General features: G+C 62.0%; 52 protein-coding genes and 7 pseudogenes (1 of these 59 only partly in view). 17 read left to right on the forward strand and 42 right to left on the reverse strand.

All coding sequences use genetic code 11. The features are described from left to right. Positions 1-399: 399 nt before the first annotated feature. Positions 400-585, forward strand: a complete 186-nt coding sequence (locus NKJ28_RS25410; RefSeq protein ID WP_352637367.1) for a hypothetical protein — start codon at positions 400-402, stop codon at positions 583-585. Next, a pseudogene (locus NKJ28_RS25415) lies at positions 572-2640 on the forward strand (recombinase family protein). The gene NKJ28_RS25410 and the pseudogene NKJ28_RS25415 overlap by 14 nt, the downstream one beginning before the upstream one ends. Before the next feature lie 63 nt (positions 2641-2703). On the opposite strand, the gene NKJ28_RS25420 reads toward NKJ28_RS25415, so the two are convergent. From NKJ28_RS25420 to NKJ28_RS25500, 17 genes and pseudogenes are all read right to left on the reverse strand, one after another. Then, positions 2704-2898 (reverse strand): exopolysaccharide production repressor protein, encoded by a 195-nt coding sequence (locus NKJ28_RS25420; protein ID WP_352637443.1) that lies wholly within the window; start codon positions 2896-2898, stop codon positions 2704-2706. A 62-nt stretch (positions 2899-2960) separates the two neighbouring features. Further along, complete coding sequence (gene fdxB, locus NKJ28_RS25425) at positions 2961-3278, reverse strand: ferredoxin III, nif-specific (RefSeq protein WP_352637368.1); 318 nt, start codon at positions 3276-3278, stop codon at positions 2961-2963. Continuing rightward, a complete protein-coding gene (locus NKJ28_RS25430; protein WP_023801957.1) occupies positions 3275-3478 on the reverse strand; it encodes a CCE_0567 family metalloprotein in 204 nt (67 codons plus the stop codon). Before NKJ28_RS25430 ends, fdxB begins: the two co-directional genes overlap by 4 nt. A 24-nt stretch (positions 3479-3502) precedes the next feature. Next, positions 3503-3974: pseudogene (locus NKJ28_RS25435) on the reverse strand (NifX-associated nitrogen fixation protein). 349 nt (positions 3975-4323) lie between these two features. Further along, complete coding sequence (locus NKJ28_RS25440; protein WP_352637369.1) at positions 4324-5484, reverse strand: TlpA disulfide reductase family protein; 1161 nt, start codon at positions 5482-5484, stop codon at positions 4324-4326. Between the two features lie 1341 nt (positions 5485-6825). Beyond that, the gene (locus NKJ28_RS25445) at positions 6826-7245 is read right to left on the reverse strand and encodes a universal stress protein (protein WP_352637371.1); all 420 of its coding nucleotides are present in this window, start codon (positions 7243-7245) and stop codon (positions 6826-6828) included. Continuing rightward, on the reverse strand, positions 7220-7714 hold the full coding sequence (locus NKJ28_RS25450; RefSeq protein ID WP_352637372.1) for a hypothetical protein: 495 nt from the start codon (positions 7712-7714) through the stop codon (positions 7220-7222). The genes NKJ28_RS25445 and NKJ28_RS25450 overlap by 26 nt, the downstream gene beginning before the upstream one ends. A 107-nt stretch (positions 7715-7821) precedes the next feature. Then, positions 7822-8526: a response regulator transcription factor gene (locus NKJ28_RS25455; RefSeq protein ID WP_352637373.1), complete on the reverse strand. Its 705-nt coding sequence runs from the start codon at positions 8524-8526 to the stop codon at positions 7822-7824. A gap of 100 nt (positions 8527-8626) precedes the next feature. Continuing rightward, the gene (locus NKJ28_RS25460) at positions 8627-9106 is read right to left on the reverse strand and encodes a NifX-associated nitrogen fixation protein (RefSeq protein WP_352637374.1); all 480 of its coding nucleotides are present in this window, start codon (positions 9104-9106) and stop codon (positions 8627-8629) included. 17 nt (positions 9107-9123) lie between these two features. Then, positions 9124-9621, reverse strand: a complete 498-nt coding sequence (gene nifX / locus NKJ28_RS25465; RefSeq protein WP_352637376.1) for a nitrogen fixation protein NifX — start codon at positions 9619-9621, stop codon at positions 9124-9126. Continuing rightward, complete coding sequence (gene nifN, locus NKJ28_RS25470; RefSeq protein ID WP_352637377.1) at positions 9587-10969, reverse strand: nitrogenase iron-molybdenum cofactor biosynthesis protein NifN; 1383 nt, start codon at positions 10967-10969, stop codon at positions 9587-9589. Before nifN ends, nifX begins: the two co-directional genes overlap by 35 nt. A 9-nt stretch (positions 10970-10978) precedes the next feature. Next, positions 10979-12469 carry a nitrogenase iron-molybdenum cofactor biosynthesis protein NifE gene (gene nifE / locus NKJ28_RS25475; protein ID WP_352637378.1) on the reverse strand — a complete coding sequence of 497 codons (1491 nt, stop codon included), beginning with the start codon at positions 12467-12469 and terminating at the stop codon, positions 10979-10981. 64 nt (positions 12470-12533) lie between these two features. Beyond that, positions 12534-14075 carry a nitrogenase molybdenum-iron protein subunit beta gene (gene nifK / locus NKJ28_RS25480; protein ID WP_352637379.1) on the reverse strand — a complete coding sequence of 514 codons (1542 nt, stop codon included), beginning with the start codon at positions 14073-14075 and terminating at the stop codon, positions 12534-12536. Between the two features lie 126 nt (positions 14076-14201). Beyond that, positions 14202-15704 (reverse strand): nitrogenase molybdenum-iron protein alpha chain, encoded by a 1503-nt coding sequence (gene nifD, locus NKJ28_RS25485; protein ID WP_352472437.1) that lies wholly within the window; start codon positions 15702-15704, stop codon positions 14202-14204. A gap of 98 nt (positions 15705-15802) precedes the next feature. After that, the gene (nifH, locus tag NKJ28_RS25490; protein WP_352565966.1) at positions 15803-16696 is read right to left on the reverse strand and encodes a nitrogenase iron protein; all 894 of its coding nucleotides are present in this window, start codon (positions 16694-16696) and stop codon (positions 15803-15805) included. A gap of 482 nt (positions 16697-17178) precedes the next feature. Beyond that, a pseudogene (locus NKJ28_RS25495) lies at positions 17179-18434 on the reverse strand (type II toxin-antitoxin system HipA family toxin). After that, on the reverse strand, positions 18409-18735 hold the full coding sequence (locus tag NKJ28_RS25500) for a helix-turn-helix domain-containing protein (protein ID WP_352503065.1): 327 nt from the start codon (positions 18733-18735) through the stop codon (positions 18409-18411). Before NKJ28_RS25500 ends, NKJ28_RS25495 begins: the two are co-directional and overlap by 26 nt. Before the next feature lie 299 nt (positions 18736-19034). Here NKJ28_RS25500 and NKJ28_RS25505 point away from each other — a divergent pair, with 299 nt between their 5' ends. Continuing rightward, entirely contained in the window at positions 19035-19367 is a 333-nt protein-coding gene (locus NKJ28_RS25505; protein WP_352637383.1) for a helix-turn-helix domain-containing protein, read from the forward strand. A gap of 38 nt (positions 19368-19405) precedes the next feature. Here the strand turns inward: NKJ28_RS25505 and fni are convergent, their stop codons facing one another. The 10 genes and pseudogenes from fni to NKJ28_RS25555 all read right to left on the reverse strand — a co-directional run bounded on the left by fni (position 19406) and on the right by NKJ28_RS25555 (position 29731). Continuing rightward, positions 19406-20509, reverse strand: coding sequence for a type 2 isopentenyl-diphosphate Delta-isomerase (fni, locus tag NKJ28_RS25510; RefSeq protein WP_502902218.1), 1104 nt, complete (start codon positions 20507-20509; stop codon positions 19406-19408). A 28-nt stretch (positions 20510-20537) separates the two neighbouring features. Continuing rightward, the gene (locus tag NKJ28_RS25515) at positions 20538-21440 is read right to left on the reverse strand and encodes a terpene synthase family protein (protein ID WP_352637385.1); all 903 of its coding nucleotides are present in this window, start codon (positions 21438-21440) and stop codon (positions 20538-20540) included. Next, positions 21437-22987 (reverse strand): hypothetical protein, encoded by a 1551-nt coding sequence (locus NKJ28_RS25520; protein ID WP_352637386.1) that lies wholly within the window; start codon positions 22985-22987, stop codon positions 21437-21439. The genes NKJ28_RS25515 and NKJ28_RS25520 overlap by 4 nt, the downstream gene beginning before the upstream one ends. 147 nt (positions 22988-23134) lie before the next feature. Further along, entirely contained in the window at positions 23135-24127 is a 993-nt protein-coding gene (locus NKJ28_RS25525) for a polyprenyl synthetase family protein (protein WP_352637446.1), read from the reverse strand. A gap of 154 nt (positions 24128-24281) precedes the next feature. Next, on the reverse strand, positions 24282-25625 hold the full coding sequence (locus NKJ28_RS25530) for a cytochrome P450 (RefSeq protein ID WP_352637387.1): 1344 nt from the start codon (positions 25623-25625) through the stop codon (positions 24282-24284). Beyond that, positions 25625-26467 (reverse strand): SDR family oxidoreductase, encoded by an 843-nt coding sequence (locus NKJ28_RS25535; protein ID WP_352637447.1) that lies wholly within the window; start codon positions 26465-26467, stop codon positions 25625-25627. Before NKJ28_RS25535 ends, NKJ28_RS25530 begins: the two co-directional genes overlap by 1 nt. Positions 26468-26635: 168 nt before the next feature. Continuing rightward, a pseudogene (locus NKJ28_RS25540) lies at positions 26636-26779 on the reverse strand (ferredoxin); the annotation flags it as partial. Continuing rightward, on the reverse strand, positions 26763-28052 hold the full coding sequence (locus NKJ28_RS25545) for a cytochrome P450 (RefSeq protein WP_352637389.1): 1290 nt from the start codon (positions 28050-28052) through the stop codon (positions 26763-26765). The gene NKJ28_RS25545 and the pseudogene NKJ28_RS25540, both read right to left, overlap by 17 nt. Before the next feature lie 93 nt (positions 28053-28145). Beyond that, positions 28146-29348: a cytochrome P450 gene (locus NKJ28_RS25550; RefSeq protein ID WP_352637390.1), complete on the reverse strand. Its 1203-nt coding sequence runs from the start codon at positions 29346-29348 to the stop codon at positions 28146-28148. A 143-nt stretch (positions 29349-29491) separates the two neighbouring features. Continuing rightward, positions 29492-29731 carry a hypothetical protein gene (locus tag NKJ28_RS25555; protein WP_352637449.1) on the reverse strand — a complete coding sequence of 80 codons (240 nt, stop codon included), beginning with the start codon at positions 29729-29731 and terminating at the stop codon, positions 29492-29494. Between the two features lie 1292 nt (positions 29732-31023). On the opposite strand from NKJ28_RS25555, the gene NKJ28_RS25560 reads away from it, so the two are divergent. The 3 genes from NKJ28_RS25560 to NKJ28_RS25570 all read left to right on the forward strand — a co-directional run bounded on the left by NKJ28_RS25560 (position 31024) and on the right by NKJ28_RS25570 (position 34337). Next, positions 31024-31557 carry a peroxiredoxin gene (locus tag NKJ28_RS25560; RefSeq protein WP_352637451.1) on the forward strand — a complete coding sequence of 178 codons (534 nt, stop codon included), beginning with the start codon at positions 31024-31026 and terminating at the stop codon, positions 31555-31557. A gap of 69 nt (positions 31558-31626) precedes the next feature. After that, positions 31627-33063 carry an RNA polymerase factor sigma-54 gene (gene rpoN / locus NKJ28_RS25565; protein ID WP_352637391.1) on the forward strand — a complete coding sequence of 479 codons (1437 nt, stop codon included), beginning with the start codon at positions 31627-31629 and terminating at the stop codon, positions 33061-33063. Positions 33064-33143: 80 nt separating this feature from the next. Further along, the gene (locus NKJ28_RS25570) at positions 33144-34337 is read left to right on the forward strand and encodes an MFS transporter (RefSeq protein ID WP_352637392.1); all 1194 of its coding nucleotides are present in this window, start codon (positions 33144-33146) and stop codon (positions 34335-34337) included. A 233-nt stretch (positions 34338-34570) separates the two neighbouring features. Here the strand turns inward: NKJ28_RS25570 and NKJ28_RS25575 are convergent. The 4 genes and pseudogenes from NKJ28_RS25575 to NKJ28_RS25590 all read right to left on the reverse strand — a co-directional run. After that, positions 34571-35329: pseudogene (locus tag NKJ28_RS25575) on the reverse strand (ABC transporter permease); the annotation flags it as partial. A gap of 146 nt (positions 35330-35475) precedes the next feature. After that, complete coding sequence (locus tag NKJ28_RS25580; RefSeq protein WP_352637393.1) at positions 35476-36096, reverse strand: nitrogen fixation protein NifQ; 621 nt, start codon at positions 36094-36096, stop codon at positions 35476-35478. Positions 36097-36121: 25 nt separating this feature from the next. After that, positions 36122-36928, reverse strand: a complete 807-nt coding sequence (locus NKJ28_RS25585; protein ID WP_352637394.1) for a prephenate dehydratase domain-containing protein — start codon at positions 36926-36928, stop codon at positions 36122-36124. 291 nt (positions 36929-37219) lie between these two features. Continuing rightward, positions 37220-38329, reverse strand: a complete 1110-nt coding sequence (locus NKJ28_RS25590; RefSeq protein WP_352637395.1) for an IS110 family RNA-guided transposase — start codon at positions 38327-38329, stop codon at positions 37220-37222. A 181-nt stretch (positions 38330-38510) separates the two neighbouring features. Here NKJ28_RS25590 and NKJ28_RS25595 point away from each other — a divergent pair. Then, positions 38511-39548: pseudogene (locus NKJ28_RS25595) on the forward strand (IS110 family RNA-guided transposase). Positions 39549-40019: 471 nt separating this feature from the next. Here NKJ28_RS25595 and NKJ28_RS25600 read toward each other — a convergent pair. The 4 genes and pseudogenes from NKJ28_RS25600 to NKJ28_RS25615 form a co-directional block, all read right to left on the reverse strand. Beyond that, positions 40020-40280: a prephenate dehydratase domain-containing protein gene (locus tag NKJ28_RS25600; RefSeq protein WP_352637396.1), complete on the reverse strand. Its 261-nt coding sequence runs from the start codon at positions 40278-40280 to the stop codon at positions 40020-40022. Between the two features lie 287 nt (positions 40281-40567). Continuing rightward, complete coding sequence (locus NKJ28_RS25605) at positions 40568-40699, reverse strand: hypothetical protein (RefSeq protein WP_352637398.1); 132 nt, start codon at positions 40697-40699, stop codon at positions 40568-40570. A gap of 52 nt (positions 40700-40751) precedes the next feature. Next, on the reverse strand, positions 40752-40910 hold the full coding sequence (locus NKJ28_RS25610; protein WP_352637400.1) for a hypothetical protein: 159 nt from the start codon (positions 40908-40910) through the stop codon (positions 40752-40754). Then, positions 40907-41244: pseudogene (locus tag NKJ28_RS25615) on the reverse strand (transposase); the annotation flags it as partial. The pseudogene NKJ28_RS25615 and the gene NKJ28_RS25610, both read right to left, overlap by 4 nt. 161 nt (positions 41245-41405) lie before the next feature. On the opposite strand from NKJ28_RS25615, the gene NKJ28_RS25620 reads away from it, so the two are divergent. Genes NKJ28_RS25620 through NKJ28_RS25630 form a run of 3 tightly spaced genes read left to right on the forward strand, consistent with a single transcriptional unit; the run spans position 41406 to position 42849 of the window. Continuing rightward, a complete protein-coding gene (locus NKJ28_RS25620) occupies positions 41406-42509 on the forward strand; it encodes an IS5 family transposase (protein WP_352637402.1) in 1104 nt (367 codons plus the stop codon). Next, positions 42506-42670, forward strand: a complete 165-nt coding sequence (locus tag NKJ28_RS25625) for a hypothetical protein (protein ID WP_352637404.1) — start codon at positions 42506-42508, stop codon at positions 42668-42670. The genes NKJ28_RS25620 and NKJ28_RS25625 overlap by 4 nt, the downstream gene beginning before the upstream one ends. 47 nt (positions 42671-42717) lie before the next feature. Next, positions 42718-42849 carry a hypothetical protein gene (locus NKJ28_RS25630; RefSeq protein WP_352637406.1) on the forward strand — a complete coding sequence of 44 codons (132 nt, stop codon included), beginning with the start codon at positions 42718-42720 and terminating at the stop codon, positions 42847-42849. A gap of 305 nt (positions 42850-43154) precedes the next feature. On the opposite strand, the gene NKJ28_RS25635 is transcribed toward NKJ28_RS25630, so the two are convergent. The 7 genes from NKJ28_RS25635 to hemP form a co-directional block, all read right to left on the reverse strand. After that, positions 43155-44306, reverse strand: coding sequence for a porin (locus NKJ28_RS25635; protein WP_352637452.1), 1152 nt, complete (start codon positions 44304-44306; stop codon positions 43155-43157). A 318-nt stretch (positions 44307-44624) separates the two neighbouring features. Continuing rightward, positions 44625-45281 (reverse strand): antitoxin Xre/MbcA/ParS-like domain-containing protein, encoded by a 657-nt coding sequence (locus NKJ28_RS25640; RefSeq protein WP_352637408.1) that lies wholly within the window; start codon positions 45279-45281, stop codon positions 44625-44627. A 1498-nt stretch (positions 45282-46779) separates the two neighbouring features. After that, on the reverse strand, positions 46780-47421 hold the full coding sequence (locus tag NKJ28_RS25645) for a nuclear transport factor 2 family protein (RefSeq protein WP_352577702.1): 642 nt from the start codon (positions 47419-47421) through the stop codon (positions 46780-46782). Positions 47422-47644: 223 nt separating this feature from the next. Beyond that, entirely contained in the window at positions 47645-47836 is a 192-nt protein-coding gene (locus NKJ28_RS25650) for a ferredoxin (RefSeq protein ID WP_352637409.1), read from the reverse strand. A gap of 38 nt (positions 47837-47874) precedes the next feature. Continuing rightward, complete coding sequence (locus tag NKJ28_RS25655; RefSeq protein ID WP_352637411.1) at positions 47875-49092, reverse strand: cytochrome P450; 1218 nt, start codon at positions 49090-49092, stop codon at positions 47875-47877. Between the two features lie 853 nt (positions 49093-49945). Next, positions 49946-51013 (reverse strand): hemin-degrading factor, encoded by a 1068-nt coding sequence (locus NKJ28_RS25660; RefSeq protein ID WP_352637413.1) that lies wholly within the window; start codon positions 51011-51013, stop codon positions 49946-49948. A 32-nt stretch (positions 51014-51045) separates the two neighbouring features. After that, the gene (hemP, locus tag NKJ28_RS25665; protein ID WP_023678236.1) at positions 51046-51150 is read right to left on the reverse strand and encodes a hemin uptake protein HemP; all 105 of its coding nucleotides are present in this window, start codon (positions 51148-51150) and stop codon (positions 51046-51048) included. A gap of 587 nt (positions 51151-51737) precedes the next feature. On the opposite strand from hemP, the gene NKJ28_RS25670 reads away from it, so the two are divergent. The 7 genes from NKJ28_RS25670 to NKJ28_RS25700 all read left to right on the forward strand — a co-directional run. Then, complete coding sequence (locus NKJ28_RS25670) at positions 51738-52058, forward strand: HesB/IscA family protein (protein ID WP_352637414.1); 321 nt, start codon at positions 51738-51740, stop codon at positions 52056-52058. 261 nt (positions 52059-52319) lie between these two features. Then, the gene (locus NKJ28_RS25675; RefSeq protein WP_352637453.1) at positions 52320-52568 is read left to right on the forward strand and encodes a NifU family protein; all 249 of its coding nucleotides are present in this window, start codon (positions 52320-52322) and stop codon (positions 52566-52568) included. Beyond that, positions 52519-53736, forward strand: coding sequence for a cysteine desulfurase NifS (gene nifS, locus NKJ28_RS25680; RefSeq protein WP_352637415.1), 1218 nt, complete (start codon positions 52519-52521; stop codon positions 53734-53736). Before NKJ28_RS25675 ends, nifS begins: the two co-directional genes overlap by 50 nt. Next, a complete protein-coding gene (gene nifV, locus NKJ28_RS25685; protein ID WP_352637416.1) occupies positions 53733-54941 on the forward strand; it encodes a homocitrate synthase in 1209 nt (402 codons plus the stop codon). The genes nifS and nifV overlap by 4 nt, the downstream gene beginning before the upstream one ends. Next, the gene (gene nifW, locus NKJ28_RS25690) at positions 54938-55318 is read left to right on the forward strand and encodes a nitrogenase stabilizing/protective protein NifW (protein ID WP_352491471.1); all 381 of its coding nucleotides are present in this window, start codon (positions 54938-54940) and stop codon (positions 55316-55318) included. The genes nifV and nifW overlap by 4 nt, the downstream gene beginning before the upstream one ends. A 188-nt stretch (positions 55319-55506) precedes the next feature. After that, complete coding sequence (locus tag NKJ28_RS25695; protein ID WP_352466656.1) at positions 55507-56358, forward strand: electron transfer flavoprotein subunit beta/FixA family protein; 852 nt, start codon at positions 55507-55509, stop codon at positions 56356-56358. Positions 56359-56376: 18 nt separating this feature from the next. Beyond that, a protein-coding gene (locus NKJ28_RS25700) for an electron transfer flavoprotein subunit alpha/FixB family protein (protein WP_352637418.1) crosses the window boundary here: on the forward strand, positions 56377-56586 show its beginning. Its footprint extends 900 nt past the window's final position; the window shows 210 of its 1110 coding nt (coding positions 1-210); the start codon lies at positions 56377-56379; the stop codon falls past the right edge of the window.

The raw sequence follows: 56586 nt of genomic DNA on the forward strand, positions 1-56586 counted from the left end.
ATTGGTCATGGCACTTCCCCTTCCACGGGAATCGGTGATCGCAACGTCACCACCGTGCCATGGCCGCTCGCCCCTCAGAGCAAGCGCCGTTCTCTCTCTCCAAAACTTTTTGCAGAACCTTCAGCACACTATCCTGGGTTTGGCCGGCCCGAAAGGGGTCAGGGCGGCTCCGCCACATAATCTCGCCCGACGCATAAGGTCGGATCATTCATCTCGTCATCGTGCCGGGGCATGTCATTACCGCTCCGGCCTGGATGATCGATCCCGTGGCGTGCGCAGCAATGGATCTGGGCTCCCCGCGCGTATCGCTTGCTGCACTGCTTGAACTGAACAAGCTCTTGATCCAGCGCCGTTTCCGGCGAGGCTCTCCGGATGGTTTCACCATCGCGGAGGCGCAACATGAGAACCCTGCCACCACCGACACGATCTCTCGTGGTCGTTCGCCAACTCAGCTTGCCGCTCGACTCGCAGAAGCTGAACGGGCTGAGTTCAGCGCAACGGACCATAGTGATCGTCCGGCTCGCCAATGTGCTGATGGCGGCCGCCGGCATCGTGACGGAGGAGAGCTGCGATGACGAGCGGTAATCTGATTCCAACTGCCGTCCTCAAGCGCAAGGCTGTCGTCTATGTGCGTCAGTCCACTCAGGCGCAGGTCCAGCTCAACCTTGAGAGCCAACGTCGGCAATATGAGCTTGTCGACGTCGCGCGGCGCTGGGGATTCCGCAAAGTAGAGGTGATCGACGAGGATCTGGGACGAACCGCAAGCGGGGCTGTGGAGCGTCCCGGTTTCGAGCGCCTGGTCGACGATCTGTGCACCGGCCATGTGGGCGCCGTGCTTTGCCTGGAGGCGTCCCGCCTGTCGCGCAACGGGCCGGACTGGCATCGGCTGCTCGAGTTGTGCGGCGAAGTTGATGCACGCGTGATCGATCTGGACGGAGTCTACGATCCGGGATTGCCGAACGACCGCCTGCTGCTCAGTATGAAGGGCAGCATCAGCGAGTTCGAGCTCGGCGTGCTGCGTGCCCGAATGTACGAGGCCGCCCGCGCCAAGGCACAGCGCGGGGAACTGCGCATCTCCGTGCCTTTCGGCTATGTCTGGCACCGCGATTAGGTCTCGGGTTCGATCCCGACATGCGCCTGCAGGAGACCATTCGCCTGATATTCGCGCGCTTCCGCGAACTCGGCAGTGCGCGCCAGGTCCTGATCTCGATGATCGACGATGACGTGCATTTCCCCAGACCCTCCGACGGCAAGAAGATGGTGTCCTTCGACTGGGTTCCGATCCGCTACCGCAACGTGATCTCGATCCTGAAGAACCCATTCTACGCCGGCGCCTATGTCTATGGTAAGAGCGAGAAGCGCACTGAGATCGTCGATGGCCGCGTTCGCAAGAGCTATGGCCATTACAAGCCGGCTAGCGAGTGGGCGGTGGTGCTCAACGACCATCACGAAGGCTACATCGGATGGAGCGAGTACGAACGGAACCAGGAACTGCTCGCGGCCAACGCTTATGGCAAAGCCGGCGGCGTCAAGTCGGGCCGCGGCGGTCGCGCACTGCTCCCCGGTCTCATCTCCTGTGGTCGATGCGGGCGAAGACTGGTTGTCATGTATGCCGGACGCGGCCAAGGTTATCCGGTATATCGCTGCGAGCGCGGCAACCTCATGATGGCCCAGGCGCGATGCATGTCGTTCAACGGCTTTCGCACCGACGCGGCGGTGACCCGCGAAGCGCTGGAGGCGGTTGCGCCGATGGCGATCGAAGCGGCGTTGGAGGCTGAACGGATGCAGCTGGAGAGCGAAGCCAAGCGGCGGCAGATGATCGAGATGGACCTGCAGCAGGCGCGCTATGAGGCATCGCTCGCCGAGCGCCGCTATGCCGCTTGCGACCCGGAGAACCGGCTTATTGCGGCCCAGCTCGAGAGGAGTTGGGAAGCCACGCTCAGGCGCGTGGAGACCTGCGAGGCCCGGCTGAGCGAAGTCCAGCGTGTGGAGCCTGTCGACGCGGTTCCGGACTTCACGGGCCTCGCCCAGAATCTCGAGGCCACCTGGAACGCGCCGGGTGTCGACATGCGCTGTCGTCAGCAACTGCTGCGCGCGCTCATCAAGGACATCGTGGCGGATGTCGATGACGATGCGCGCGACGTGATCTTGACCATCCACTGGCACGGAGGCCAGCACTCGCAGGTACGGGTTCGCAAGCCCAAATCCGGAGAGCATGGCCAGCGTACGCCTGAGGAGGCTCTGGCGATCATGCGATCCATGGCAACCCGATGGTCGGATGCCGAAATCGCTGCCACACTCAACCGCATGGGCATGCAGACCGGTCAGGGAAAGACCTGGACCGCGCGTCGCGTCCAATCGCTGCGCACGGTGCACAAGATCAGCGGCTATCGCTCTTCCGACAAGAATGGCGAGTGGCTCACCATGTCGGACGCGGCCGCCCGGCTTGGAGTCTCGCACGTCAAAATCCGCCGGTTCATCAGGGATGGCCTCTTGCCTGCCGAGCAGGTCATGCGCGGCGCACCCTACCAGATCCGCGCCAGCGACCTCGAAGACGAACGGATCAAGGCCGATTTGGCGCGCAATACTCCGCGTATCATCAACGAGGATAATCAGAAATCGCTGTTTCCCGCCATTTGAAGAGGGGGTGCATAATGAATCAATCTTCGCCATTCCTCACCTCATCATAATCTGGATGGCATCCTACTTTCTTGGAACCACGAAATGCTCAGCCATTTCGCCAGCTCTGTTAGCGCAGCCAGACCGCCAGATCAGAAAGAGCACGCTCGCGAAATACGCCAGCTGAAGGAGCACTGAACAAGCCAGCGTTGTGACCACCACCGTGCGGATGGAAAGAGAAGCGAAGTAGACAGTCAGAGCGTTGCTGCACAGCACCATTCCCAAGACGCGACAAAAGACTCTAAAGGGCAACGCCGTTCACCTGGTTTTGTCTCCTCGGATCATGCTGCGACCTGGTCGGCCGCAACATAGGTCTGGCAGTTCTTCGGGCAGACGCGGGCGCAGGCTCCGCAGCCAATGCAGCGGCCGGCATGATCGACGACCATGATCATGCGATTGAGCTCGCCGTCGAAATCGTCATCCTCGTCGTCGCAGGCGCCGAGGATTTCACCCGCGTCATCGACGCCGTAAAGATGCATGATCTCGCGCGAGCAGACCTTGAAACAGCGGCCGCAGCCGATGCAGGTCGTGCCGTCTATGGCGGTGAGATATTCCGGCATCCATCCGGAGCCGTCGCGGGTGGTGAATGTGCTCCTCATCGTAACTTCTTCATTGCAGCGAGCTCTCTCTTGGCACCATCCAACTCGGCAAAAACGGCGGACGTTTCCTCGGCAACTTCTTCTATCTCCGTCCATTTTCCCGGGAGATCCTCTGCAAGGTCGCGCAATTTCATCTTGGCAACTGCCGCGCGCAGCTGAAGCTTTCGGACTTTCTTCCCCATCTCATCTAGCTTTGACATAAACCCTTCCTCGAAATCGGTTCATCACGCCGGCGCCACGCCGGGATAGGCTTCAATGGCTGCAGTCGCATCGTCGACCAGTTTCGTACCGGCCTCCGCGAGCTTCCTGAAGGTCTCGAAGCCGAACCGGTGGATGTCTCGACAGAGCGACCAACCGCCCGGCCGTGAACACCAGGCGTCCGAAGTCCCCATGGGTTTCATCTCCGTCATTGGCGATGTCATCAAGGCCGGAGCGCTCCTCGATCGCGAGCCCGACGGTGGTGTAGAACATGTCGCGCCTCCACAGCACGTCCGGCTCGGGATCGCCGATGACAGGCATCGCACGGCGCTGTTTTCTGGTGATGATGAAGTCGGCCAGCAGTTCGGCGTCCGATTTGCCTTCCCGCGAGCCGTAGGAGTCTTGAGCACGGATCAGCCGCACGAGGCATCTGACGAACGGTGTGGCAAGGGCCGCCTCGTCCTCGTTGACGGCAGGGCTGGTTGCGGTATCAGACATTTCGCCTTCTCCTCATTTCAGTCCTCTTCCTCGAAGCACGATGTCTGTTTTCGGGGACGCCTACTCCGGGCACACTTGCGCAGCCGACGTCCGGCTCGGGGCGGCCGATTCCACGCAATTGATGTCCCTGTGGTCGACCTTAAAGACGTCCTCGACTGCGAGGTCTTCCACCGCGGCCCCAATTCGCGTCGAACATCACTTCCGCCGCGATGCGGCCGCAGGTCATCGCAAGATACGAACCTCGAACCTGCTGCAAACGATCCGCCCTGTGCTGCATGGGGCCTGCTTGCTGCGGCCAGGCCAGGGAAATGGATGAACCGGCCAGTAAACATTCCGACCACCCCCCTTCTTAAGTATTCTTCTCGCCCGGCCGCGCTTTGGCACCTCCGGGAAGCTTGTTTTGCGGAGCCGCACAGAGAGCGCCGTAACAAACCTTCCCGCCTCTGTAGTTGGCCAGGGCCTGCAGCAAATCCGGTAGAAGGTGCTCTTTCAGTTCGTCCGGGATAGGCTCCGGACCGTCCAGCGACTTCAGTGTCAATTCGACCAACTCGATCGCGCGATCGTTGTTGCCGTTCTCGCAATAGTACCGGGCGACCGCGGGATAAGACCGGAACTTAGGGCTGTCGCCTTGCGGGGGATTCAGTGCCAGAATGTGTTCGGACAGCTCCTTGCCCATCGCGAAGCGCTCAGCGGGGGGAAGGCGCGAATGGTCATTGGCCGGATGGAAAAGTTGGTCTAACGCCGAAACCATCCAATCCTGGGAGTTCTTGTCGATCGCGTCGCGGACCAATTGGCGCATCACAGGCAAGCCGGTCCACATGTCTTGTATTTTGTGAAGCAACAGGTGCGCATGAGCCAGGCGGAAATTGATGTCGTCGGGCATCAAGGCGATGCCCTCTTCGATCGCCCAGAGCGCCGTCTTCCAATCTTCTAACTTCACCGCCGCCCAGAACCTGGCATCGATCGGGTTCTTCAACACTTGTTCGCGCGCTATGCGATGGTGAGTGGCGATCCGCTCCTGATCGGCGGCTTTCGCTTTGTTGCTGGTGCGCCAGCTGCCGTTGAGCACTTTCGGCAAAAACTCATCGAGTTGGCTCGGATGACCTATAAAGGCGATGTGGCCGTCTCGGTCGACAATGAACGAGGTCGGAATCCCGACAGAAAAGCTGGGCTCCATCCAAAGCATGTTCATTTTGCCTGTGTAGTCGAACGCTATCCGATAGTTCAGATTCGAGCATTTTTCGGTCAACCACGCGTCCAACTTGGTTCGGGCCTCGACGGCTGTTGGAGCGTCTTCATCAGCCGCGATCCCGAGGACCTCAAGTCCGCTGTCCTTGTATTTCTCCTGCAGCTGCATCAGATGGGGCATCGCCGACACACATGGTCCGCACCAAGTTGCCCAAAATTCGACGATATAGACTTTGCCGGGCTGGAAGTTCGTAAGGGGCTCACCACGCAGCCAGTTCTCCACTTTGATTGAAGGAGCCGGTGACTCCATCCGCAACACCATTTTGCTCTCCAGAGCTGTCGCCACAGGTCGCGCGACTTTATGCGCGGGCTTGTTTCCCTCTTAGAGAGGGGCACAAGAACTCAAGGAAAGGAGAGCGGCTCTCGTCTCGCGCGCCTGCGTGCAGCCAGCTTTCCCTCAGTTGCCGCATCTCAATTCGCAAAGGCCGTGCCAGCGCGCTCAGCGCGCAGTAACCCCATGATTGACCGTTCAAAAGCCTCGATCTGCCAAGATGGCCGGTGGTATTGAACCCGACATGTTTTCTGCCGCTGTCAGTTTTTGGACAAGCATCACGCGCTTCGCGTCGCCAGAAAAGCCTAGCCACGCACCATTCAACATGCATTCGGGGTGAGGGACGAGATGGACATCATGACTGCGTTGGCTGCCGCCAGGCTCGTCGTCATCGTCCGCTCACGTCACAAATTCTAGCTTGAGCTTCTTGCCGTTCCGGTCCGGAGGCGGTAGCGATCTCACAATTTGCGATGCAAGGGGCCGCTCCATCCGAGCGCGCCCTCTGCCCCCTCGCCCGCCTTGCGTTGAAATTCTGGGCTGGCGTCATGGGAGTTCTTCACGACCGAAGCCGGTCCCGCTATAGCTCGCCAATACCGCCACCTCAGATCGATAATGATGTCGTGGCGAAAAAGGCCAGGATGAGTGCCGGCCGGTGAACTCTCCGGGGTTCCTGCTTTGTGCCGATATTTTCCGTGTTCCCTGTGCTCAGGCGCTGCAGGGACCGCTTGGTGCGAATGTTAAAGTTGTCGGAATTTGACCAGGCCCAAAGACCGCTCGGTCGCCACGCGGGTCGGGCCCGGACCGACTGAACCGCTGAAGATGCGGCCGTCCTCACCCCTAACCCGGCTATCGTGCCAGACGGTGACAACGTGATTGATACGATCGATTCCTGCCGAACCCGGCAAGAGTCCGACCGTCCCGACTCGAAATTGAGGGGCGTCGGCCTCGGCACGGTCATCGCGTTGTTCAGCTCCCGGCCAGTAGTCAGCAGAGATCATGATACCGCCCATACGATGCCGCTACGGATCGGAACTCGGCCTGCCGCGCTGAACGACTCTCTTTGACCTGACGCCGACCTGCGAAGCCGTGATCTTCACTGCGTTGAGGACTGCCCATATCTCTGCCCGGTGTTGGTCTCCGCGTTATGGATCATCTCGGGCGAGCAGAACCCCGAACGCGAGACGTCCGCGATGCTCTCGGCGACGGCGATTGCAGATTGGCTCGAGGAGCTTCGCGAAACTTGCGCGTTTGCCGCGGTCTTCTCCGACTTGGCATCAGGATAGTGACCCAGTGGGTAGCGTTTCGAACAGCGTCGGTGCTTCTTCGGACCCGTCAGCGAGCCAAAAACAGCGGCAATGGCGGCTTCCCAACTATCCATCTCGTCACGCCGCCGAAGAGCCGCTCGCGCAGCCGGCGGCTGCCATAAGCTCCCATGACTATCATATCGACAGACGTGTCGATTGCGTGCTGCGCGAGCACCATAGCCACCGGTTTGCCGGCGCTCGCCAGCCGGTCAACCGACACCCGAGCACCGTGCCGAGTGAGATAGGCAGCGATGTCGGCTCCCGGCTCGGCGCCGCTTCCGATCCAGGTCGCCACAGGATCGACGAGGGCGACACGAACTTCCTCAGCACCGGCTAGCACATCCAGCGCTTCCCGAACCGAACGGGACGCCTCGACTCGCGAATCCCAGCCGACCAGCACGCGCCGTGGCGACAGAGTCGCCTCAGCGCCCTCCGGCACGACAAGCACCGGCTTTCCGGTATCGAACAGGCTGCCATTGATAACAAAGGGGTCCGAGATTAATGACGTTGAGAAGTGCGGGGCCGACGATTGTCAGGTCGTTGCAGAGCGCCCGCTGTCGCACCGCGTCACCGATGCTGGCCTGATCGCAGTTGGCAATATCGACATCATAGCACCGCCACGTGGCTCTCAGCAGTTTGTGAATTTCCCTGGATGTTTTTTCCAGACTGGCTATGTCCTGTGAAAATGTCTCGATTTGCCTGTACCGTTTTTCCAATCTGGCAATCGCCTTTGCGTGTTGTTCAGGCCACTCAGGGATGCCATCGCCTAGCGGCGGAGGCGACGTAACGACCGGCGGAGGCGACATAATCAGGACGGACAGATATGCGCCGACTTCGGCACACAAGCTGGCAGCTGTTCTGACATCCTGATCGGAGTGGTCAGCTCCCGTCACACTGAGTACGCTTCTGAAAGCCATTTGACCGCTTCTTTCTGAATATGTCGTACCTGCCGGCGCGTTTCGAAGCCGCAAGACTTGCCCTCAGCACGGCGGAAATGCGGAGTGGCACCACATCGGTTATCTATTCAGCCGTCCGGCCACTCGAGCGAGTAGCCGGCCGACCTGACGGTACGAATGACGCTGGAGGGGGAGGCCGCCTTCAGAGCCCTTCTGAGCCGGCTGATATGGACATCCACGGTGCGTACACCGACATGGATATTGGCCGGCCAGGCCGCGCTGATCAGCTCGTCTCTGGTGAAGACCTTGCCGGGAGTCTCAAGCAAAAGCCGCAGCAAGTTGAACTCGATCGGCCCAAGGTGGACTTCGTGGCCATTACCCCGAACGCGGTGGGCATCGAGCCTTATCTCAAGGTCGCCACAGGAGATCCAGCCGCCGTTTTCAATCCCGTTCGAACCCGGCTTCGGCAGCGCCAACTTCGTCCGTAGACAGTCGAGCAGCTTGGCCGGCGCGAAGGGCCGCACAAAGCTCTCGTCAATACCTGCCTTCAATAGATCGAGGTGCTGGTTCTCGGCGCCGGGCGCGATCAGCGCAATTACGGGCAGGCCGCCGGTCCGGGGCTCCCCCTTGAACCGGGCGCAGATTGTGGAACCTGTCGCGCTTGCTGGCCCGCAGTCCAGCACGACCGCCTGGAGCTCCCGTTCATCAGCCAATGCAAGTGCTTCCTTCACGCCGCCTGCCGGCTCACTCGTGAAGCCGTCCACCCCCAGAATGTGGCTGAGGAACAGATACAACTCCGCATCTTGCGAACAGATCAAGACCAGTGGCTTCATCAGCGCTACCCCAAGAACCACATCGGCCTCGACCGCCTCGATTGAGAGGACTGGCCCCCTCAAGGCCTGACATGATCCCCTTGATCGAAAATCGGTTCCATCACGCCCGCGCCACCTCGGGATGAGCCTCAATGTCTGCGGTCGCATCGCCGGCCAGTTTGGTACCGGCCGCGGCGAGTTCCCAGAACGTCTCGAAGCCGAACCGGTGGACGTCGCGCAGGGTCTTCGACATGACGACCAACCGCCCGGCCGTGAGAAGCACGCGCCCAAAGCCCTCATGGCTCATCTCCATCATCGGCGATGCCATCAGGCCGGAGCGCTCCTCGATCGCAAGCCCGACGGCGGTGTAAAACATCTCGAGCCTCCACAGCACGTCCGGATCGGGATCGCCGATGATCGGGATCGCACGGCGCTGCTCCCTGGTGATAATGAAGTCGCCCAGCAGCTCGGCGTTCGATTTGCCTTCCCAAGACCCGTGGGAATCATGAGCCCGGACCAGCCGCACGAGGCATTTGACGAACGGGGTGGCAAGGGCCGCCTCGTCTTCGGCGACAGCAGGGCTAACCACGACGTCAGACATTTCGCCCACTCCTCATTTCAGTCCTCGTTCTCGAACGACGGTTTCTGTTCGGCGACACCCGCCTGCGCCAGCACCTTGCGCAGCCAAGGGGGAGGACACGTCCTGAGCATCATCTGCGTGCGCAACAGCACCTCTTGGATGCTTTGGGGGTGCGGCACTTTGATCGGATGAATTTTTGCCGAAACAACCTTGGCTGCCGAAGGTCCGCCGATCGCCAGACAAAACAGGAGATGACATCCCTTCAGCGCCTCCACCTTCGGGGTGATGCGGTCATCGCCCTCAGTTGGGTGCTTCCCGCTCTCGTCCGAAACGTCATCGAAGGCCACGGCCTCGACGAGCTTCCACTCCTCGCGCATCACGTCGTAGACAGCAAAGCGCCTGGCCGAACCGAAATGGGCGTTGAGGTTCTTCATGTCCTGCGTGGCGATCGCCACGCGCAATGCGCCGGCTTGGCGTTCCGGCGTCGGTGCGTGAACCTCGTCAGTGACGAGCGAGAGGCGACGAACGGAGCTCATCTGGTATTTCTCGCTTACGGAGTGGATCAAGCGCCTCAGGCGTCGGCGCGTGCCGGTTGGCTTCAAAAATGTTGGCAACCTCGAAGATCAGGTCGCGGGTCCCCTGGTAGAGGATTGTGAGCTGGTGCTGACTGCCGAGCCGGTCGAAGATCGGGAAGCCGACCCGCATGAGCGGAATGCCGAGGCGCTGCGCCGCCTGGCGGCCGTGGGAATGGGTGACGAGAAGATCAGCGCCGGCGCCAAGAGCTTCCAAATCGCCGAGATCGCCGATTTGAACCGACTGCGCTGGCACTTCCTCCAAAATTTTCGACATATCGGTCGTGGCGACCGCCGCCGCGATTTCGGAGCCCATGCCGATGAAGAAGCTCGCGAGTTGGTAGAGTTGGTCTGGTTCAGCAGCGATCGCAATTTTCTTGCCTCCAAAATGGAAATGTCCGTCGAGTAACGCGTCCTGCAACTGCGCCCGGCGACGGCGCACCCCAGCCGGCGCCGCCGCGCCCGAAACCGTAGATAGCAGAGAGACGAACCGGTCGGCGTCCTTCAATCCAGTCAGTGACCGGAACAGCACGTAAGGCACGCCGGTCAACCTCTGAAGCAGCTCGGCCGGGCGGCGCATATGCTCACCGATGACGACGCATTGCTCGGCCGTGCCAAGCTCGCGGATATCCTCGACGCTGGTGCCGCCGTAGGTGGTCGTGATCCAGCGGTCGGGCACCGTACCGTCGAGCGAGCCGGAGACGTCCGGCAGAATCACCGGCTTAAGTCCAAAGCTTTCAATCATCTCACGCAAATGCTCGATATCAGCCACAGTGAGGTTCCAGCCAGGCAGGATCACGATCTTCTTCGACTGCCGCGCCTGCTCGCCGGGCCGCGTAATCCTTTCGATCATCGCGGTGACAGCCTTGGCCCAGCCCTCTTCGATCGCGCCGTCGAAATCCGGTGTGTTGGCTAGCACCACCTCCGTACCCGCGAGTTCTTCCGTGCGCTTTAGCCTGATGCTGGCGACATCTCCTGCGCAGTCTTCGCCCCGTGTTTCCACCAGCGCTGTGGTGCAGACCCCGATCAGCGTTGGCTTGGTGCGGGCCTTGAGGTTGAGGATCGCCTCTTCCAGATGGTCTGCCCCGCCGAGGATCGTCGCCACCTCGTCCATCGCTGTTGTCTGCAAGGGGATGGCTTCCTTGAAATGCCGCACGAAGAGCACGAGCGCGAAGCTGGTGCACCCCTGGCTGCCGTGGAACAACGGCATCGCGCCGTCGACCCCAAGGAAGGCCAAGGCGGCACCCAACGGCTGCGATGACTTCAGCGGATTGACCGCCGCCGCTTTGGTCTGGGGAAGGATGCGGACCATCGGCTTTCCTCAACACTCGCCGAAATCGTCGGCCGTCGTGCCGGCGAATTTCTTGAAAGCCTGGACGGTCGCGGTCTCGCTCTTTGTGCTCGGCAGTTCGTCCTTCATCGCAGGCTGGCAATCCCATGGTGCCGGCTCCCGCACCTGCCACCAGATCGGGTTATGAATGGCGAGGTCAATCTGGCGTACGAGTTCCACCATGCCGTCATAGCCGGCGTAAGGGTGTTGGCGCTCCTGGTTGATATCGAGCCAGGGTGTCTTGGCCTTCAGCGCGATGAATTGCGTGCGCCCGCCCGACAGCATGATATCGACCTTGTGTTCTGAGAGCGTGGCGTAAAGTTCGCGCGGCGCCATCTGCTCGAATATGTGGTTATCGTCCTTGAGGATCTGCTTGATGCGCTCCTTGTCTTCGACGGTCGACTTCTTGACAGAGGTGCCGACGATCTCGATGCCGATCTCCATTAGCGCATGGACGACCGACCAGGATTTGACTCCGCCCGTGTTGAGCAGCACGCGCTTGCCTTCGAGCCTCGGCCGGTAGGCCGCGAGCTTCTTCCAAGCGATCGCCTCCTCATCTGCAATCAATGCCTCGGTGCGGCCGAGGATCTCCGGATCGGCACCCTTCTTCACGAGCAGCTGAGAGATCTGTCGGAGCGCTTCCGAGGTGTCGGTCATGCCGTAGAAGGAGCCCTCGAAGAACGGAATATCCCAGCGCTGCTCCATCTTGCGGGCGAGATTGATGAGCGCGGTCGAGCACACCACCATAGCCGCCCGGGCGCGGTGCGCGGAGGCAATGTCGAGGTAGCGCGCGTCGCCCGGAATGCAGGCGCGCACCCGGATGCCCAGCCGATCAAGGAGCGGCTTCACCAGCCAGAATTCCCCCGAGAGGTTGAATTCGCCAAGGATATTGATGTCGTAAGGGCCGGCATCATCGGGCTCCGCCGTGCCGATGACATGATCGAGCAACGCCTCGGCGGCAAGCTTGTTGCCGAGATTCTTGGAGCCGACGAAGCCCGGCGCATTGACCGGCACCACCGGCAGGCCGAACTTTTCCGCCGCGCGCTTGCAGACGGCCTCGATATCATCGCCGATCAGCGCCGTCACGCAGGTCGGATAGACGAAAATAGCCGGCGGCCCATACGCTTCCTTGATCTCGCGGATCGCTTTGAAGAGCTTCCGCTCGCCCTGCCCCATCACAACATCGAGTTCGGTGAGGTCGGTCGTGAAGCTTGTGCGCCACAGCGTTGGCCCGGACGAAGCCGCACCGCGGTTGTCCCAGGAATTCCCTTCGCAGGCGAGCGGCGCATGGATCAGGTGCGCGACGTCGGTGATCGGCTGCAGCACGATCTTGGCGCCATCGAAGGCACAGCCGCCGGCCGCCGCCCCGGGGGTCAGTGGCTTCGAACAGCCCTCCTTGCGCGCCTTGGCATCCTTGCCGCGGTTCTGCTCGCAGGCGGGCTCGTTGAAGACATCCTGGATTTTGGCTCTGAGCGAGGACATTGCGTCGGTCTCCAAAGTCCATGGGGAAGACGACCGGCCTCACCGAAGAGCCGGCCGCCCACCCTTAGCGGGTGAGGTCATACGAATAGTCCGTCACGCCCGTCTCGCTTGTCTCGCGATCGAGCTTGTCGAAGATCTTGTCGAGGATCGTCGTCAGTACGCGCAACCCGCCTTGATAGCCCATAAGCGCAAACCGATGGTGATGGTGGCGGTCGAAGATCGGAAACGTCAGCCGGATCAGCGGCGTGCCGGTGTCGCGCTCCAGATACTTGCCATAGGAGTTGCCGATCAGCAGGTCCACCGGCTCGGTGAAGAGCAGCGAGCGCATCGCCCAGAGGTCCTTGCCCGCCCAGACTTGAGCATCCTTGCCGAAGGGCGATGATGCAAGCAGTTCCTTCAACTCTGCTTCCCATGCCGAGGTGCCGTTGGTGGCGAGGCAATGGGTCGGCTCGCCGCCCGTCTCCATGATGAAGCGGGCCATGGCGTAGACAAAGTCCGGATCACCGTAGATGGCGTATTTCTTACCGTGCAGCCAGGATTGGCTGTCCGCCATGGCGTCAACCAGTCGGCCGCGCTCCAGGCGGATTGCCTCGGGGATCTGCTTGCCGGAAATCGCGGAGACCTCCACGAGGAAGTCGTCGGTCGCCTGGACACCGAGCGGGTAATGGAAAGAGGCCGTCGCCTGCCCGACCTCCTCGCAATACTCCAGTGTTTTTCGGGTGTTGTAATGCTGTAGCGAAAGTGTCGCCTCGGCGTTGAGTGCTTTCCTCACGTCTTCGATCTTCGTGCCGCCGTCGTACATGCGGTATTCGCCGTCCGACGGCGTGTCGAACTGGTCAGAGGCGTCTTGGATGAAGGTATAGGACACGCCTATCAGATCGAGCAGGCGCTTGAGTTCCCGGTTGTTGCCGACACAGAAGCCGTCGAAGCCCGGAATGATGTTGAGGGTTGCCTCGGCTTCCTTTCGCTCTTCGCCTTTCCAGAAATGCTCCAAAATGCCCTTGACCGCAACGTCATAGCCGTCGACATGGCTACCGACGAAGGCGGGCGTGTGGGCGAAGGGCACGTCGAAGTCGCGCGGGACCGAGCCTTCGTCCTTGGCGTTCTCGATGAAGCTGTGCAGGTCGTCGCCAATGACCTCTGCCATACAAGTGGTCGAGACGGCGATCATCTTCGGGTCGTAGAGTTGGTACGTGTTGGCGAGCCCGTCGACCATGTTCTTCAGACCACCGAACACTGCCGCGTCCTCGGTCATCGAAGAGGAAACTGCCGAAGCAGGCTCCTTGAAATGGCGCGACAGGTGCGAGCGGTAATAGGCCACGCAGCCCTGGCTGCCGTGGACGAAGGACATGGTTCGCTCGAAGCCTGCGGCCGCGAACACCGCGCCGAGCGGCTGGCAGGCCTTGGCGGGGTTCACGACAAGCGCTTCGCGAGCAAGGTTCTTTTCGCGGTATTCCCACGTCTTGGTGAATTCGCGTTGGTCGGTAACGATCTGGTCCGGGTGAGGACATTCGAAATTCAGCCTCTTCTCGGCGAGCATCTGCCTGTATTCCGGCTCGCGGAACAGGGGCGCGTGGTCGAGAACTTTTTCAGCCGACTGCGGCATGGGTGGTTACCTCTTTCCATCTGGCCCGCCATACGGCGGCACAGGGACGTCGAAACGTTTCAGGTCTCCCGCGGACAAAGGGCCACAGGCGTTCAACGGCCTCCCGGCTTCCAGGAGGCCAGGTTTTCATTCGGCTGCGATCGCCGCCGACGGCTCGGCTTTTTTCTTCCAGGGGGCGTCGTAGAGGTTCCAGACCGGGTTGTTGATGGCCAGATCCATGTCGCGGGCGAAGATGGCGAAGCCGTCGTAGCCGTGATACGGGCCGGAATAATCCCAGGAATGCATTTGACGGAACGGTATGCCCATCTTCTGGACCGGGTACTTTTCTTTGATGCCGGAGCCAACGAGATCAGGACGGATCCCCTCGATGAACTTCTCCAGCTCGTAACCAGTCACGTCGTCATAGATCAGCGTGCCTTTCTTCACGTAATGGCCGGTACGCTGATAGTCGTCGTTATGGCCAAATTCGTAGCCAGTGCCTACAATAACCATGCCCAGGTCCTCATATGCCGTGACAACGTGACGGGGGCGCAGCCCGCCGACATAGAGCATCACCGTCCTGCCTTCGAGGCGCGGCCGGTATTTGGCTATGACCGCATCGACCAGGGGCCGGTATTTGGCGATGACCGCCTCGGCCTTGGCCTCGATTTCCGGCCCGAAATGCTTGGCTATCTTGCGCAGAGAGGCTTCAGTCTGGGAGGGGCCGAAGAAATTATACTCCATCCAGTCGATGCCATACTTTTCCTCCATATGCCGGCAGATGTAGTTCATCGACCTGTAGCAATGGATGAGATTGAGCTTGGCCTTCGGCGCTCGCTCTATTTCGGCCAGCGTAGCGTCGCCCGACCAGTTGCCGACCACGCGCAGGCCCATCTCCTCGAGCAGGATGCGCGAAGCCCAGGCGTCGCCGCCGATATTATAGTCGCCGATCACATTGACATCGTACGGGCCGGCCTCGAACTCGATGTCCTTCTTTTCGAAGACCCAGTCGCGGATCGCATCGTTGGCGATGTGGTGGCCGAGGGATTGCGATACGCCGCGGAAGCCCTCGCAGCGCACCGGCACGATCGTTTTTTCGTGCTCCTTGGCCTTGTTGCGGGACACAGCTTCGGTGTCGTCGCCAATCAGGCCGATCGGGCATTCGGATTGCACAGTCATGCCCTTGTTCAGCGGAAACAGTTCCTCGATCTCGTCGATGATCCGTTCCAGCTTCTTGTCGCCACCAAAAACAATGTCCTTCTCCTGGAAATCGGAGGTGAACTGCATCGTGACGAACGTGTCGATGCCCGTCGTGCCGACGTAGTAGTTGCGGCGTTGAGACCAGGAATATTGCCCGCAGCCGACCGGGCCGTGCGAGATATGGACCATATCCTTGACTGGACCCCACACCACGCCTTTCGAGCCGGCATAGGCGCAGCCGCGAATCGTCATCACCCCGGGGATGGACTTGATGTTCGATTTGACCTCGCATTCGGAAAGGACCTCGTTTTCCTCGCCAGCCTCGTCGCCGCTCTTTGCGACGCTGAGGTGCTTTTTGCGGCGCTTCGCCGCCTTGTCAGGATATTGCGACAGCACCTCCTCGATAAGCTTCGCATGGAGGGCGCCGTCATTCTCGTATTCCAGGCTCATGGGACCCCTTTCAAGGTTCAGGGTGACGCCTCACCAACGAGGCGCCGTTCTTTGAAAGGCGCGCCAGGTCAAGGCCGCGCCTCGTTCGGCAGCGGTCGTTACTGTGCGGCCGCCTTGGCCGCTTCCTTGACCTGAAGCTCGGCAAGCATCTGCTCGTCAGTCTTCATGATGCCGAAGTCGAGCAGCATTTCCTCGAGCTCCTCCATGGTGATCGGGGTGGGGATGGTGCCCTGGCCCGAATTGGCATGGATCTTCTCGGCCAGCGCCCGGTATTCCCCGGCCTGCTTGGAGTCCGGCGCATACTGGATGACAGACATCTTCCTGAGTTCGGCGTGCTGGACGATGTTGTCGCGCGGCACGAAGTGGATGAGCTTGGAATTGAGCCTGGAAGCCAGCGCTTCGGCGAGGTCGAGCTCGCGGTCGGTTTGGCGCTCGTTGCAGATCAGGCCGCCGAGCCGCACGCCGCCCGAATGGGCGTATTTCAGGATGCCTTTGGCGATGTTGTTGGCGGCATAGAGCGCCATCATCTCGCCGGACATGACGATATAGATTTCCTGGGCCTTGTTCTCGCGGATCGGCATCGCGAAACCGCCGCACACCACATCCCCGAGCACGTCGTAGGAGACATAGTCGACATCGTCGTAGGCACCGTTCTCCTCGAGGAAGTTGATCGAGGTGATCACGCCGCGGCCGGCGCAGCCGACACCCGGCTCAGGGCCGCCCGACTCCACGCATTTGATGCCTTTGTAGCCGACCTTGAGCACATCCTGGAGTTCCAGGTCTTCCACCGAACCTTCCTGAGCCGCGAGGTGCAGGACCGTATCCTGCGCCTTTGCGTTCAGGATCAGGCGGGTGGAGTCGGCTTTGGGGTCGCAGCCGACGATGAGGATTCTCTGCCCGAGGTCGACAAGGGCGGCGAGCGTATTTTGGGAGGTGGTGGACTTGCCGATGCCGCCCTTTCCGTAAAAGGCGATCTGACGCAGACCTGACATGTAGCTTTCCTTCCTTCGTTCCATTCATCGCGGCTGCCGCGACACGAATGCCGGTCGGGCAGCTGTCGCCGCCTCGCACCCAAGGATTTCAAGACTCGTGCCAATTTGGCTGGTCGAACCGAAGAATAATTTTATGGTTGCTTTTCAGGTATTTAGCTTGAAGCCAAAGAAAGGATCGTCGGAACAAGCCATGTAGCGGACCCGACAATGGCGACACAAAGCGTCGGATCGCGATCCTCAGTCACCGCATTCATTCGAGCCGCATCGTTGTGTTGAGATGGGCGAACAGCATCTCGACCCTTTGCGTTAATTGCGGGATGCTGCGAACCCTTCTGTTCCGGCGAGCTGACGTGCTTGGTCTCGCGTGTCCTCATCGACACTGCGCGGAATCTGCGCGCTCCGCTGGCACACCATCGATCCAGCCATCCATTCGGGGCCACGGGCGATAATTCCGCCATTTCACCAACCCAAGGGGACTCGGCTCACTTATCGGCGCAGGAGTTCAGTATCGGCGTCATCGCCTTCACATGTTCGTCAATCCGCTCGAGCACTTTCGCCGCGACAACGTCGCGCTCAGGCAGATGCCACCAGTGCTCGTTGACGAGTTCGACGGTCTCGACCACTGCCTTCAGGACTGCCGGCTCCGGAAGCCTTGCGCGGTTCGCAAATGCCTTCCATCGCGGTGCTGCTAGCGCCTTGAACGAGCGCTCCCCTCCAAGCGAAAGCGCCATGGCGTCGGCGGGACTATATGGCACGGTCGACAGAACGTCGTAGATTGGTGCAAGCACCGGCTTGTCGCCCTTACCGGGATAAATCAAAGACCAGTTCTTCAGGTGCACGTCGCCATTGCCGGTGATGACCGTCAGCACCAGGCGGCGGACGAATTCGAGAGCAGCCGTAGGCGAGACGGCCGCGCCAAGGGCCAAGGCTATGTCGTGATAAGCGGCTCCCTTATATTTGCGCGAGGGATAGACACCGAAGACCTGAGCGAAATCCTCGATGTGTATCCTCTCGCCATCGGCGCCGCGATCGAAGCGTTTGACGAGAAGGACCTTGCCCTCCGACAGCGTGTTGAATTCTTCGGGAACGCCCTCAAAATCGGACTTCTCGACCAGTTCGCATTCAGGAACCTCCATGCCGATTGCTGCAGCCAGCGCCAGGTTGGCGAATTCGTTCTCGGAAACGCCCGGAAACGCCATCGAAGGGAACTTGGCGATATACCGGCCCTGCTCGTCGCCCATCGGCAAGGTCAGGCCGCCGCCTTTTCCAGTGTTCTTCATGACCGACAGCTTCATCTGCCCGCCGGCAAGTGAAAACCGTGCCTTGGGCTTATCCTTTGAAGCATCCTGCGAAACCGCTATCGCGCCGTCACTGGGCAACGCCCGTACGGCTCCCGGCAGATCGGCGCCCAGCGCCGTTAAGAGATCGAAATCATTGCCTGGCCGCACATTGCCTTCGTGGTGCTTTTCCATCGCCTCGCGCAACTTCTCTTCCGGCAGAAGGTTCGCGAAAAAGCGGGCAAGGCGCCCGCCAGAGGCTTCGGATGTTTCCGCAATCCTCCCGTCGCTGCCCGGAACGACAGGCTGAAAACCGGAAAGCCGCCCGTCGCGCGGTAGGCCTCATCGAAGTTGAATGCATTGAAATCGCCCGGCGTCCTAACGATTGTGCCGATCTTCAGTGCGTTCAAGAGCACGTCCAGCGACGGGATCGTCTTAGGTGCGCGAAAAACTGGAGCCATGATCGTCATCGTCAGGTTGAGGAACAAAGGCGGGTCGATCGTCATCATCATTCGGACGCAATAGGGCCTGGACAGCAGGCACCATGACTTGCGGAACCATCATCATTTCCAGACCGAGCGCGCGAGCGATGTTCATGAGCGTCGTCGCACGCGCCGCTGCGGCTCCCTTTTCGATGTCGCGATAGCGGGGACGGGATATACCCGCCAAATCAGCGACCTGCTCCTGCGTCATGGCAGCGGCCAGCCTCGCCTGCCTGAAAAGCCCGCCGATTTCGCGCAGAATTTCCGATTCAGAGTCCATTATGATACCTACGATCTATTCCAATGCGCGATGATACGCAAAGGTATCTCATCCAGCGAGCAAGTCACACTTGATGATCTGTTCCCGTATCATATAAGAAGAGAATGATATGCAAAGAGATCAATCCTTCATTCGAGGATCTCCGAGGCTTTAGCGCCGCACAGCGAATGGCGTTCCTCCGAGAACAGCTGCTACGGCCGCCCACCGGTGTTCTGCCGAATGGGCCTGGTGCGTACGTTGCTTCGAAAACGGCCAACTGAAAGAACATTTAGCGTACGGCTATTTTGACCTCGGCGCCGATGCGCCGTCCGAAACTAACTCCCTATCAGCGCTCCGAAATCATCGGCATGTTGAACGAGGGCCGTCCGGCAGCTGAAATCGCTCGTCTCTTTCGCGTTCATAGGGCCACCGTCGGGCGGCTCCTTGCCGGTCCCCCGGTGCACCTTCTTCCGACCCCTTCAGGGGCTCAGCTCGGTCGGCGTGACCGATCACCCCGATCAAAGCATCGACATAGGCGTCGAATGCGGCTTCACTCTCGGCTGTCCAGTCGGGCACGGCGGGGCGCTTCCCTGATCCCGAAGCAGCACCCTACAGCCCGAATCCCCCGCATCCGCGACTTTCTGACTCATTAAGAATAGGCGCCCGCCGCCACGTGCGCGCGACGCCGGCATCAACCGACGGGCAGATGCGCCGAGGGCAACAAGCGCGCCTGACGCAACGCCGCCAGATCAGCCGAGCCGGTGCAGAAGCAGGCGACGGCCAACTGGCGGATGACGATCTCGAAATGCGCGACAACCGCCTCGGTGGATACCGAAGCCGCGCGCAGCACGCCGGCTGCCTGCCCGGCGATGTCCGCGCCCAGGCGGATAGCCTTGGCCACGTCGACGCCGTCGCGGATCCCGCCCGACGCGATCAGCTTCACCGCTGGCAGCGCCCGACGTACCGCCTGCACGCTGGCCGGGGTCGGAATCCCCCAATCGGCGAACGCCATCGCCACTGCGCGGTCGGCGGCATCGCGGGCGCGCTCGCCCTCCACCGCGGCCCAACTGGTGCCGCCGGCGCCGGCGACATCGATCACCGCTACGCCCGCCTCGACGAGCGCACAGGCCACCGAGGCGGACAGGCCCGAGCCCACTTCCTTGGCCACGATCGGCACGCCCACGCTGCGCGCGGCGCGAGCGATCTGCGCCAGGACGCCGCGCCAGTCGCGGTCGCCCTCCGGCTGTACCGCTTCCTGCAGCGGATTGAGATGGACGATGAGCCCATCGGCCTCCAGCGCATCCACCGCCCGGCGCGCCAGGTCCAGGCCGTCGGCCTCGCGCAGTTGCGCGGCGCCGATATTGGCCAGCAAGGGAATGTCTGGGGCTAGGCGGCGCAGCGCGCGCGTCAGCCCCTGGGAGTTGCGGGATTGCAGGCTCACGCGCTGCGAACCGACGCACATGGCGATCCCCAAGGCTTGCGCTGCTTCGCTCAGATGCCGGTTGATGGTCTCGGCGCGTGGCATGCCGCCGGTCATGGAGCTGATCAGCAGCGGCGCGCGCATGATCTTGCCCAGCAGCGAGGCGCGCAGGTCGATCTGCGTCAGGTCCAACTCGGGCAATGCGCAGTGTTCGAAACGGATGTACTCCCAGCCGGCGGCCTTGGCCGGTGCCGTTCGCCGCTTGAGCACGACGTCCAGGTGGTCGTCCTTGCGCCGGCTCAAGTTGGTGTCGCTGATGCTCGCTCCTTCCGCCGCATCGGGCGACGGCGTTGCGTCGGGTCGGACCGACGGCAGCGCGCGCACGCCGCCGCCTCCCCCGCGTTCAGGCCGGCGCACGCTGGCCTCCGCCCGCAGCGTCGCTGCGGTAGCGGCTGGTTGAGGTCTGGTAGTAGTGCGCGCGGATGGCCAACATGGCCTCGATCAACGGTCCCCACGGCGCGGGAAAGCGTTCTTCCGCCATCACCCGGTGCAGCATGCGCGTATGGCCGGCCAGCTCGTCGTTGAGGAACTCCAGCACAGGCATAGCCGGATAGAGCTGCAGCAGCAGGATCGCCGCGTTGTCGGCCTCGCCGGCCGATCTATCCTTTTCGCGTCCATGCAGATCGTTCTGCAAGCGCCCTGTCGCGGAGATGAGCCGCAGGATCTGGCGAAACGCCGGACGCGCGCGCAAGGTCGCCATGTCCAGCCCCCACAGCAACGACAGGCAACAGAACACGTTCGTGTAGGCGACCGAATCGATGCCGTTGTGCAGGTACTCGGCGTAGGACCAGCGTTCCGCCCCTGCCGCCTGCGCGTGTCCGGCGCGCAGCGCCGCGCAGTAGCACCGGGTATCGTCGAGAAGCTGAGCATAGTCGCGACGATCGTAGGCGAGCGCGGCCAGCGAAGCGCGCAGCACAGCGCAGCCCTCGAATCCGGGGAGCGCGCACGGCACGCCCTGCCCCAGCGCCTGCTCCACTGCCGCGAGCTGCTCCGGCGCGATCAGGCCAAGGTCGTTGCAATCGTCGAGCCAGAACAGCAGCGCCAGTTCGCGATAGAACGCCACGATCAGCGTTTCGTCCTGCGGATCGCGGCCGGTGCGGGCGCTGGTGTCGCGCAGGCCCGGGTGGATGCGCTGCAGGATGTACTGGCCGCCCCTGACCGCTTCCACGGCATGCTCGTCGGCGAACCCGGTCAGGGAATGCCCCCACTCCAGCACCTGCTGCAGCGCGCGTTCGGTCTGGATCATGGCGCCGCTCCTGCTCCCTCGGCCAGGACGCGCCGCCCCCAACGAAGCGCCAGCCACAACCCGGCGAGTTCGGCCACGCGCACCACCCGGGTGGGGCAATACAGTTCCTTGCCGATCCACAGCGGCGTCTGCGGCAATGCATGCGCCGCATGGCGGGCGAGCATCCACTCCAGCGCACGCGCCACCGCCTGCGCGATGCGCCGGCGCCCTGTCGGCTCTTCGCTCCCGTCCATCACGTGCAACGCGAACAGCGCATAGGCGGTTTCCTCGAATGTGGACGCGCGACCGGCGCCCCAGCCGCCGTCGTCGCGCTGCGCCTGCATGAGCGCCGCCAGCGCGCGCTCGTCGCGCCACTGGGGCTTGCCTTGCGCCAGCGCAGCGACCGCATGCGCGGTGGGATACAGCCACGAAACGTGCCATTTTTCGTTGTCCCATAGACCGTGCGGGTTGCGATTGGCCTCCACGTAGGCGCTGGTGCCGGCGGCGGGCTTTCCCAACAGTCGCAACGCATGCAGGGCATGGATGTTGGTCGACACCGAGGCATTGCGCTCGCCGGGGAAGGTGACGAACAGCTCGCCGATTTCGAAATGGCGCAACGCATCGACCGCCGGGTCGCGGCCTGCAAGGCGCAGGACGCACATCGCAACGGCGGTGTCGTCCGCATCGGCCGCGAAGTGCAAGGCCGGGCCCAGACCGCGCACGCCCAGGCGGGCGTCGAGCTGCGCGACGATCACTAGCACCGCCTCGGCGAGCGCGGGATGCGCGAACAGCCCGGCCAGATGCAGGGTGTACAGCGACCAGCATGGCTCGAATACATTGATCGGCCAGACGTTGGGAAAGACACCTTCGATGCCGCTGCGCGTCGCCCGCGATGCCGCCTGCAGATACGCGTCGGCGCGCCCGACGTGCGGCGTGCTTCCCTGTGTCACGGCGTGCGCACGCCACGCGACGGTGGCCGCCGGACTGATGCCGATGCTGCCGTCGTCATCCGGGCATGCGGTGGTCGGCGACGTCCCCCAGGCTTCCCAGGAGTGCAGCAACGGATGGCCGCTCGGCAACGTCGCCACCGCCCCCAGCTTGACCAGGCACGCTTGCCGCAACGGCAACAGCGCCGGGTGGCGCGGAAACGCCACGCCGCCCAGCAAGGATGCGGCCTCGCCGCACAACTGCGGCAGGATCAGCTCCGCGCCGATCGGCGCGTCTTCCGGCACCGCATGCGCGTAGGGATCGGGCTGGCGCTCGAGGAACCGGGTTGCAGCCTGGACTGCGTCGGCAGTGCCGGGAAGAGGATCGGCACGCTGCAATGCCAGCAACGCCGCCCACGTGGGCGCATGGCGGAACAGCGGGAAGTCCGCGCTTCCCCATCCGCCATCGGCCTGTTGCTGCGCGATGAGCCACGCGTATGCGTCCTGCCGACCGGTGACGTTGCCGTGGAACTGCAGAGCTCGCGCCGTGTCGTAGACGGATGGACCGACGCTGCCGCCGTCGCTCATCTCGCTCAGCAGGTGGCGCAATTCGGAAAGGATCTGTTCGGACAGCGCGTTCACGCGGGATGTTCCTTCTGCAGAGGGCTAACGACAAGCAGGATCGGGCAGACGCCGCGCACGTCGCCGCCGGTTCGGACACAGTGCAGCATGCACCGCCCGCCGGCCGATCGCAGCAGCACAGGGGCGAGTCCATGCGAACGGACGCGCTCATGCGTATGGCGCGGACAGATACACGTTGGCCCGCTGCAGCATCTGCGCCAACCGTTCCGCACGCGGCCCCAGCGGGACGATGGCCTCCCCGGCGTCGCGCAACAAATCCAGCACGAACTGGCGCGCTGCCTGCAGCCCCATAATCGACGCGCAGGTCGGCTTCTGCGCCGCCGCGTCCTTACCGGGGGTCTTGCCCAGCGTCGCGGTATCCGCTGTCGCGTCGAGAATGTCGTCGGCCACCTGCAACGCCAGGCCGAAACAGGCGGTGTACCGATCGAGCGCACAGTACAGCGCAGCGTGCGCGGCATCCTCCGCGATGGAGCATAGCGCGCCCATGCGAACGGACGCGCGCACTAGCGCTCCGCTCTTCATCCGGTGCATCGCCACGATCCTGTCCAGCTCGGCGTGCTTTCCGACCAGCGACAGATCCATGGCCTGCCCGCCTGCGGCACCCTCGGCGGACACCGCCTGCGCTAGTTCGCGCACGAGCGCGATACGGTTGTCGCCCGGCGCATCCAGGCTCGCCAGGGTCAGGAAGGCGTGCGCCTGCAGCGCATCGCCGACCAGGATCGCAGTGGCTTCGCCGAACTTGACGTGCACGGTCGGAAGGCCGCGGCGAAGCACGTCGTCGTCCATCGCCGGCAGGTCGTCGTGGACCAGGGTACAGGCGTGCATCATCTCGATGGCGGCGCCGACGTCGTCGAGCATGTGCGCCGGCGTGTCGGCCAGTGCGCCGGCAGCCAGACAGAGCAAGGCGCGGGTGCGCTTCCCGCCATGCAAGGTGGCGTAGCGCATCGCCGCCATCAGCTCGGTCTCACCGTCGTCTTCGGCGCAGAGGAGACGCGCCAGCGTCTGTTCGACCCGCTTTGCGCCGTCCTGCATCCAGATCTCCGGCAGCAGCCTGCCGGATGCGCCGCGCGCCTGCGCGCCCAATCCGCCGAGCGCGGAAACGCCAGTTCGGTCGTCGTGTAGCGTGGAACCGGTCTGCATGTTTTTCATGTCCTTGTACCTGACACGAGATGGCCACAGCGAGCGCCAAGCCGCAGCGGTGTTGCCGGCGTCGCACCGAGCGCGTGCGCTGAGTGCAGCAATGCCGCGCCTCGCCGGCGCCGCTGCCTCGCCGCACGGGGCATGCGATGCCAGCTCATGAGAAGCCTATGCGGATTGCCATGGACGGATGTGCGGTCGGGTAATACCGCCGGCCTTTTTCGACGCCGCTCAGCAACCGCGGCCGCACCCCGGCCTTGTGCATGATCAGCGCCAAGGCGATGCAGAACTGCACCATTTCCAGCCATACCAGGTGGTAGCCGATGCAGACGTGTGGGCCGGTACCGAACTGCAGCATGTCCACCGGCCGGATCGGCTCCGTGCGATGCAGCCACCGCGCCAGGCGGAACTGATCAGGCGCCTCGTGCAGCAGCGCCGAGGTCGAGAAATGCAGCAGCGGGATGCACAGATGGGTGCCCGCGGGAATGCGCCGTTGGCCGAGTTGCAATTCCTGCAGCGCGCGACGAGGCAGGAGCGTGGTCGCCGGATGCAGGCGCAGCGTCTCGCGGAACAGCGCCTCGGCGACCGGACACTGCGCCAGGTCCGCGTGCCGGGTCGGCACCACGCCCACGCGTTGCGCCTCCTCGACCAGGGCGTCCCACAGCACAGGCTGCCGCGCCAGCTCGATCACCATCCAGGCCATCGTCGAGGCAGTGGTGTCGTGACCGGCAAGCAGCAGCAAGCGGATATTGGCGACCAGGACGTCATCGGAGAGCCCATCGTCGCTGCGGTCGAAGACGCTCACCATGTCGTTGATCAACCCGGTGCGCGCAGCATGCGCGCGCGCGTCGCGAACGAACTGGCGCAACTGCGCGTCGATCCAGTCGCGGGCGGCGCGGCCGCGCCGCAAGGGCAGTCCGGGCAGGTCGACCGGGGGCGCGACGATCAACTGCAGCAGTTGCCGGTACTTGCGATGCCATCCCGGCAGGTCCTGCGTGGGGATTCCCATGAGGCTGAAGATGAGATTGAGCATCAGGTCGCCGGTTTCGCGCAGGATGGTTGCCTCGCCGCGGTCGCGCCACGCCTGCACCCGCGCCCGGATGACGGGCGCGAACAGGTCGCCGATGCCGGCCTGGGTCAGCCCCTTGGGCAGGAACGCCGCCTTGATCGCATCGCGCGCCTGCCGGTGCGCGCCGCCGTCCTGGGCAACCAACGTTCCGCCAAGCAATTCGGGCGCGATCTCTTCGATCAGCGCCGAGGACACGTCCTTGTGCCGGAGCAGTGCGAACGCTTCCGGATCCACGCAGGTCATCAGGTGTCCGGCAGGGCCGAAATCCAGCCAGAAGTGGCTGCCCAGCGTCCGTTCTGCGCGCTGCAGCAGGCGCGGCAGGTCGCAGACAATGGCGGGAAGATGCCCGACCAGGGGGAAAGCGCCAGGCATGACCGGGATGTCGCATCGCAGCCGGTGCCGACGGTTGAGTGGGTTGAGCAGCATGTCCATCAGCAGCGCGCCGCCGCCGCCGATTCGGTGTCGCCGGCAGGGCGCGCGGCGCAGCTGTTGCCACCGTCGGCGTATGTCGGCACATGCGCCAGCATGCCGCCATCGATGCACACGACCTGGCCTGTGATAAACGCAGCATCGTCGGAGAGCAGGAACGCCACGAGCGCGGCCACGTCCTCGGGGCGGCCGACGCGCTGCAGGAGCTGGTGCCGGCGCAGATGCCGTTGCATGCACTCGTCCAGCTTGGCGAGGAGACGCTCGGTCATGACGAGACCCGGCGCAACGGCGTTGCAGCGGATCTGCGCATGACCGTATTGGGTGGCGAGCGAAGCCGAGAGCATGTTCATCGCCGCCTTCGACGCGGCGTAGGACGTCTGCGCCGTGTCACCGCTGAGCCCCTGGCACGACGACATGTTGACGATCGCGCCACCGCCGCGGGCGATCATCCGTGGGATGGCCTGCCGGCAGCAGAGCAGCGTGCCGCGCAGATTGGTCGCCATGGTCTGATCCCAGACTGCCAGGTCCAGGTCGAGGATCGCGCGGTCGCGCGGGGTCAGATGCATGGCGCTCGCATTGTTCACCAGCAGGTCGACCCCCCCGAAGTGCCGCTCCGCCGTCTCAAACAGCGCTGCTACCGCCTGCTCATCGGCGATATCCATGGCTATGGGCAGCGCGTGGCCTGCTTCGGCCGCGATCTGCGCGGTGCAGGCGATGGCCGCCGAGCCATCAATGTCGGCCACCACCACTCTGCCGCCCTCGCGCGCGATGGCGAGAGCGCATGCCTGGCCGATGCCGGCGCCGGCGCCGGTCACCACGGCCACCTTGCCTTCAAACCGTCCCATCGTGTCTCCTGAATTGCATTGGTCTTTCGCAGCATGCCGCTGGGCCTGCTCCGGAGAAGGCGCAGGGTCGGCGCTGGCGCGCTCGTCATGGCCAGCGTCGCTTTCGATGACCCGAATGGCGGCGACCGGGCACTGGTTGGCCGCAAGCCGCACGGCGGCGTGCAGCGCCTGCGGGACCGTCGCCACGCACACTTCGGCCACGCCGTCCGGTTCGCGCTGGCGAAAGGTGCCCGGCAGCGTCAGCACGCACTGCCCGGTAGTTCCGCACAGATCCTGATCGACCAGGACGCGCATCTCAGCCCTCCTGCCCATGCAGCCGCACCGGCAGCGCGCGGAACGTCCTAAGGAACGCGGAGGGCTCCCGCGTCGGCTGCTCGGCCAATGCCAGCGTGGGGAAGCGCGCCTGGATCCGCGGCAGGCTCTCGGCCAACTGCACTCGGGCCAGTTGCGCACCCAGGCAGAAGTGGATGCCGTGGCCGAAGCTCAGCATGATCTTCCCGTCGATCGACATGCCAGGACTGGTGCCGTAGAACCGCACGGGATCGAAGCGGTCGGGATCGGCGAAGGCGTCCGGGTCGCGATTGCCGGCCGCGATCAGCACGCGCACGTCCGCGTTCTTCGGGATCACCACGCCGCCCAGTTCGATGTCGCGCTGGGCGATACGCGGAATGGAGCTGAACATGGCGGGCGCGTCGTAGCGCAGGGCTTCTTCGACGAATGCCTTCACCCCCACGGCATCTCCCTTCAGCCAGTGCCGCTGTTCGGGATACGCCAGCATCGCCAGGACCGCATGGCCGATGGCCGCGGCAGTGGTGGCGAAGCCGCCCAGCAGCATGCCCCAGAGCATGCTGATCAATTCCGCATCCGACAGCATCTCGGCATCGTCGTCGTGTGCGCCGACCAGCATTGACACGATGTCGTGGCAGGAATCGGTGCGCTTGCGCTGTATGAGGTCGCCGAAGTAGGCCTGCACTCTGGCGCTGGCCGCGTCCCCCGCAGCGAGTTGGGGATCGCTGGCGTGCGGGCTCAGGCCTTCCAGAATGGCGCTGATGCCGGTGACGAGCCCGAGAATGTCGTCCGGGGGCATGCCGAACAGTTCGCCGAAAACCAGCATGGGCAAGGCCAGCGCGAATTCCTGATGCAGGTCCACTGCCTCCCCGCGCTCCAGTGCGGGCGCCATGCCGTCCAGGCGCGCTGCGACAATGCGAGCGATGGTCGGCCTCAGGTTGTCGATCTGGCCGATGGTGAAATCGCGCGAGATCAGCCGGCGCAGACGCGTATGCGTTGGAGGTTCCTTCATCGCTAAAGTGGACGCCAGCAAACTTAGCGACAGGCTGGTCGCCGCACGCGGGAAATAGCGCGCCAGTTCGCCTGGTGCCGGCCCCCGAAAAGCATCGCCCGTTGCCTTGAGCGCCGAGTAGATGTCGGCGTGGCGGCTCAACAGAAAGAGGCCCGACGCCGCGCGATGTACCGGATCGTGCTCGCGCAACCACCGCATGAATGGGTACGGATCCTGAATGCACCCTGGCGACGCCAGTTCGGCGAAGGCGTCCCGGCATGCTGCCGTGGTTTCTTGCACGTCCATCTTGGTCACCTGTTGGCTGGCTGATCTGATCGGCGCGCGGCAGGCGCGCCGGCAAATTCGGAGAACATCGCGATTCCTGGTGGCATCCGCGCATCACCAGAGCACCGGGAACTCCTCGAACCCGCCAGTGATGATCTCCTTGCGCAACTTCAGTTCTTCGGGCGCCACGGCCAGGCGCAGCGCGGGAAAGCGCTGGAAGATCGAACCGAACACCGCCTTGAGTTCCAGCCTGGCCAGCGCCAAGCCCACGCAGTTGTGGGGCCCGTAGGAGAACGCAAGGTGCGGATTTTCGTCACGTCCGATGTCGAACATTTCCGGGTCGTCGAAATGGCGCGGATCGAAGGACGTCGCCGGCAGGCCGACCAGCACCTTGCTCTCCGCGGGAACATGCACGCCCGCGATGGTCACGTCGGTCCTCGGATAGCGCATGATGCCGTCCCAGCCCGCGCCCGGCGGGTACATGCGCAGGATTTCCTCCACCGCCTTATCCACCAGGGATGGATCGCCGACCAGGCGTTCGCGCTGTTGGGGATGGCGGAACATGGCCAGCAGGCCGAATTCGATCTGCGCGACGGTGCTCTCGTGCCCCGCCACCAGCATGCCCGCCGCCAGGCCGATCGCCTCTTCCTCGGTCGCCTTGCCCTGGTCGACCGCCGCGAGCAGATCCGTCAGCAGGTTGTCGCCCGGATCCTGGCGCTTGTCCCGCATCTTGCCGCGAATGTAGGCGCGCAGTTCTTCCCAGGCCAGGCGCGACGCGCTGCGCGGGCCGCTTTCATGCTGGTGCGTCATCACTTCGTCGGACAGCCCGGCGAAAAAGGCGTGATCCTCGTAGAGCACGCCCATCAGCGCGCTGATGACCATGGCCGGAAGCGGAAAGGAGAGGTGGCGCCGCAGGTCGGCGGGCTGGGGCTGGGCCGCCAGTGTCTCGAACAACTGCGCGGCGATCACCTCGACCTGCTGCGCGAGCAGCTTCACCCTGCGGTTGCTGAAGGCCGGCGCCACGATCGTGCGTAACCGGGCATGCTCGCCCCCCTCGTGCGAGACCAACCACCCCGGCGATCCGAGAATCACCGAATCCGGGGTGAATGTCGCCGGCGGCATTCCCGAGGGCCGGAACGCCGCGTCGGACAGCACCGCCTTGGCTTCATCGTAGCCTGTCACCCACCAGCCTTCGTGTCCGGACGGGAAGCGCACGCGGTGGATCGGACCGTTGGCGCGTTGCGCCAACATCTCGGGCGAGGGCTCGATGTGGTCGACGCGCCACATCGGCAGCGTCGGCAAGGGTTGTTCGGACATGGTGGCACTTGATCCCTAAGCGATGGAGGGCGGAAGGTGACCGGCAGGCGCTGCGGGCAGCGAATGGCTTAGGAAGGCATGTAGACGACGTCCTCCGCAGCGTAGCCCCATTCGATTATCAAGGTCGGCCAACGTGTAACTGCCTAGGCATACCGCGCGGCGAGATGCAGAACGTAATCCTGCGCCTTCGAGTTCAGGATAAGGCGAGTGTGGCGGGCCTTTGAGTCGCAGCCGGCCATCAAGATTTCGCGCAAGGGTCGACAAGGGCGGCGAGCCTGTTTGGTAGGGGGCGGTTTCGCCGAGGCCCCCTTCCCATAGAATGCTATCTGATGCGGATTTGACATTTTGCTTTTCTTTCTTCGTTCCATCGATCGCGGTGCCATCCACGAAATGAAAGGTCGGTCGGCGGCTCCCGGCCCGCAACGAAGGAGCTTCAAAACTCGTGCCAATTTGGCCGACCCAGCAGAAGAAAAAAATTGTGATTGCTTTTCATCGGGTTAGCCTGAGGCCAGACAAGAGCTCGGCGAAATAGGCCGGTGTCGCGGGCCAACAAAGGCGACAGAACAGTGTCGGATAGTACGCCTCGGCGACCTTTCGGTCGGGCTTGCGACATTCTGGTCCAGTTTCGAACATAAGAGGGCGGCAAACAGACACGATTGGGGAATTCGATCCTCACGGAGTAAGGGCGCTTGCCCAAGAGCGCGCGCTCATGGTTGCTGCGACAGGCGCGTGTTCGCGATAGCCGTGCCTGCGCACCCAAGAACGCTAGCGGCACACGCTACGCAATGACTGGAGTGCCCGCCAGCCTCAGGTAGTGCATCGGCTCGGCTTCCGGTTCGTCTTTGCCCAGCTAGGGCTGAAGCGCCGAATATCCGCACCATACAGCATCGTTGTTGCCTGTGTGACGAGGCGGTATAGCGCGCTCCCGATCTTGTAAGGCACGGCCTCCGAGAAGAAGGGGGCGGTCCAAAAGCGTCTCCTATTTGAAATGGCACGCCGCTTGCTGCTCCTGGTTAGAGCCCATCAAATCACGATGAAAGCGACTTGCACCAATGCCCGACACGCGAAGCTCTAGACCGTGGCCTGAGGAGACGGTGCCCGTTCCCGCTGAACATCGGGACATCGTCTCCTCCGGAGGTCCGTGCTCGGCAGCCGCTTTGCGCATGGCTGGTCCGATGCCGGCACGCCAACACGTGGCGCTCACGCAATTGCCGTCTACCGGTTCTGTTCAGCGTGTGAGTACCCAAGAGCCCCATCAAAGGGTCACCCAAGCCAAGGTCGGCGGGTCGCTGCCACACATCGGCAACACGCTGAACCAGTTCAGTGACGCGGGTCTGTTGCGTGAAGTCACATTTGAGGCCTCCACATGCTTGCGATATTGGCTACTTCCGGCCGCTATCACTTTTCCCCGGGCACGAGCGCGAGTGATCGATTCCGCTTCCGGCGCCATAACCGTGGAAAGATTGCCCAAGCGGCTCGACGGTCTCCGGCTCGCTCAGATCGATTGCGTTCGGGTGGCGAAGACCAGCAGCCACGACGTACATACATCGGGATGGAAAAGGAGGTTGCGAGCCGCGAGGTCCTCATTTCATGCCCGGCATACGAGCCTTTGCTCGGTATTGCGCCAGCCTCTGCCAGAATCCAGCGCGCCAGTTTTTTCCTCAGGAGCAAGTTGATGACCGTTCAAAAGAAGGTTCCCTTCGTCACCTTTCTCACGCGTGTTCGCGATGAGTCAGTCCAGGGCCCAAATCCATATCGCTGGGAAGAAAGGACATCTGACGACTACTTTGCCGGCAAGCGCGTCATCCTGTTCTCGCTGCCTGGCGCATTCACTCCGACCTGCTCGACCTATCAACTGCCCAATTTCGAAGAGCTCTATGATGAGTTTGAGAAGGAGGGAATTGACGCGATTTACTGCGTCTCCGTCAACGATGCCTTCGTCATGAATGCGTGGGGGAAGTCCTTGGGCCTGCAGAAGGTCGAGCTCATCCCCGATGGCTCAGGCGAGTTCACACGCAAGATGGGCATGCTGGTCGCCAAGGACAATCTCGGCTTCGGGATGCGCTCCTGGCGCTACGCCGCCCTGATCAACAATGGCGTGGTGGAGCAGTGGTTTGAGGAGGAAGGTTTCTCCGACAACTGCGAGGCCGACCCCTATGGCGTCTCATCCCCGCAAAACGTTCTCGAAACGCTGAAAGCCGCCGCATGACCTAGAAAACGTCTCACTGGTGCCATTGCCCGCCCCAAGAGGCTCCTCGACAGGATTATCGCGCTCACCATGCAATCCTCAGCAAGCCTGCTTCAGCGCCAGAAGCAATCCATGGTCGCATCGCCTCAACTCATTGAGTCGATTCGCTTGCTGCAACTGGCGCATACTGAACTGCATCAGTTCGTGGAGCGGGAAATCGAAAAGAACCCGCTCTTGGAACCTGCGCCAAACGATGGCGGGCCTTTTGGCGATGTTTCGATTTCGGGAGCGGATCAGCCTGTCGGCCCACGCGCAAACGCCGTTGACGGACCGACCGGGGCCGGGTCGCCTGAACGGCTCGGGCAATGGAAATCACTTCGTAACACGACCAACAACCCGCCGGGTAATGGCCCTTCCCCCGACGAGTTTGCCAGCCTCGCGGAGACATTGCACGACCATGTCGCTCGTCAGATCGCCCTCACTGCGTTCACACCACAGGAGCGGCTGATCGCTGGCCAGCTTGCCGCCGATCTGGAAGACACTGGCTATCTTCGGGCAAACCTTTTGGAGCTGGCCGAGAGCCTGAATGTCCGGGAGGCTGATGTGGAATGGGTTCTCGGAACCTTGCAGCACTTTGATCCACCGGGAATTTTTGCGCGAACTCTCGGAGAATGCCTCGAAATCCAGTTACGCCAGCGAGACCGGTTCGACCCGGCAATGGCAGCTTTGGTTGCCAATCTTGAAATGCTTGCGCGACGCGATTTTCAGGCACTGAAGCAGCATTGCGGCGTCGATGAAGACGACCTTCTCGACATGATGCATGAGATTCGGGCGCTCGATCCCAAGCCCGGAAACCGATTCCAATCCGGTGCGTCTGAATCAATCATACCCGACGTCTGGGTCACGCCCTCGCCGGAAGGCGGGTGGCAGATCGAACTTGATCCGGCCACATTGCCCAAGCTGCTGATCAACCAAACCTACTATGCCGAAGTGTCGCGTCAAACTGCCCAAAATTCGAAAGATCAAGCATTTCTCAACGAATGCTTGCAAAACGCGAACTGGCTAATCCGCAGCCTCGATCAGCGCGCCAAGACGATTGTTAAGGTTGCGGCTGAAATCGTGCGCCAGCAGGATGCCTTTTTGGAACATGGCGTCGCCCACCTGCGGCCTCTCAATCTCAGAACCGTCGCTGACGCGATCGGCGTGCACGAGTCGACGGTAAGCCGGGTGACCTCGAACAAGTACATGATTACCCCGCGCGGAGTCTTTGAACTGAAGTATTTTTTCACCGTCGCGATCGCGTCCTGCCAAGGCGGCGATGCGCACTCCGCCGAAGCTGTCCGCCATCGTATCAAAGCGATGATTGCCGCAGAATCTCCCGGCGACGTGCTTTCCGACGATGACATCGCTGTCCGGCTGAAGGAAACCGGCATCGATGTTGCGCGCCGCACCGTCACAAAATATCGCGAAGCAATGAACATCCCCTCCTCCGTGCAACGCCGCCGGGAAATGCGCTTGTGTCTTTAATGTGGGTCAAGGCAGCCAACCTCATGTTGCAGTGCATCCAAAGTGGAGACTTCGTTCATGACCCGATCCGCGGGAGGGACATGGACGCTGTTCTGCACGACCCAGAAAAGCCCGACCAACCGTCTGGTCCCGCATGGGGTGCGGTCATTTCGCTTTCCTTGGGCACCTTCGGGCTGGTGGCGGCAGAGTTTCTGCCTGTCAGCCTGCTCACGCCGCTCGCGCATGATCTCGGTATCACCGAGGGTGCGGCTGGACAGGCGATGACGGCGACCGCTATCGTCGGGGCGATTTCGGCGCCGACGGTGGCCATCATCACAAAGCGCCTGGACCGCAGGATCGTCATGTGGGCGATGACGCTGCTACTGATCCTGTCGGACGTTCTAGCGGCCGGCGCGAGGTCGCTGGCGGTTCTCCTGACTGCACGCGTCGTGCTCGGCATAGCGCTCGGAGGCTTCTGGTCGATCTCGGCATCACTGGCGATGCGCCTCGTTCCGAGCCACCTCCTGCCGCGCGCCATGTCGATCATTCTCACCGGCGTTTCCGTCGCTACCGTTTGCGCAGCTCCAATCGGCGCTTATGTCGGCGATATCTGGGGATGGCGAAGCGCCTTCATGCTCGCCGCAGTCTTCGGCGCCGCTACACTGCTGGTGCAACTCATAACCATTCCGAGGCTGCCTCCGGTTGGAGTGGCTAGCTTCCGCAGCCTGCTGGATGTGGCCAAGATTCCGATGGTCAAGGTCGCGCTTTTGGTGGTCCTGCTGGTCGCTTCCGGCCACTTCGCCGGAGTCACCTATATCCGCGCCTTCCTCGAGAAGATTCCCGCGATGGATGTCGAGACGATCTCGCTTGTGTTGCTTGCTTTTGGCATCGGCGGATTCTTCGGCAATTTGGCCGGCGGGCTTCTGGCCGAGTACAGTCTCAAGGCAGTCGCGGCCCTTGCACCGCTGCTCATAGCGATAGCCGCTGTTTCGCTGCTGACGGCGGGAGCATCGGCCTCGGCCTCGGCGATTGCGGTTGCCGCGTGGGGCTTTGCCTTCGGCGCGGTGCCGGTGGGCTTGCAGACGTGGATGGTGCGGCGCGCCGTTCCCGAGCAGGCCGAAAGCGCCGGTGTGCTGATGGTCGTAGCGTTCCAAGTGGCAATCGCAGCCGGCGCGATTTTCGGCGGAGTATTGGTGGACAACGCCGGGATTACCAGTGCCATTGCCTACAGTGCTGTTGCCACGTTCCTCGCCGCCCTGACAGTGTTCCTGCTCGGCCCGAAGCGCCAAACCTAGGCCGCCTGACAGAAGAGGCCTCAGCAGCGCAGCGGGACGAGAGATGCAATCGCATGCACGCCGCGGCGCGATCCTCCGCATGATTACTTTGGCGGTTGCAGGCTTCGTTTCGCCGAGCGTATAGGCCGACTGGATCGCCGCCGCGGCAGCCTGTTCCGTGTCGGCCTCCGATCTCATGGACCAGCGCCAGCGCCTCGCCGGCTTCACCTCCGGGCCATGGCGACCTTCGCCGCCAGACAGGCGAACCTCGCCGGCACCGGTTTCCATTTGGCGACGATGAGCGCTGGCAGTACGATGGAACCCTTGCTGGCGGTCATATCCTTCACGAAGCCGGCATTCTGGGGCGCGACAGCTACGTGCCGGCCATGCCCGTCAGAACGCCGATGAAGATGCCGCACGATAGCGCAGCCAGGTCACCGAAATGCCAGTGGTATCAACGGTGCCCGGATTTTCGCCGACCGCGCGAAGCCCTAGGCCGAAGCGGGTGCTAAACAGCACCAACCAGGTAGATGGCACCATCAGGGACGCGACATAGACCAGCAGCGAATGGTCGGATAGACGGCCCGAGCACCGGCACGCCGCGCACCGCTTCGGCGCTGGGCACAACAATCGAATCGCGAGTCTTCAGAGAGCGCCGGCGCGCGCCCTGCCGGAACCAGGCCTGGCCGAGAATGATGGTGGAGCGCGGCAGCGATGAAATTGATGGCGACGCCGAAGACGATCTGGTCGCCGCGATGGGTGATCGAGGCGAAACCGTGCACCAGCGCGAAAAACACGGCGGTGGCTACGGCGCCCAGGCCGAGCCGAGCCAAGCCTGTAACCGCGGCCGCCGAGGCGCCGGCAAAGGTGCCGGCCAGCATCTTGCCCTCGAGCCCGGTGTCGAAGACGCCGGCCCGCTCCGAATAGAGCCCGGCCAGGCAGGCGAGCAGCAACGGCACGGAGAACACCAGTTGCTCGGCGGCGATGGTGCGGGTCGGGTCCTGCTCCGCCATGATGACGGCGACCGCCGAAGCGAGCATAGGCGCAAGTGGACGGCAGGCACAGCATTCAAATCCTCGAAGGCGAAAGTTCGACATTCGACAAGAGACATATGGTGCGGCGCGAGCCCTGGCGCTTGTACGACTGACGAAAGCGGCTCTTAATCCAAGGCCATGCCGTTCTTGATCCGTGTGAGGCGGCTTTCGCCTTCCTCCGGGCCGAAGCAGCTTTCGAAGTCATTGCATTCCCGGCAACTGGGCGCGCTGCACAGCGAAAAACCTTCGGCCTCGCAGAGCTTGCGGTAAAAGTACTTCTTCCATTTCATGTTTTGGGTGTTGCCGGCCGCCAGCGTCGGAAAATGCGAGGCGAGCAGGCGGCCGAGCTCGGTCCGATTAAAAAGGCCGAGGTCCTGCCAGAGATGGTCATTGCGCATGGCACGCCGGGCGATGATCTTGGCGAAGCGGGCGCTCGCCTTGTCGCCCGGCCGGGCATGCTCCAGCAGCAGTCCACGTAGAAGTTCTTCCTCCAGATCCGGCTCGGGCTCGCTCACCTCTTCCAAGGCAAACGCGTTGATTGGAATAGCAGGGAAACTGCGGGCCAGGACATCGCGCAGCTCGGCGCGCGAAAGGCCGGTTGCCTCCGTCGCCGTCGCCTCGCCGGCCTCGATCTCCTCGAGCGCACTTGAAAGCACACAGGCAAGCACATGCTGGTCGAACCTCCTCTCCAGCTCGATCTGCGGCCATTGGCCAGTGCTGAGCCGGGCATAGTGTTGGGCAAACATGGTGCCGTTCTCCTGGTTTGTCCTATCAAGTCATGCAGCGACCGGGCGGCCGCAACATGGGTCGGGCAGTTCTTCGGGCAGAAGCGGGCGCCAGGCTCCGCAGCCAATGCAAAGCTCGGCAATGGTCGAGAACCATGATCATGCGATCGAGCTCGCCGTCGAAATCGTATCCTCGCCGCCGCAGACGCTGAGGATTTCGCACCTCTCCGACACCTCCGGATTTGCTACCGCTCGCTCGGGGATAAGACCCCAGTATACGAAGATGACGGCGTCCATTTACAAAGGATCGCATTTTTTCATCACTTGCATGACCTGACACATCGATCAGGTAGTGATGATCATCCAATCCCTGGAAGGTCGGACGTTCGTAGATGTTCAAGATCTCGATCCCGCTTTGCGCCAGATCTCGCATGAAGCTTCCAAATTCCTGTTCCCGGGTGCGAAGGTGGAGGGTCGTCCGATCATAGCCGGTGCAAGCAGGTATCTCCCAACCGAGCACCCACCAGCGCGTGACGTTGTGTAAACCCTCTTCGATACCCGTCCGCAGCTCGTGTAGATTGCAGAGTTTCGCTCCGAGCCCCGGGCCTATCGAGGCGACGGCCGGAGAGTTCAAGCTAGCGACATGGTGGATGGTCCCAGCCCTTGCCTCCCGCGAAACATGAGGCATGTTCTCATCAAGCCAGTCGGTAACCTCTTCAAGGGCCACGGGATGGCCCATGACCGTGGTGGTGGATGGCGCTATTAGGCTATAGCTCAAGATCTTAGGATATTCCGCTACAACGAAGAGCGACCGCAACGCCAGAAGACCATCGACATAAGGCGTTGTCCCCACTAGTCTCTCATGTTCCCTGTCAAGGTTGAAGGAAAGCTCGCCTGCTTGGCAGGTTTGCGAAGCAGTCGGACCGGCTGAAGCTGCACAGGGCTGGGGGTGGAGCTCAGAGACGACGGTTGATCAGACTCTCATCCGCGGGTTGGGTACCGGCCTTCCGTATCTTCGTCTCGGGGCTGTCCTCGGTCTAGAGGGCGGGCGTCGGGCGCATCGGCTTGGCCACATAACTAGCGACGGGAGTTCCCCACCGTGGCCCCACCCCCAACACTGTGCAGCGGGTTGGGTCGAGACCGGCTATGACGGCGCGACCTCCCGGCCGATGGCCCACAAGAAGGCGGCCATCTCGCGTGCGATCGCAGCCACGACCACCGGCGGCTTCTTGCCGGCGGCGCTGAGGCGACGATAGCGGGCGCAGAGCCGGAGCTGCCCCTTCCAGGCAATATCGCGGACGGCCTTGGGCAGCCCCTCGAGCCGCACCCTCAGGGTCTCACTGACCCTGGCAGGATAGCGGTAAGTCCATGCCGCTTCGACCAGGGCGCGGCGGGCGCGTCGATTGCCGGCGAGCGTAAGGCTCGATCGGCGAACCGTGTCACCGGTCGAGCGCTCCCCCGGGACAAGGCCGAGAAAGGCCATCAACTGCGGCGGCGTATCGAAGCGACGCACATCCCCAATCTCGGCCGCAAATATCACTGCGACCAGGAACGAGGCGCCGCGCATGGCCTGATAGGCCTCAACGACTCGCGCCATGGACCAAGTTGGCACGACGGCGCGCAACTGCTCATCCAGGCGGTGTAGTCGCTGAGCCGCGTCCTCGATCGCGTCGATCTTCTCCTGGAACACGATCTGCTGCGCGGTATGCTCGAAGTTCTGTCGGGCAAGCCAGCGCCGGTGCGCCAATGTCCAATGACCGCCGTTCTGGTAGATCCGCCCATGGCGCAGAAGGAATGAGAGCAGCTGCTGGCGTTTGCGGCGCAGGTCGTCGGCTGCGGCTTCGCGGGCTCGGACCAGATCGCGGACAGCCTCGTGGACTACGTCCGGCACCCACACCCCGATCAGTTCGCCCGCCCGATGCAGTCGCGCCAGCGTGACCGCGTCCCGCCGGTTGGTCTTGACGCGCTCGCCCGGCCGCTTCGGGATCAGGGCCGGCGCAACCACCATGCAGTCGTGACCAAGATCGCGGACCTGCCGGCACAACCCACAACCCGTCGGCCCAGCCTCGAAGCAGACGTGCAGTCGATCATACTTTCTTCCCAGCTTCTTGATCGTCCGCTCTATCGCCGCCGAACTATTCTCGACCTCGCCGACGAACCGGACCTCGCCGGTGCGGCCGCCCTCCGCGATCGCAACCGCGTGCTTCTTCTTGGCTACATCAAACGCGACAAATGCTTCGCTATACTCTCCCATGGCTCGCTCTCCGTGCGTGAGGATCGGCTCGGCCCATCCGAGATGGGGTATTCGGCTTGAGCCTCATCTTCGGGCGACTATGGCATGGTGGATAAGGCTTGAAGGTGCTGCGCTTCGAGGCCGATGGTTAAACGTGGTTCTGCATGGCGCAGCCACTAGCATCAGAAGGAGGAAGCGCAGCATGAAACATTATGCAGGATTGGATGTCTCCGTGAAAGAGACTGCAATTTGCATTGTCGACGAAACAGGCAAGATCTGCCGGGAGATGAAGGTGCCGAGCCATCCCGAGGATCTTGTGCGGGTGCTCTCGGATTGGCCTGGACCTTAGAGCGGATCGGCCTCGAGGCCGGACCGCTGTCGCAATGGCTGTTCAGCGGCCTGGCCGAAGCCGGCCTGCCGGTGATCTGCATCGAGACCCGCCACACCAAGGCATTCCTGGAGGCGCAGCCGAACAAATCCGACCGCATTGATGCCCGTGGCATTGCCCAGATGATGCGGGTCAACCTGTTCCGCCCGGTCCATGTCAAGACGCTGACGAGCCAGAAGCGCCGGGCACTGCTGACGGCGCGCAAGCTCTTGCAGGACAAGGCGATCGCCATCGAGAAAGACATCCGCGGGCTATTGCGCAACTTCGGCCTCAAGGTCGGCATGGTCGGCGCCGTCAAATTCGAACACCGTATCCGCGAGCTCACCGAAGGCATGCCCGACCTGGCCGAGATCGTCGAGCCGCTGCTCGATGCGCGCCGCAAGCTGCGCGAGAATTTTGCGGCGCTTCACTGCAAGCTTCTGGCGATCGTCCGGGATAACGAGGTCTGCCGGCGGCTGGCGACGATACCGGGCGTCGGTCCGGTGGTGGCGCTGGCCTATACCGCGACCATCGACATTCCGGCCCGCTTCCGCAATTCCAAGGCGGTCGGACCGATCTTGGGGCTGACGCCGGTGCTCCATGAGTCGGTCGAAAGCCGCCGCATCGGCCGGATCTCCTGCTGCGGCGATGGCATGATGCGAACGCTGCTTTACGAAGCCGCGCAGACGCTGCCGACGCGCGTGACGAAATGGTCGTGGCTGAAGGCGTGGGCGATGAATGTCGCCAGGCGGCGCGGCCGACAAAGGCCATTATCGCATTGGCCCGTCGGCTGGCGGTGATCATGCATCGCATGTGGCGCGCGGCACAGAGTTCCGCTGGACACGACAAGACATCATGCCGAAGGCCGCCTGATCGTGCGCCCGACCATTGCAGCCTGCCGCCGTGCGCGTGGCCCGTCAAGGGCAAGTCGCTGCGCGATGGGCCCGTGGCCCTTGACGACCCACCTGCGCGCGGGCGGCCAGCGCAAAGAAGGTCGGGACGAGGAGATGGTCGCCAACAGTCGAACGCGGAGATGAAACATGATCGCAGAGCCAGGGTGACAAGGATCACCCCATAAGATTCCACCTGCCGGTGGAAAAGGGGCGTCCTTCGCGGGGACGATGAATGAGGTGAGTTCGCGAGGGTTGCAGTACCGGTCGCATCACAACGATCAGGACGCTTCCGAGATTGTTCCACCTCATTCTCCTGAATCCCCATTAAGGGTAAGGCCAGCCGATCCCGGAGAGAAGCAAGACCCCGCGAAAGATGCGCAGCGCCGGCGAAGCGGAAGGCTCGAAAAGCGCTTGACCTCAATACGCCGAATAGAGAAGCAACCCTCGTCTTTTAATCGCACGAAAGGGCGGGCCACCGTTCTCCGCCTCGGAACATGACGTCTAGCGACGTGGCGACAGGAACACACAGCGCCTCGACCTCGCCAGTTTCATAGGCGGCAAAGAGGTCTGCCTCGAGGGGGACAAGCTTGACCGAATCACCGAAGATATCGAGTGTAGCTTGATGCGTCCACGTTCCGGCTGGTCCTACATAGCCCACTTGGCTGATCGCTGATATGTCGACCACCGGCGGCCGCCGAAATGGGTGGTTCATTTGATGTCTTTCATTGATTTATTGCGGACCCGTGCGCCACAATACAATGAGTACAGTCACGCTGCGCGTCAACGAGATGGAAAGTATTCATTGAGTGAAATTTCTGCTTAGCTCGCAAAATGCGGTGGCAGAAAGGTGCCTCGATACAGCGGCGCCGCTGGGAGCCCAAATTCGCGACAAAAAAGAAGTCGTTTTCCTAGTTCCCTTCTTGCCGCAAGCGACCAAAAAACCATGCGGCTGACAAGCTGAAATCATGGCGCGCCTTGGACATCGGTGACGGCCTCGTGCTAGCAGGCTGTTGAAGAAGGATCACGTTTGGCCTTGAGGATAGCCTCGTCGCCGTTGTGATAGGCGAAGGTGATCTCGATCGTGCCGTCGTCGAGCAATTCAGCGGAGCCGTCGCCGGTGACTTCGTCCATCTCATCGAAACCGGCCCATGTGAAGAAGACCATTGAGGGGCTGTACCCGAGATCAGGCCGGCTTGCAGGGCGCCAAGGCGATCTCACCGTGGTTGTCGGCCCCGATGGTGATCGTGGCGGGTCCGCCGAGGTCGAGATAGCCTCGATCCCACTGGTCAGCTTCGATGATCCGCCAGCGGCCGATCTGTTGATAGCCAGCAGGCGCGGTCATATCGGCACCGTCAGCAGCTTCGCTAGCCGCACGAGATTGTAGGCGGCGGCGCTGAAGGTGAAGGCCCATCCGACGCGATCGCGACCGCGCAACTTCGTCTTCGCCTGTCCGGTGACCGTCTTGATCCATCCGAACCGCCTCCTCAATGCGCTTGCGGATGCGCTGGCTGACCGCATAGTCGCTGTGCCGCGTCGTGCGACCGTCGATCGCCGAACGGCGCCCGTTGGTGTTCTGCGCCACGTGCGGCGTCACCTTCATCAACGTAACTCGTGAAGTCCTGCGCATCGTAGGCCTTGTCGGTGGCACTGGACGTGGCGCCCACCCTGCTGGCGCGACTCCCCATCAGGTCGTCGGGGTTTCGCTGGCGAAAAAAACTTCCGCGTGTCTATGCGCGATCGATCCCGCTTGCGCGTGCCTAGCAGGCTGTTGAAAAAGGCCCTCGCCACCAGACCGCAGCAATGATTCACTGGCTCCGAAGGGATTCGGAGGTGACGAGTGCGCGGCGGCGACGATCGAACTGGCGAACTTTTCAGCTACGTGGACCTTGAGGTCCGGGTTCGGCGCAATCATCCATTGCGGGCGATCCGGACGATCCTGACTGAAGCCCTGTCGAGGCTGGAGCGTGAGTTCGCGGCGCTATATTCGCCGATCGGACGGCCATCTATCCCGCCGGAGAAGCTGCTGCGAGCGATGCTTTTGCAGGCGTTCTATTCGATCCGCTCGGAGCGGCTTTTGATGGAACGGTTGGAATACGACCTCCTGTTCCGCTGGTTCGTCGGCATCGGCGTCGACGACGCAGCCTGGGACCATTCGGTGTTCTCCAAAAACAGTGACCGGCTGCTGGAGGGCGATATCGCGGCGAAGTTCCTGGCGGCCGTGCTGGCGCAACCCAAAGTCAAGAAGCTCCTGTCCACGGATCACTTCTCGGTCGACGGCACGCTGATCGAGGCCTGGGCTTCGATGAAGAGCGTCAAGCCAAAGGGCGGCCCAAGCGGCGGTCATGGCGAACCGCCGGCAGACGGCGGCGGACGCAATGCGGAAGCGGACTTCCACCGCGAGAGGCGATCGAACGAGACGCACACCTCGACTACCGACCCCGACGCCAGGCTCTACCGCAAAGGGCGGGGCAAGGAGGCCAGGTTGTGCTTCATGGGACATGGGTTGATGGAGAACCGCCACGGCCTGCTGGTGGAAGCCTGTCTGACGCTGGCCGACGGACATGCCGAGCGGGTGGCGGCCCTGCACATGATCGAACCTCGTGCCGACCGGCCGCGGGCGGTCACGCTCGGTGCCGACAAGGCCTATGACGCAGAGGACTTCGTCAACGAGTTGCGCTCGATGAAGGTGACACCCCACGTAGCGCAGAACACGAACGGCCGTCGTTCGGCGATCGATCGCCGCACCACGCGCCACGGTGGCTATGCCGTCAGCCAGCGCATCAGAAAGCGCATCGAAGAGGCGTTCGGCTGGATCAAAACCGTCGCTGGGCAGGAGAAGACCAAATTGCGCGGCCGCGACCGCGTTGGGTGGGCCTTCACCTTCGCGGCTGCCGCCCACAATCTGGTGCGGCTGCCCAAGCTCTTGGCGGCGTCGAAATGACCGTGCCCGCAGGCTGCCAACTGATCGGCCGCTGGCGGATCATCGAAGCCGATCTGTGGGATCGCGGTTACCTGAACCTCGGTGGACCCGCAACCATCGCCATCGGACCGACAACAACGGCGAGATCGCCTTTGGCGCCCTGCAAGCCGGTCTCGATCTGAGCTACAGCCTCTCGATAGTTCACTTCACATGGGCCGGGTGTGACGAGATGGATGAAGTCACAGGCGATGGCTATGCCGAATTGCTCGACGACGGCTCGATGGAGATCACATTCGCCTACCACAACGGCGACGAGGCCATCCTCAAGGCAATACGTCAGACTTCTTCAACAGCCTGCTAGTCAATCAAAAAACTGACCATCTGCAGGATCAGGATCAGCAAAAAAAGCCAAAGGCAGACGCCAAAACAGCTGCCAGCAGGACGATGCGTTGTTTCTTACCCACAGTTCCCCCGGGAGAGAGTCTGATGACAGTTAAAAAAGGGCGCCCGGGAGCAGGGCGCCCTTCTCATCGACGAAATGCTCGGATTGGAGGTCCGTGATCAAGCAATCCGCCGACAACCTCTTCAAGGCTCACCACAATGGTTCAGCCGCAAATTGAAGGCTCGCAGTTACCGGTTCGAACGCGGCAACGGGCCCTTCAATCCTCAGAATGAGCGCTGGAAGCGGAGGAGGCCGCCAACGTTGTTTTTCTTGTCGGCAGCGGTCCAGTTGCCGAACGGGGTGCCGTCGTTGAAGTGACCAAAGTGATCGTAGTCAACTTCCGCGGTGACCGTGAGGCCGGGGACGACGTCGTAAGCGACGTTAGCCGCCACGCCATAGTTCTTGTCCTGATCACCCGACACCTGGAGGTTGAACGAGGTCTTTTCGTTGAACTTGTAGGTGCCGCCGGCCCACCAAGCCCAGTGACCGCCCCACTGCTTGTAGAAGTCGCGACCGTTGGCGAAGTCGAGCGAATTCTTGTCGGTGCCGTAGCCGAACATAGCGAACAGCGACAGCTCCTTGGTCACGTTGAAGTCAGCACGAACCTTGCCGGCCCATTCTTCGTAGTTGCTGTCATAAGCAACAACGCCGCTGATGGCGCCCCAACCCTGCGTGTACTTCACACCGCCGACGACATGCGGAACATAGCTATCGATCGTGCCCACGTAGAAGACATTGTTGACGTCCACCGAACCTTCTTCGAGCGAGACCACGGCCGAGAAGCCGTTGCCGGCCTCGAAGTAGTACTGGATGACGTTGGTGGAGAAATCGCCGTACGGAACAATGGTGTCGTTGAGAACGTTGCCGGCATAGCCAATGAAAGTATCGAACGCCGAATCATCCAAACCGACGCGGAGCCCACCAAGCTGGATCCAGGCATAATTCAGCGAAGCGCCCTTGTTGTGGGCGGGATTACCGTCTTCTCCAGCGTAGTAAGCGGAATTGCCGAAGTTGAAGCGTGTATCGGTGTAGGTCTTCAACGTGCCGAGCTCGGTTTCCTGGCCAGTCCAGGTCCTCAGCGCGAAGCGGGCGTTCTTGTGCCAGGTGCCCTGGTCCTTGCCGTTGAGAACGTCTGTCGAACGTGCGCCATCGAAGCTGCCGACGTCGCCAGCGCTGATGTCGTAACGGACATAGCCGCCGATGCGCAGGCAGGTTTCGGTGCCGGGGATGTAGAAGTAGCCCGAGCCATAGACGTCGCAGATCTTGACGTATTCGGCCGGTTCCGGCTCGGCGACGACGACGGCGTCGGCGGCGCGCGCACCGGAAACTGCGATCAGGGCCGCAGCTGAGCCGAGAAGAAGGCTCTTGATGTTCATGCTTGATCTCCATTCATTGATTTGAAAAGGGCGAGGACGTCGATGGACGAACCGCTCCCTGTCCCCACGATCGAAAAAGATGCGCATCGCAATGCATCCTTCCCGGCTCCAACGCTATTCACCGGGCGAATTAGTGCAAGTTCAAATTCCGTTTGCCAACCACTTATCGAAGTATCAGTTGCGTTAATGTCACTAATTCTTCAATATTACTTGCACAAATTGGACAACTATACATTTGAACAAATCGCACAATTGGGACAGTTGGTGTTTACGCACGTATAGAATGTGCGCGAGCATCCACCGGCGTCCGGCCAATCGTCAGATAGGTCCAATCAGAGAAATAGCCTGGGCGGCCGATGAAACAACTTCTGTGTTCATACCTTCTCTGAGCAATTCGATAGGAACGCGATCCTTGAGAAGAGGCGAGGGGCTGATCAGCCACAGCCAAGCCAGTCTGGGATCGGAGATCGAGGAAAGGACCTGCCTGATTCCGGGCATAGGCCTCCCGTCGATGAACTGAGCTAGGGGAAATACATGCTTGCGGGAGCCTCTCCGAAAGGCAACCACATCATTGTGTTGCTGCCACCAATACAAAGTGGACCGCGGTATTCCAAAACGTCTCTCGAGATGCGTCGACCCCGCAACTGGACCGGCCCATTCTGAAATGCGCGCGCCTTCTCTCGGGCAATCTTTCAGAACCGGATGCCCGAGCGGATGATCGGCTGCCCGGGGTCGCGAAGCGATCTCACCCGCCTGGGCGTTTAGCCGTCGCGCTGCTTCGGCCTCGAGCCTACCAAGAAATTCGGCGGCCACGGCGGTCAATTCGTTGGAAGGAGAACCCGAAGGCCCAACAGCAGCCTTGTCACCCTGCTTCGCCTCATCGCATTGGGCAAGAATGCGCTGCACCTCCCTCATGACAAAGCTTGAAAGCTCGGTCTGGCGCTTTTCATCCCCAAGATCACTCGACGCGGACATATCTGGCTTTCCCAATAGCACGCCGTCAGCAAGCCGCCGAAGAGCGTTGAAGACATGAAGTTTGGAGGACGGCGATGTATTGCGTCTTCGTTTGCTCGCAACCTAGCAGCCGTCTTGCGGCTTCAACTTTTGCCTCTCAATAAAAAAGGGAAGAACATCAATGGACGACCGTCTTGCCCCCCACGATCGAAACAGACGCACATCGCAAGTGCACGCTTCACAGTGGGACGGTATCCGTGACGCTCATTTGTGCAAGTTTAAAGTTTAGCTTGCCAGCTTTATATAATTATACGTCTCTTTTGTGCAACACTTTCCAAGTGTTACTTGCACAAATCGAACGTATCGCACATTTGGACGAAACTGTACATTCGCCAACGACTTCGATGCTAGCATTTACTGGCGACATACATGCTTCACCGTTGCCGCATCGCATTAGCCATGTGCATGGCACCTCCTTCATGACAAAGCTTGAAAGCCCGTCCTCGGGACGTTCATTTGCAAGATCACTCGAACCACTCATACGGGCTTCCCGGCAGGCAGAGCAGGTTTTATCCGGTGCCTCAGCGGACTATCTGCAGCCGAAGGACCAGGCGCCGCGTCCTCTTCACCACCGACCAGCAGGCCCCCTGATCACGCCAGTGGTATCGAGATCGAAGGAAGGTGTGGTATTTCGCTCATTGTAGGCACTCGAAGATATCTCTACAGGCCGCATGGGCGTTTGTCCTGCTAGCTGCAAGTATGCGCGACGTGGTGTTCAGTTCGCCAATATAATATTTTGGACGATACCATCGCGTTTGCAGATGGCCTCGTCCAATGGGGAACTGCGGCTGCTTCGACGCTCGCAAGGACGTCCGGAATGAAGCACTCCGCCGCGTCGCGAGTACGACGGACCCGATCGTCTCGCGTTTAAGTGGTGGGGCTTGATCTGCTTGATCAGATCTGGTGCGCCTCTTCTGGAACGGCCGCGGCCAGGATATCCTCGGTCCCCGACGACATATGCGCCCGCTTCTGGATAGCGCGTACCCCTTCGCTGAAGTCGCAGAATAGTCTAGCTGCGGGGTACCCGAGGATCCAGTTGACTGCTGGAACAGACCAGGAGACTGATCTTCTTGGAAGGCAAACCGCATCGGCGCCTTTACGCAATTGCTATCCTGGCGGCACTGCGCGACGCCTGCACTCCGGTGAGGTCTGTATAGACGTATCAGCAAAGACGAGCACCTGATGCCCCGAGCCGACCCAGTGCGTTGTTCTAGGCTAACGGCCAGTTGCAGGCCCATATGGGCGTTCGTGGGTTCCGGCAGCGGTCCAACTCTCGATTTGACAGCCGGAGCTGGTGAGGGATCCGCCGAGGACAGGCGCTTGCCCCGATGAGCGGCTCTGCGGAGGTCCCGCAAATCGATGCACACCAGCGTCGTCGGCGGGCTCGGGGCGACAGAGAAGAACGCTGTCACCGTGACGCCGTCGCGGGGAGAAAAGGGCACTCCTATCGGCCGCATCCTCACCGGGCAGGCTTTCGCCGGGATCGCTGTGGCATTGCAAAATTGTTATACTCTGTTGCCCCCACTGCCGATGCGGCCTCCCACTCGAAACCTCTGAAGGCATCAGGGCGAGAAGGAATGCGACGCTTCTTAAGCGTGTAAACCGGATCGTGCGGATGCGGTGCTCCAATAGGCTGTCGCGGGCCGAACCGTTCTGCTTCAATGACCGCTGGTGGGATCTGCTCCTCGAGCCAATCGTAGACCACTGTCCGTTCGGCAATCCGCCACTCCCCCTCCCTCTTGTGAAACAGATCGCAGTATCGGCCGCAGAGGAGCGCCTGGCGTACTTCTCCGTCGTTGTCCGGTCCGCGTTGCAGCGCGGTGAAATAGCTCTCGACCGCGGCCTCTGCCCCGCCGATGAATTCGATCAGGACGTTTGTGATCTTATGGATGTTGCGGGGTCCGCTCTTGAAGACGCCGAGCGCAAACCGGATGAAGCCCTCTGCCGAGCCGCAATTTGCCCGGTGATTGTCATGCGCATCGGGCCAATACGCGCTGCGGAGCGCCGCTTCATCCGCGCGGTCTATTCCGCGGCAGTACCGATAGAGGCAGTCGCGGATCGCCTCGCGGTCGAGTAGTTCGGTAATTTTCGTCTGGTCCATCGGCTCTGTCGCAAATTCTGTGATTGGAAGAGGTGTTTCGCGAACCCCCGCCCTGCTGTTTGCGCCTCATGGGGAACACCTCGGCGCCGGGAATGCCCCCGCGGAGTTGGACGTGGACCGTGCTGGGACAGAGGTCGCGTGCCGTCCTTTCCAGTGCGGCCACATGGTCGACCCCATTCAAGCCCCGCCAGACTCCCGGTTGAATGACGTCTGATTCAAAGCGTCAGCGGGTGAGTTCCAGCGCACGTTCAGGACAGGATCGCGCGCCTCGCGATGCACGCAGTTCCTCCCCTCCCGCAACTTCAATGTCACCAGGCAGGATGTAACCCTCGTCATCAAGCTTGAAGATGTCCGGCGCTTGCGCCGCGCATCGCGCGTGACCCTGGCATTTGGCACTTTGGACGATGATGCGCATGGCGCTGCCTCCATTGTCTGTGCCCGTCGCGGGCGGGCCTAGGACCAGTCCAAGATCAAATTTTCGATCCCGAACACATGGCCGCCAGTGGTTATGGGTGCCGTACCCCTCTTGATCCTGAAAGCTGGGATGCGCGCCAGCCACTCCTCCAGGCCAATGACAATCTCCCGCCGGGCAAGGTGTGACCCAAGGCAACGGTGGGGACCATAGCCAAAGGCGGCGTGGCGGTTGTCCTCCCGCTCCAAATCGATCGTGTTGGGGCATTTGAATTCCGCCGGGTCACGATTGGCAATCATCGTGGCGCAGGAAACATAGTCCCCCTTCCGGATCGGCGCGCCTTCGAAGTCGATATCTTTCGTTGCCACGCGGATCAACTGAATGGGCGGATAGGCCCGCAGCAATTCTTCGGTTGCGAGCGGGATGCGGTCCGGTTCGCTCCGCAGCAATTGCTGATCTTTGAGGTTGCGCGCGAGGTACGCCAAGTCAAAGCCTATAGCTGCTGCGACCGTGTCGAGCCCAGCGACGAAGACAAGCACGCCGATGCCGCGGACTTGGGTGTCCGTCAGCCGGCGGCCCTCGACCTGTGCCTGCACGATAAAGCTCATGAAATCGTCAACCGCCTCCTGGCGGCGCATGGCTGCAAGTTCGTCGATGAATGCCACGATCGTCCGGGCAGCCACAGGTCGTTCCTTATCGTCGCCGTGGAGCAGATCTTTCCCCCAGCCGACGAATGTATCGAGTCGGTCATCGGGCAACCCCAGAAAGCGAAGAAAGGTGCTCACCGCGAAAGGAAAGGCAAAATCCTTCATCACGTCGCAGCTTGTGCCCGACGCGGCGATCCTTTCGATCAGCTCGACCGCCCGTTCGCGGACAGCCGGTTCCAAAGCCAACACCCGCTTTGGCGAAAGCAGCGGATTGAGCAGTGAGCGAAAGACGCCATGGGCCGGTGGATCGAGCTCAAGCGGGATCGTCGGCCAGTTTTCACCCAGTATGGAGGAGAAGATGCTGCGATGGCTGGAAAAAGTCTCTGCGTCCTGCAGCACCTTCCGCTGGTCCGCGGCACGGGTGATGACCCAGGTACCCCGGCCATCTTGCGTGTTGTAGCGGGAGTAAAAGATCGGAGGCCCGTCATGTACGCAAGCGACAGCTGCGTGTGGATCCCCGTTGGGTGTTGGTGGCATCCCTGGCGATGTAAACAGGCTGAAGTCCCTCACCATTTCGGGCGGGACATGATCTGGAACGGGGTTGGTCGCCATTTTGTTTTCTCTACATTGGCGTTCATGGCTCGATTGAGATTGCACCGCTGTTCATAAAGTCGATTTCCAGCATGGGCACGTCTCTTGTCGGGCGCCTTCTAGATTCTGTCGCCTGATACAGCCCACCTGCACCAGCGCGGATGAGATCGGTTGCGAAGTCGATCAGAAGGGGCATCTCCGCCGCGCTGCGGTCATGAAGCAAAGCCGCCGCTTATCCCCGTTAGGGTTGAGAGGCTGGTCAATCACCTCTGAGCTCCGTGACGCACTGCTGATGCCCTGCTGATCAAATTGTCGAAGCAAGTCGCGTGCCGGATAGGCGTACCCATGGCGCTGCACCAAGCAATGCCAGCCTGCACTAGGCCCGCCGCTGATGATCACCTGTCCATCATTCTTAGGACAACGTCCGACAACCGACATCCGTGGTCGGTTTTGTCGAGTCCGCGACATCGGGCTGTTCGGCTTGGCTGCTGCTGCACAGCCTTCCGGTCGACGAGCGAGGAGATCGCTCGCACGGCCCGGATTGAGCAACGACGCGATCCAGCGCAAGGTTCGGGTGCGGTCCGACAAGACCCGGCCGCGCTTCCGCTTCGGTTCGGCGCTGATGGCATATGCGTTGTTGTAGCCGCTGCAAGGATTTCCGGTCAGACGAGCGATGCACTCGTGCGCAGCGATCCGGCCGGCGACGAGCCTGACTGTATCGATGCGGTCAATTCCGGCGTGCACACCTGACCGTGCGTATGCGCTAACACGGCAAGCTCTATCGCACATGGACCTATATTTCCTCGCGAGCCGCTGTCGGAACGTGGTGCCGAGTCCTATGGCGGCCGGTTCAATCCGAGGGCCTGTCGGCACTCTACACATCCCGGTCGGTCGGACCGGGAACGCGTGGCAGACTCTCGGCCAGAAACCGCCAGTCGCTGCGCTCGCGTTCGCCTTCCTTGCGCGTGCCGAAGAACTGGACGATCATCTTGCCGTCGGCGCCATAGGCTTCAATGGACGTGACGTGACCGTCCCTCGTCGGCTTGCGCACGGCCCAGACCTCGCGGATGTGATGGGTCCTAAGATGCAGATGGAAGGTCTCGTCGAGCACATTGATCCGCGGCCCGATCTGCTTGACCGACTTGATCGGGCCGGAATGGATCTGGATGCAACCATGATTGCCGACAAAGCACATGATCGGCATCTCGTCTTCGGCCGCCTGTTGGAACAGGGCGCCAACGGCATCATTGTCGAGCAGCCAGGCGTAATCCTCGTCGGCCATACGCATCGCCTGGCAGCGGCTGAGCTTCAGTGCCTTCAACATATGGTAGAACTGATGCACGTCGCTCAGCCGGCTCCAGTGCTCGCGTAGGTCGTCGACCGTGGCGGCTTGGTCTGGACTCACTGCGTTATCGCGCGCCCCGCTCGCCTCGACCGATATGATCGGCTCCTGGTCGGAGGATGCGAGCTCTGCCGCCAGATTCTGATAGGCCTGCAGGTTCGAGGCGGGCCTGAGATGTACTTTGTGCATCGCCTCGCCGGTGGCATCAAAGAATTGCAGGCTGCGGCGGATCTCGGCTCCCTCGCGCTTCTCGACGGCGAAGCCATACGCCCACGCTTTCGGGAAGATGCGCAGGTCGATCTCGTCGCCGAGCACCATGGCATGCGGGTTGCCGGTGACCACTTTGTCGTAGACGCCGATCTTTTGGTGCACGGCACTTTGGTTGCGGGTGACCGCCATCACCTCGCCGACCGATTCGAGGCCGGTCAGCAGATCATCGACGCGCGGCTCGATGCGCACCGCGCCGTGACCACAATGCGCCGCGACCAATTCGGCTTCCGAAATGCCCAATCGAGCGGCGAGATCATGCTCCCGGATTTTCGGATTGTCTTCGCACGCCCGCCGGATTTCGTCCGGCGACGGTTTCTCGCGCTGGTCCATGTCTTACCCCTGCTTCCACCTACGTGTGAGGATCAGCTGCCCTGCCGGTGAATCTTCAGCCGATAGGGCGCGCCGTAATGCTCGACCCTGATCTGCTGCTGGCCCGTGAACAAAGTGTCGCTGGACAGCGTGCGCACGTCGTCGCACCCGCGCGAAAACCGGGGGTGCTATCGGAGCGGCGAGACCCGAGTGACACGAGCAGGCACATGCCGATGGAATCCCATCGAGCCGGTCGGCGGCCACTGGGCGGTGGTGACCGATTGTGGGTGTTGTCGCAATCGGCCAATCGGGCATTCGGATGCCACGGGCGGCGCTGCTTTGCCAAACAAAGCGTATCTGACCCAGTCCTGACATGTTGCTCCCTTGCTTCGCCCCATCGATCGCGAGGGCACCCACGACACGATTGTGGATCGGCAGTCTCTTGCCGCCTCGCCAGTGGAGCTTCAAAAACCGTGCCAATTGCGCCGAAGCAAGCTCAGAAGAAGTCTTCTGTAATGGTCTTGGTTCAATGTGAGTTCAGCCAACAACTCAGGCCCAACATCCCGCGTGGCGGACCCGACAAACCCGACAGTACGTGTCGGTTGGCCGACACCTTCGCAGCAATGGACTCACAAGAACCACCGCAGTGTCAGAGATGCCGCGCTGTGTTGAAACATTTTTTCGCTTTGGCACGGTGCATGCAACGTGATGCGCAAGCAGGTCCCGGACTGAGGAGAATGGAGCCATGATTACGCTCACCGACAACGCTGTTGCGGCCATCAAGACTGCTCTTTCCCGCGCCAGCGAGCCGGCGGAAGGCTTTCGCATCATAGTCCAGGCCGGCGGCTGCGCCGGCTTCAAATACTTAATGGGCTTGGAGAGCGTGTCGCGCGATGGCGACGCGATCACCGAGACAGATGGGATCAAGCTGTTCGTGGACGCGGGCTCCCAACCGCATGTCGCCGGCATGACCGTCGACTTCCTCACCGGGCTCGAATCTTCCGGCTTTGTCTTCGATAACCCCAACGCGCGCGAGAAGTGCGGCTGCGGCAAGTCCTTCAGTTGATCGCCCGAAGCGCCTGTGCGGGTCCATGGAGCGATTGCCGCCGACGGACTCATTTGCGGCAGAGGAGGCTTATATGGCCGGCACAACAGATGTCCCTGTCCTCAAGAACAAGGCAAGGTCGAAGCCGATCTTGGGACCGGCAATCGCTTCAGGTAGGATGCAAAGAACGTCGCCTCCCGAAACAGCTCGGTTCCTGGTGGCACCCGAGCTGCTTGCGGCCAAATCGCGCCGCTGCGCCAAATTCGGCTTATCGATAACGTTATCGCGTTCGGGCGTCCTTACCCGCGGGCTGACGGCGGCGACTGCGGACTTGTCCATGTGGACGCCGATCCGGTCTACGTCAAACTCTCGGGCGTCCGCGCCGGCTGCCAGTTCGGGCCCATCATCATCAACGGCATACGCCAGAGGCTCAATGAGGCGGTCGCGCGCTCGCGTCATTCCGGTCAACTGAGGATCGCACATGAAACCTGTCTACCTCGACAACAACGCAACCACACGGGTCGATCCTGAGGTCGTGCAAGCGATGTTGCCGTTCTTTAGGGATCAATTCGGCAACCCTTCGTCGGCGCACGCTCTTGGCGCCTCAGTCAGTGCGGCGGTGAGAAAGGCGCGGAGGCAGTTGCAAGCTCTGATCGGCGCGGAGTTCGACGATGAGATCACCTTCACCTCGGGTGGGACAGAAAGCGACAATGCAGCGCTTCTTTCGGCGCTCGAGGCGGCGCCCAACCGAACCGAGATCGTTACGTCCGCGGTCGAGCATCCCGCCGTGCTGACGCTCTGCGCGCATCTTGAGAAGACCCGCCGCGTCAAGGTGCACAGGATCCCGGTGGATTGCCGTGGCCGGCTCGACCTCGACGCCTATATGGCCGCCCTCACCCCACAGGTGGCAATCGTCTCGATAATGTGGGCGAACAATGAGACTGGTGTGATCTTCCCCGTCGCCAGGCTTGCCGAGTTGGCCAAGGAAGTGGGCGCCCTTTTCCATACCGATGCTGTGCAGGCGGTCGGCAAGCTTCCGATGGACCTGAAGTCGACCGCAATCGACATGCTGTCGCTCTCCGGCCACAAGCTGCACGGGCCGAAAGGGATCGGCGCGCTTTTCGTAAAACGTGGCGTCAATTTCCACTCGCTGATCAAGGGGGGCCACCAAGAACACAACCGGCGTGCTGGCACCGAGAATACGCCCGGCATAGTCGGGCTCGGCATGGCGGCCGAACTCGCCTTGAAATTCATGCACGACGAGACCACACGGGTAAAGTCGCTCCGCGACCGTTTAGAGGACGGGATTCTCCAGCGCATCCCAAGCACCTGTGTCACTGGAGATCCCCTGGAACGGTTGCCCAACACCGCAAACATCTCCTTCGAACATGTCGAAAGTGATGGAATTCCACTCCTCCTCAGCCGCGTGGGCATCGCGTGTTCCTCCGGCTCTGCCTGCACCTCCGGCTCTCTGGAACCGAGCCATGTCCTGAGCGCGATGAAAACGCCACACGCGGCAGTCCGCTTCTCCTTGGCGCGGGACAACGGCGAAGCGGACGTCGACCGGGTGCTCGAGGTCATGCCGGCAATCGTGGAGAAGCTGCGTGGCTTTCCCAGTTCTGGGCCGGGTAAGCGAAGCTCCGAAGACGTTCAATCCGGTCTATGCCTGAGCGGCAGCAGAACCGGCTACCGTTCATGACCCGTCATGTCTTTCTCAACGATACGACCTTGCGCGATGGCGAGCAGGCGCCCGGCGTCGCCTTTACCACGACGGAAAAGCTGGAGATCGCCGACTCTCTTGCGGCGGCCGGCGTCACAGAGATCGAGATCGGCACGCCGGTCATGGGCGCCGACGAGATCGAAACAATTCGCGCCGTGGTCGCGCGGCGTCTCCCGGTTCGGCTCATGGCCTGGTGCCGGATGACGTCGCTGGATCTCGATGCAGCGATCGAGAGCGGCGTCCACGCCGTGAATCTATCGCTGCCTGCGTCGGACATCCAACTTGCCGCCAAGCTCGGCCTCGATAAGGCGGGAGCGCTCCAGGTCATCGAGCATATGGTCAGGCGCGCAGCCGCCGCCGGCTTCTTCGTCGCGGTGGGCTGCGAGGATGCCTCGCGGGCCAATCGAGATCATCTCGCCCGCGTCATCGAGACGGCTGCACGCGCCGGCGCAAGCCGCGTCAGGCTAGCCGACACAGTCGGCGTTCTCGACCCGTTTTCGACCTTCGAACTTGTCGCCCAGCTCGTGGCGCAGTCTCCAATCGACCTTGAATTTCATGCGCACAACGATCTCGGACTTGCTGCCGCCAACACGCTGGCCGCGATCCGCGCAGGCGCGCGCCATGCGTCCGTCACCGTCCTGGGGCTCGGTGAGCGTGCGGGCAATGCCGCGCTGGAAGAGGTGGCCGCCGCGATGGCGGTCTTCGACGGCGCGGATACCGGCATCGAGCTGACCGCATTGCCCGACCTCGCCGCCCAGGTGGCTTGGGCCGCCCGCCGGCAGACCGCGGCCATTAAGCCGGTCGTCGGCGCCGATGTTTTCACCCACGAATCCGGCATTCACGTCGCAGGGCTGCTGAAGGACTCGCGTACTTATCAAGGGCTCGATCCGGCTCTCGTGGGCCGCTGCCGGCGTATCGTCATCGGCAAGCATTCCGGCGCCACTGCGATTGCCCATGTGCTGAGCGAAAGCGGTCGCGATCTCGACCCGGATCTGGCAGCCGCGATGGTGGCCCGCGTCCGGCGCGAGGCGGCCGAGACCAAATCGATCGTCACTGCAACTCAACTGGTCGAGCTCTACGATGGAATGTGCAGCGAGGCATCCCTCGCGGAGCTGTGCGGGTCCAGGTCAGCCGTGCGCGAGCGCACCGACACCACAGTTTTCCGACCAGGGAGAATGCAATGAATTGTTCCGCTGACAGCCGCCCCATCGATGTCACCGACATCCTCGCACGACTGAAGCGCCTGTCGGCTGCGGAGGAGTTCTTCGCAGTCCTTGGCGTCTCCTATGATCCGAAGGTGCTGAATGTCTCCCGGCTCCATATCATGAAGCGCGTGGGCCAATACCTTGCCGAAGAAGATTTCTCCGGTCTGCCCGACCAGGTGATTGCCGCGCGGGTGCGCGCGACGCTCGAACGCGCTTACGAAGACTTCGCGATTTCCTCGCCGCTCACGCATCGGGTCTTCAAGGTGCTCAAAGACCACGATCCGAACAAACCTGCCACGCCGGGCCGCACCTTTGTCCCGTTCGACTCCGTACTGAAGCGGTTCGGACAGGAATGACCGCGACACGGGTTGCGACGCGACAATGTCGAGAAGCCGACAAATCCGGTCATCACCACGGCGCCCTCAGAAGCAACCAAGCGAAGTTCTAGCAATAGGGGGCAGCGCAAAACAGTTGGCACGAATGATGCGCACCAAAGAGATAACCGCCAAGCCCGCATCCGGACAGGAGCCTAGAGAAACCGCCAATGCACATCGTAATCTGCATCAAGCAGGTGCCGGACTCGGCACAGATAAGGGTCCATCCGGTGACGAACACGATCATGCGCCAGGGTGTTCCGACTATCATCAACCCTTACGACCTGTTCGCCCTCGAAGAAGCCCTCAGACTGCGCGACGCCTATGGTGGCGAAGTCACCGTGCTCACTATGGGTCCGCCCATGGCAGAGGACGCGCTGCGCAAGGCGCTCGGTTACGGCGCCGACCGAGCGGTGCTCTTGACCGACCGCTATTTTGCCGGCTCCGACACGCTGGCTACCTCGTTCGCCCTTTCCCAGGCAATCGCAAAGGTTGGCGAGACGTTCGGCACGCCAGACCTCGTCTTCACCGGCAAGCAGACGATCGATGGCGACACCGCCCAGGTCGGGCCCGGCATCGCCAAGCGCCTCGGACTCCTGCAACTGACCTATGTCGCGAAGATCGCCTCTATTGACCTTGCTGCACGCGAGATCAAGGTCGAGCGCCGCTCCGAAGGCGGCACACAGATGCTGAAGAGCAGGCTCCCTTGCCTCATCACCATGCTGGAAGGCACAAACGAGATCCGCCGGGGCTCGATCCAGGACGCCCTGTGCGCCGCGCGCAGCCAGGTCTTGAAATGGAGTGCGGCCGATGCCGGCATTGAGGATCTCACCAAATGCGGCCTGCGCGGTTCACCGACGGTCGTCAAGCGCGTTTTCGCGCCTCCTGCGCGGGCCGAAAAGGCGGCAAAAATCGACACCGCCGAGATGGCCTTGCGCGATGTCGCTGACGAACTCATCACGGCAATTTTCACCCGCCAGCCGGCATTGGAACATGAGCTCGCCTTCAACGGCGGCGCGTGAGAGGGCAAGGAGCAGACGATGTCGACCGCGAACCGAGAAACCCCTCGCCCTGCCGCCGGCCGTGCCGGCATAAAGAAGGAGCTGCCCGCGCATTTCAAGGACTACCGGCACGTTTGGGTTTTCATCGAGCTCGAACGCGGCCAGGTCCATCCCGTATCATTCGAACTGCTCGGCGAAGGCCGCAAGTTAGCAGACAAGCTTCAGGTCCAGCTTGCGGGCGTCGTGCTT

Origin of the sequence: Mesorhizobium sp. M0145 (assembly GCF_040322355.1) — a bacterium.
Lineage (GTDB): Bacteria > Pseudomonadota > Alphaproteobacteria > Rhizobiales > Rhizobiaceae > Mesorhizobium.

Coding starts and splice junctions, on each gene's coding strand:
- NKJ28_RS25410 (WP_352637367.1), top strand. CDS start 400: ATGAGAACCCTGCCACCACCGACACGATCTCTCGTGGTCGTTCGCCAA.
- NKJ28_RS25420 (WP_352637443.1), bottom strand. CDS start 2,898: ATGGTGCTGTGCAGCAACGCTCTGACTGTCTACTTCGCTTCTCTTTCC.
- fdxB (WP_352637368.1), bottom strand. CDS start 3,278: ATGAGGAGCACATTCACCACCCGCGACGGCTCCGGATGGATGCCGGAA.
- NKJ28_RS25430 (WP_023801957.1), bottom strand. CDS start 3,478: ATGTCAAAGCTAGATGAGATGGGGAAGAAAGTCCGAAAGCTTCAGCTG.
- NKJ28_RS25440 (WP_352637369.1), bottom strand. CDS start 5,484: ATGGTGTTGCGGATGGAGTCACCGGCTCCTTCAATCAAAGTGGAGAAC.
- NKJ28_RS25450 (WP_352637372.1), bottom strand. CDS start 7,714: ATGGCTTTCAGAAGCGTACTCAGTGTGACGGGAGCTGACCACTCCGAT.
- NKJ28_RS25455 (WP_352637373.1), bottom strand. CDS start 8,526: ATGAAGCCACTGGTCTTGATCTGTTCGCAAGATGCGGAGTTGTATCTG.
- NKJ28_RS25460 (WP_352637374.1), bottom strand. CDS start 9,106: ATGTCTGACGTCGTGGTTAGCCCTGCTGTCGCCGAAGACGAGGCGGCC.
- nifX (WP_352637376.1), bottom strand. CDS start 9,621: ATGAGCTCCGTTCGTCGCCTCTCGCTCGTCACTGACGAGGTTCACGCA.
- nifN (WP_352637377.1), bottom strand. CDS start 10,969: ATGGTCCGCATCCTTCCCCAGACCAAAGCGGCGGCGGTCAATCCGCTG.
- nifE (WP_352637378.1), bottom strand. CDS start 12,469: ATGTCCTCGCTCAGAGCCAAAATCCAGGATGTCTTCAACGAGCCCGCC.
- nifK (WP_352637379.1), bottom strand. CDS start 14,075: ATGCCGCAGTCGGCTGAAAAAGTTCTCGACCACGCGCCCCTGTTCCGC.
- nifD (WP_352472437.1), bottom strand. CDS start 15,704: ATGAGCCTGGAATACGAGAATGACGGCGCCCTCCATGCGAAGCTTATC.
- nifH (WP_352565966.1), bottom strand. CDS start 16,696: ATGTCAGGTCTGCGTCAGATCGCCTTTTACGGAAAGGGCGGCATCGGC.
- NKJ28_RS25500 (WP_352503065.1), bottom strand. CDS start 18,735: ATGGACTCTGAATCGGAAATTCTGCGCGAAATCGGCGGGCTTTTCAGG.
- NKJ28_RS25505 (WP_352637383.1), top strand. CDS start 19,035: ATGCGCCGTCCGAAACTAACTCCCTATCAGCGCTCCGAAATCATCGGC.
- NKJ28_RS25515 (WP_352637385.1), bottom strand. CDS start 21,440: ATGATCCAGACCGAACGCGCGCTGCAGCAGGTGCTGGAGTGGGGGCAT.
- NKJ28_RS25525 (WP_352637446.1), bottom strand. CDS start 24,127: ATGCAGACCGGTTCCACGCTACACGACGACCGAACTGGCGTTTCCGCG.
- NKJ28_RS25530 (WP_352637387.1), bottom strand. CDS start 25,625: ATGGACATGCTGCTCAACCCACTCAACCGTCGGCACCGGCTGCGATGC.
- NKJ28_RS25535 (WP_352637447.1), bottom strand. CDS start 26,467: ATGGGACGGTTTGAAGGCAAGGTGGCCGTGGTGACCGGCGCCGGCGCC.
- NKJ28_RS25545 (WP_352637389.1), bottom strand. CDS start 28,052: ATGGACGTGCAAGAAACCACGGCAGCATGCCGGGACGCCTTCGCCGAA.
- NKJ28_RS25550 (WP_352637390.1), bottom strand. CDS start 29,348: ATGTCCGAACAACCCTTGCCGACGCTGCCGATGTGGCGCGTCGACCAC.
- NKJ28_RS25555 (WP_352637449.1), bottom strand. CDS start 29,731: ATGGCACCGCGATCGATGGAACGAAGAAAGAAAAGCAAAATGTCAAAT.
- NKJ28_RS25560 (WP_352637451.1), top strand. CDS start 31,024: ATGACCGTTCAAAAGAAGGTTCCCTTCGTCACCTTTCTCACGCGTGTT.
- rpoN (WP_352637391.1), top strand. CDS start 31,627: ATGCAATCCTCAGCAAGCCTGCTTCAGCGCCAGAAGCAATCCATGGTC.
- NKJ28_RS25570 (WP_352637392.1), top strand. CDS start 33,144: ATGGACGCTGTTCTGCACGACCCAGAAAAGCCCGACCAACCGTCTGGT.
- NKJ28_RS25580 (WP_352637393.1), bottom strand. CDS start 36,096: ATGTTTGCCCAACACTATGCCCGGCTCAGCACTGGCCAATGGCCGCAG.
- NKJ28_RS25590 (WP_352637395.1), bottom strand. CDS start 38,329: ATGGGAGAGTATAGCGAAGCATTTGTCGCGTTTGATGTAGCCAAGAAG.
- NKJ28_RS25600 (WP_352637396.1), bottom strand. CDS start 40,280: ATGAACCACCCATTTCGGCGGCCGCCGGTGGTCGACATATCAGCGATC.
- NKJ28_RS25605 (WP_352637398.1), bottom strand. CDS start 40,699: ATGGACGAAGTCACCGGCGACGGCTCCGCTGAATTGCTCGACGACGGC.
- NKJ28_RS25610 (WP_352637400.1), bottom strand. CDS start 40,910: ATGACCGCGCCTGCTGGCTATCAACAGATCGGCCGCTGGCGGATCATC.
- NKJ28_RS25625 (WP_352637404.1), top strand. CDS start 42,506: ATGACCGTGCCCGCAGGCTGCCAACTGATCGGCCGCTGGCGGATCATC.
- NKJ28_RS25630 (WP_352637406.1), top strand. CDS start 42,718: ATGGATGAAGTCACAGGCGATGGCTATGCCGAATTGCTCGACGACGGC.
- NKJ28_RS25635 (WP_352637452.1), bottom strand. CDS start 44,306: ATGAACATCAAGAGCCTTCTTCTCGGCTCAGCTGCGGCCCTGATCGCA.
- NKJ28_RS25640 (WP_352637408.1), bottom strand. CDS start 45,281: ATGTCCGCGTCGAGTGATCTTGGGGATGAAAAGCGCCAGACCGAGCTT.
- NKJ28_RS25645 (WP_352577702.1), bottom strand. CDS start 47,421: ATGGACCAGACGAAAATTACCGAACTACTCGACCGCGAGGCGATCCGC.
- NKJ28_RS25650 (WP_352637409.1), bottom strand. CDS start 47,836: ATGCGCATCATCGTCCAAAGTGCCAAATGCCAGGGTCACGCGCGATGC.
- NKJ28_RS25655 (WP_352637411.1), bottom strand. CDS start 49,092: ATGGCGACCAACCCCGTTCCAGATCATGTCCCGCCCGAAATGGTGAGG.
- NKJ28_RS25660 (WP_352637413.1), bottom strand. CDS start 51,013: ATGGACCAGCGCGAGAAACCGTCGCCGGACGAAATCCGGCGGGCGTGC.
- NKJ28_RS25670 (WP_352637414.1), top strand. CDS start 51,738: ATGATTACGCTCACCGACAACGCTGTTGCGGCCATCAAGACTGCTCTT.
- nifS (WP_352637415.1), top strand. CDS start 52,519: ATGAAACCTGTCTACCTCGACAACAACGCAACCACACGGGTCGATCCT.
- nifV (WP_352637416.1), top strand. CDS start 53,733: ATGACCCGTCATGTCTTTCTCAACGATACGACCTTGCGCGATGGCGAG.
- nifW (WP_352491471.1), top strand. CDS start 54,938: ATGAATTGTTCCGCTGACAGCCGCCCCATCGATGTCACCGACATCCTC.
- NKJ28_RS25695 (WP_352466656.1), top strand. CDS start 55,507: ATGCACATCGTAATCTGCATCAAGCAGGTGCCGGACTCGGCACAGATA.